Source organism: Pseudomonas sp. AIG, assembly GCF_977020205.1.
Genome location: NZ_CDROCK010000012.1, coordinates 1 through 57,294 on the forward strand (window position 1 = coordinate 1; position 57,294 = coordinate 57,294).

The 57,294-nt window shown below is 59.9% G+C and carries 47 protein-coding genes and 2 tRNA genes; 27 read left to right on the forward strand and 22 right to left on the reverse strand.

Going from position 1 to position 57,294, the window contains the following annotated elements; genetic code table 11:
• Positions 1-91 precede the first annotated feature (91 nt).
• The 8 genes from ACWR1S_RS09775 to ACWR1S_RS09810 all read left to right on the forward strand — a co-directional run bounded on the left by ACWR1S_RS09775 (position 92) and on the right by ACWR1S_RS09810 (position 9,248).
• Positions 92-176 (forward strand) — tRNA-Leu (locus ACWR1S_RS09775).
• Between the two features lie 77 nt (positions 177-253).
• Positions 254-329, forward strand: a tRNA-His gene (locus tag ACWR1S_RS09780).
• 402 nt (positions 330-731) lie between these two features.
• Positions 732-2,042, forward strand: a complete 1,311-nt coding sequence (gene tig, locus ACWR1S_RS09785; RefSeq protein WP_038362792.1) for a trigger factor — start codon at positions 732-734, stop codon at positions 2,040-2,042.
• 93 nt (positions 2,043-2,135) lie between these two features.
• Entirely contained in the window at positions 2,136-2,771 is a 636-nt protein-coding gene (clpP, locus tag ACWR1S_RS09790; RefSeq protein WP_007951559.1) for an ATP-dependent Clp endopeptidase proteolytic subunit ClpP, read from the forward strand.
• 112 nt (positions 2,772-2,883) lie between these two features.
• A complete protein-coding gene (gene clpX, locus ACWR1S_RS09795; RefSeq protein WP_454563335.1) occupies positions 2,884-4,167 on the forward strand; it encodes an ATP-dependent Clp protease ATP-binding subunit ClpX in 1,284 nt (427 codons plus the stop codon).
• Positions 4,168-4,330: 163 nt separating this feature from the next.
• On the forward strand, positions 4,331-6,727 hold the full coding sequence (lon, locus tag ACWR1S_RS09800) for an endopeptidase La (protein WP_016986884.1): 2,397 nt from the start codon (positions 4,331-4,333) through the stop codon (positions 6,725-6,727).
• A 148-nt stretch (positions 6,728-6,875) separates the two neighbouring features.
• A complete protein-coding gene (locus ACWR1S_RS09805; protein ID WP_003183171.1) occupies positions 6,876-7,148 on the forward strand; it encodes an HU family DNA-binding protein in 273 nt (90 codons plus the stop codon).
• Positions 7,149-7,376: 228 nt separating this feature from the next.
• Complete coding sequence (locus tag ACWR1S_RS09810; RefSeq protein WP_454563336.1) at positions 7,377-9,248, forward strand: SurA N-terminal domain-containing protein; 1,872 nt, start codon at positions 7,377-7,379, stop codon at positions 9,246-9,248.
• An 847-nt stretch (positions 9,249-10,095) separates the two neighbouring features.
• On the opposite strand, the gene ACWR1S_RS09815 is transcribed toward ACWR1S_RS09810, so the two are convergent.
• Positions 10,096-11,301: an MFS transporter gene (locus tag ACWR1S_RS09815; RefSeq protein ID WP_454563337.1), complete on the reverse strand. Its 1,206-nt coding sequence runs from the start codon at positions 11,299-11,301 to the stop codon at positions 10,096-10,098.
• 118 nt (positions 11,302-11,419) lie between these two features.
• Here ACWR1S_RS09815 and ACWR1S_RS09820 point away from each other — a divergent pair, with 118 nt between their 5' ends.
• Both ACWR1S_RS09820 and ACWR1S_RS09825 read left to right on the forward strand, forming a co-directional pair.
• Positions 11,420-12,319 (forward strand): LysR family transcriptional regulator, encoded by a 900-nt coding sequence (locus ACWR1S_RS09820; RefSeq protein ID WP_454563338.1) that lies wholly within the window; start codon positions 11,420-11,422, stop codon positions 12,317-12,319.
• A 92-nt stretch (positions 12,320-12,411) separates the two neighbouring features.
• Entirely contained in the window at positions 12,412-13,254 is an 843-nt protein-coding gene (locus ACWR1S_RS09825) for a DUF2242 domain-containing protein (RefSeq protein WP_454563339.1), read from the forward strand.
• A gap of 416 nt (positions 13,255-13,670) precedes the next feature.
• Here ACWR1S_RS09825 and ACWR1S_RS09830 read toward each other — a convergent pair whose 3' ends face one another.
• The gene (locus ACWR1S_RS09830) at positions 13,671-14,711 is read right to left on the reverse strand and encodes an AraC family transcriptional regulator (RefSeq protein ID WP_454563340.1); all 1,041 of its coding nucleotides are present in this window, start codon (positions 14,709-14,711) and stop codon (positions 13,671-13,673) included.
• Positions 14,712-14,714: 3 nt separating this feature from the next.
• The gene (locus ACWR1S_RS09835) at positions 14,715-15,845 is read right to left on the reverse strand and encodes a nitrilase-related carbon-nitrogen hydrolase (RefSeq protein ID WP_454563341.1); all 1,131 of its coding nucleotides are present in this window, start codon (positions 15,843-15,845) and stop codon (positions 14,715-14,717) included.
• A gap of 208 nt (positions 15,846-16,053) precedes the next feature.
• Here ACWR1S_RS09835 and ACWR1S_RS09840 point away from each other — a divergent pair, with 208 nt between their 5' ends.
• Both ACWR1S_RS09840 and ACWR1S_RS09845 read left to right on the forward strand, forming a co-directional pair.
• Positions 16,054-18,093 (forward strand): oxidoreductase, encoded by a 2,040-nt coding sequence (locus ACWR1S_RS09840; protein WP_454563342.1) that lies wholly within the window; start codon positions 16,054-16,056, stop codon positions 18,091-18,093.
• A 200-nt stretch (positions 18,094-18,293) separates the two neighbouring features.
• Positions 18,294-19,220: a 1-aminocyclopropane-1-carboxylate deaminase/D-cysteine desulfhydrase gene (locus ACWR1S_RS09845; protein ID WP_454563343.1), complete on the forward strand. Its 927-nt coding sequence runs from the start codon at positions 18,294-18,296 to the stop codon at positions 19,218-19,220.
• 3 nt (positions 19,221-19,223) lie between these two features.
• Here the strand turns inward: ACWR1S_RS09845 and ACWR1S_RS09850 are convergent, their stop codons facing one another.
• The 3 genes from ACWR1S_RS09850 to ACWR1S_RS09860 form a co-directional block, all read right to left on the reverse strand.
• Entirely contained in the window at positions 19,224-19,772 is a 549-nt protein-coding gene (locus ACWR1S_RS09850; protein ID WP_077573681.1) for a cytochrome b, read from the reverse strand.
• A 189-nt stretch (positions 19,773-19,961) separates the two neighbouring features.
• Positions 19,962-20,789: a phosphonoacetaldehyde hydrolase gene (gene phnX / locus ACWR1S_RS09855; protein ID WP_454563344.1), complete on the reverse strand. Its 828-nt coding sequence runs from the start codon at positions 20,787-20,789 to the stop codon at positions 19,962-19,964.
• Between the two features lie 144 nt (positions 20,790-20,933).
• Positions 20,934-22,043, reverse strand: a complete 1,110-nt coding sequence (locus ACWR1S_RS09860) for a 2-aminoethylphosphonate--pyruvate transaminase (RefSeq protein WP_454563345.1) — start codon at positions 22,041-22,043, stop codon at positions 20,934-20,936.
• Between the two features lie 112 nt (positions 22,044-22,155).
• Here ACWR1S_RS09860 and ACWR1S_RS09865 point away from each other — a divergent pair, with 112 nt between their 5' ends.
• Positions 22,156-23,022 carry a LysR substrate-binding domain-containing protein gene (locus tag ACWR1S_RS09865; RefSeq protein ID WP_454563346.1) on the forward strand — a complete coding sequence of 289 codons (867 nt, stop codon included), beginning with the start codon at positions 22,156-22,158 and terminating at the stop codon, positions 23,020-23,022.
• A gap of 107 nt (positions 23,023-23,129) precedes the next feature.
• Here the strand turns inward: ACWR1S_RS09865 and ACWR1S_RS09870 are convergent, their stop codons facing one another.
• Positions 23,130-24,008 carry a LysR family transcriptional regulator gene (locus tag ACWR1S_RS09870; RefSeq protein WP_454563347.1) on the reverse strand — a complete coding sequence of 293 codons (879 nt, stop codon included), beginning with the start codon at positions 24,006-24,008 and terminating at the stop codon, positions 23,130-23,132.
• 282 nt (positions 24,009-24,290) lie between these two features.
• Here ACWR1S_RS09870 and ACWR1S_RS09875 point away from each other — a divergent pair, with 282 nt between their 5' ends.
• Together ACWR1S_RS09875 and ACWR1S_RS09880 are read left to right on the forward strand one after the other, a co-directional pair.
• Entirely contained in the window at positions 24,291-25,616 is a 1,326-nt protein-coding gene (locus tag ACWR1S_RS09875; protein WP_454563348.1) for an MFS transporter, read from the forward strand.
• A 73-nt stretch (positions 25,617-25,689) separates the two neighbouring features.
• On the forward strand, positions 25,690-27,081 hold the full coding sequence (locus tag ACWR1S_RS09880; RefSeq protein ID WP_454563349.1) for an FAD-dependent oxidoreductase: 1,392 nt from the start codon (positions 25,690-25,692) through the stop codon (positions 27,079-27,081).
• Between the two features lie 22 nt (positions 27,082-27,103).
• On the opposite strand, the gene ACWR1S_RS09885 is transcribed toward ACWR1S_RS09880, so the two are convergent.
• Complete coding sequence (locus ACWR1S_RS09885) at positions 27,104-28,501, reverse strand: type VI secretion system Vgr family protein (RefSeq protein WP_454563350.1); 1,398 nt, start codon at positions 28,499-28,501, stop codon at positions 27,104-27,106.
• A gap of 221 nt (positions 28,502-28,722) precedes the next feature.
• Between ACWR1S_RS09885 and ACWR1S_RS09890 the strand changes: the two genes are divergently transcribed.
• Positions 28,723-29,427 carry a YebC/PmpR family DNA-binding transcriptional regulator gene (locus ACWR1S_RS09890; protein ID WP_454563351.1) on the forward strand — a complete coding sequence of 235 codons (705 nt, stop codon included), beginning with the start codon at positions 28,723-28,725 and terminating at the stop codon, positions 29,425-29,427.
• Positions 29,428-29,539: 112 nt separating this feature from the next.
• Here the strand turns inward: ACWR1S_RS09890 and ACWR1S_RS09895 are convergent, their stop codons facing one another.
• Together ACWR1S_RS09895 and zapE are read right to left on the reverse strand one after the other, a co-directional pair.
• Entirely contained in the window at positions 29,540-30,853 is a 1,314-nt protein-coding gene (locus ACWR1S_RS09895) for a leucine-rich repeat-containing protein kinase family protein (RefSeq protein ID WP_454563352.1), read from the reverse strand.
• A 216-nt stretch (positions 30,854-31,069) separates the two neighbouring features.
• Positions 31,070-32,200, reverse strand: coding sequence for a cell division protein ZapE (zapE, locus tag ACWR1S_RS09900; RefSeq protein ID WP_454563353.1), 1,131 nt, complete (start codon positions 32,198-32,200; stop codon positions 31,070-31,072).
• A gap of 305 nt (positions 32,201-32,505) precedes the next feature.
• Here zapE and ACWR1S_RS09905 point away from each other — a divergent pair, with 305 nt between their 5' ends.
• The 7 genes from ACWR1S_RS09905 to ACWR1S_RS09935 all read left to right on the forward strand — a co-directional run bounded on the left by ACWR1S_RS09905 (position 32,506) and on the right by ACWR1S_RS09935 (position 38,931).
• The gene (locus ACWR1S_RS09905) at positions 32,506-33,009 is read left to right on the forward strand and encodes a Csu type fimbrial protein (RefSeq protein ID WP_454563397.1); all 504 of its coding nucleotides are present in this window, start codon (positions 32,506-32,508) and stop codon (positions 33,007-33,009) included.
• 99 nt (positions 33,010-33,108) lie between these two features.
• Entirely contained in the window at positions 33,109-33,642 is a 534-nt protein-coding gene (locus ACWR1S_RS09910) for a Csu type fimbrial protein (protein ID WP_454563354.1), read from the forward strand.
• 20 nt (positions 33,643-33,662) lie between these two features.
• Positions 33,663-34,199 (forward strand): Csu type fimbrial protein, encoded by a 537-nt coding sequence (locus ACWR1S_RS09915; RefSeq protein ID WP_007949687.1) that lies wholly within the window; start codon positions 33,663-33,665, stop codon positions 34,197-34,199.
• A 4-nt stretch (positions 34,200-34,203) separates the two neighbouring features.
• A complete protein-coding gene (locus ACWR1S_RS09920; protein WP_141129158.1) occupies positions 34,204-34,704 on the forward strand; it encodes a Csu type fimbrial protein in 501 nt (166 codons plus the stop codon).
• Between the two features lie 33 nt (positions 34,705-34,737).
• On the forward strand, positions 34,738-35,526 hold the full coding sequence (locus ACWR1S_RS09925) for a fimbrial biogenesis chaperone (RefSeq protein ID WP_454563355.1): 789 nt from the start codon (positions 34,738-34,740) through the stop codon (positions 35,524-35,526).
• Between the two features lie 79 nt (positions 35,527-35,605).
• Positions 35,606-37,963 carry a fimbria/pilus outer membrane usher protein gene (locus ACWR1S_RS09930; protein WP_454563356.1) on the forward strand — a complete coding sequence of 786 codons (2,358 nt, stop codon included), beginning with the start codon at positions 35,606-35,608 and terminating at the stop codon, positions 37,961-37,963.
• Complete coding sequence (locus ACWR1S_RS09935) at positions 37,960-38,931, forward strand: Csu type fimbrial protein (RefSeq protein ID WP_454563357.1); 972 nt, start codon at positions 37,960-37,962, stop codon at positions 38,929-38,931. Before ACWR1S_RS09930 ends, ACWR1S_RS09935 begins: the two co-directional genes overlap by 4 nt.
• Before the next feature lie 123 nt (positions 38,932-39,054).
• Here the strand turns inward: ACWR1S_RS09935 and ACWR1S_RS09940 are convergent, their stop codons facing one another.
• Both ACWR1S_RS09940 and ACWR1S_RS09945 read right to left on the reverse strand, forming a co-directional pair.
• Entirely contained in the window at positions 39,055-39,810 is a 756-nt protein-coding gene (locus tag ACWR1S_RS09940; protein ID WP_454563358.1) for an anti-sigma factor family protein, read from the reverse strand.
• Positions 39,807-40,313, reverse strand: a complete 507-nt coding sequence (locus ACWR1S_RS09945; protein WP_454563359.1) for an RNA polymerase sigma factor — start codon at positions 40,311-40,313, stop codon at positions 39,807-39,809. The genes ACWR1S_RS09940 and ACWR1S_RS09945 overlap by 4 nt, the downstream gene beginning before the upstream one ends.
• Before the next feature lie 157 nt (positions 40,314-40,470).
• Between ACWR1S_RS09945 and ACWR1S_RS09950 the strand changes: the two genes are divergently transcribed.
• Both ACWR1S_RS09950 and ACWR1S_RS09955 read left to right on the forward strand, forming a co-directional pair.
• Positions 40,471-41,577, forward strand: coding sequence for a catalase family peroxidase (locus ACWR1S_RS09950; RefSeq protein ID WP_454563360.1), 1,107 nt, complete (start codon positions 40,471-40,473; stop codon positions 41,575-41,577).
• Complete coding sequence (locus ACWR1S_RS09955) at positions 41,574-42,119, forward strand: cytochrome b (protein WP_454563361.1); 546 nt, start codon at positions 41,574-41,576, stop codon at positions 42,117-42,119. The genes ACWR1S_RS09950 and ACWR1S_RS09955 overlap by 4 nt, the downstream gene beginning before the upstream one ends.
• Here ACWR1S_RS09955 and ACWR1S_RS09960 read toward each other — a convergent pair.
• The 3 genes from ACWR1S_RS09960 to ACWR1S_RS09970 all read right to left on the reverse strand — a co-directional run bounded on the left by ACWR1S_RS09960 (position 42,116) and on the right by ACWR1S_RS09970 (position 45,422).
• Positions 42,116-43,309 (reverse strand): MFS transporter, encoded by a 1,194-nt coding sequence (locus ACWR1S_RS09960; RefSeq protein WP_454563362.1) that lies wholly within the window; start codon positions 43,307-43,309, stop codon positions 42,116-42,118. The genes ACWR1S_RS09955 and ACWR1S_RS09960 overlap by 4 nt on opposite strands.
• Positions 43,310-43,451: 142 nt before the next feature.
• A complete protein-coding gene (locus ACWR1S_RS09965) occupies positions 43,452-44,603 on the reverse strand; it encodes a M14 family metallopeptidase (protein ID WP_454563363.1) in 1,152 nt (383 codons plus the stop codon).
• A gap of 480 nt (positions 44,604-45,083) precedes the next feature.
• Complete coding sequence (locus tag ACWR1S_RS09970; protein ID WP_093434137.1) at positions 45,084-45,422, reverse strand: DUF6124 family protein; 339 nt, start codon at positions 45,420-45,422, stop codon at positions 45,084-45,086.
• A 130-nt stretch (positions 45,423-45,552) separates the two neighbouring features.
• Here ACWR1S_RS09970 and ACWR1S_RS09975 point away from each other — a divergent pair, with 130 nt between their 5' ends.
• Positions 45,553-46,212, forward strand: a complete 660-nt coding sequence (locus ACWR1S_RS09975; RefSeq protein WP_454563364.1) for a LexA family protein — start codon at positions 45,553-45,555, stop codon at positions 46,210-46,212.
• Positions 46,213-46,252: 40 nt separating this feature from the next.
• On the opposite strand, the gene ACWR1S_RS09980 is transcribed toward ACWR1S_RS09975, so the two are convergent.
• The 4 genes from ACWR1S_RS09980 to ACWR1S_RS09995 all read right to left on the reverse strand — a co-directional run bounded on the left by ACWR1S_RS09980 (position 46,253) and on the right by ACWR1S_RS09995 (position 51,894).
• On the reverse strand, positions 46,253-48,202 hold the full coding sequence (locus tag ACWR1S_RS09980; protein WP_454563365.1) for an acetyl/propionyl/methylcrotonyl-CoA carboxylase subunit alpha: 1,950 nt from the start codon (positions 48,200-48,202) through the stop codon (positions 46,253-46,255).
• Positions 48,202-49,017, reverse strand: a complete 816-nt coding sequence (locus ACWR1S_RS09985; RefSeq protein WP_454563366.1) for a gamma-carboxygeranoyl-CoA hydratase — start codon at positions 49,015-49,017, stop codon at positions 48,202-48,204. Before ACWR1S_RS09985 ends, ACWR1S_RS09980 begins: the two co-directional genes overlap by 1 nt.
• A 13-nt stretch (positions 49,018-49,030) precedes the next feature.
• Positions 49,031-50,635, reverse strand: coding sequence for a carboxyl transferase domain-containing protein (locus tag ACWR1S_RS09990; protein WP_454563367.1), 1,605 nt, complete (start codon positions 50,633-50,635; stop codon positions 49,031-49,033).
• A 95-nt stretch (positions 50,636-50,730) separates the two neighbouring features.
• Positions 50,731-51,894, reverse strand: coding sequence for an isovaleryl-CoA dehydrogenase (locus ACWR1S_RS09995; RefSeq protein WP_454563368.1), 1,164 nt, complete (start codon positions 51,892-51,894; stop codon positions 50,731-50,733).
• 296 nt (positions 51,895-52,190) lie between these two features.
• On the opposite strand from ACWR1S_RS09995, the gene ACWR1S_RS10000 reads away from it, so the two are divergent.
• Positions 52,191-53,888 (forward strand): AMP-binding protein, encoded by a 1,698-nt coding sequence (locus tag ACWR1S_RS10000; protein WP_454563369.1) that lies wholly within the window; start codon positions 52,191-52,193, stop codon positions 53,886-53,888.
• 667 nt (positions 53,889-54,555) lie between these two features.
• On the opposite strand, the gene ACWR1S_RS10005 is transcribed toward ACWR1S_RS10000, so the two are convergent.
• From ACWR1S_RS10005 to ACWR1S_RS10015, 3 genes are all read right to left on the reverse strand, one after another.
• Positions 54,556-55,455 carry a hydroxymethylglutaryl-CoA lyase gene (locus ACWR1S_RS10005; protein ID WP_454563370.1) on the reverse strand — a complete coding sequence of 300 codons (900 nt, stop codon included), beginning with the start codon at positions 55,453-55,455 and terminating at the stop codon, positions 54,556-54,558.
• A gap of 143 nt (positions 55,456-55,598) precedes the next feature.
• On the reverse strand, positions 55,599-55,997 hold the full coding sequence (locus tag ACWR1S_RS10010; RefSeq protein ID WP_007917234.1) for a MerR family transcriptional regulator: 399 nt from the start codon (positions 55,995-55,997) through the stop codon (positions 55,599-55,601).
• A gap of 204 nt (positions 55,998-56,201) precedes the next feature.
• The gene (locus ACWR1S_RS10015; protein WP_016986544.1) at positions 56,202-57,131 is read right to left on the reverse strand and encodes a LysR family transcriptional regulator; all 930 of its coding nucleotides are present in this window, start codon (positions 57,129-57,131) and stop codon (positions 56,202-56,204) included.
• Positions 57,132-57,294: the final 163 nt, after the last annotated feature.

The window sequence follows — 57,294 nt, forward strand, 5'->3', positions numbered from 1 at the left end:
CGTTGTCGTGGGTTCGATCCCCATCGTCCACCCCATATTTCGAAAGGCGCCAGATGTAACAGTCTGGCGCCTTTGCTTTAAAGCTTCACCTGCGGATGTGGTGGAATTGGTAGACACACTGGATTTAGGTTCCAGCGCCGCGAGGCGTAAGAGTTCGAGTCTCTTCATCCGCACCAATTAAAGCTTCATTCATGTCTTCGGGCTGGTGAGGTTTCAACAAAGAAGTTGTTTGGCTTTTTTGTTACGCAATATGGTGGGCGTAGCTCAGTTGGTAGAGCACGGGATTGTGACTCCCGTTGTCGTGGGTTCGATCCCCATCGTCCACCCCATATTTCGAAAGGCGCCAGATTTAACAGTCTGGCGCCTTTTTTGTTTTAGCGGTTCTGAAAACCGGCGATTGTCGGTTTTTGGGCGCAGGGGCAGGGCGCTTCGTCGTATTTATGTTGCTCGATGATGCCGCGCTGCTCGCCGGGCTTGCTAGCAAGAACGGCCGTCAGGGAGTGATTGGCAGTCTCTTCTATATATAGAAGCGGTTGGCGCAGGGCCCTGGCGTGATTGGTTGTATTCGCCTGTGGGGCGCGCTGCATTGGTGTAGCGGTCCCGATAAAATGCCTGCTGTTTTTTTACCCGTTTTCAGTAGGGTGACTTCTTGAGTTTGACCCACTAGAATGCATGCCCTTGATTCTGGGGTCGGAAACGGCCGGCTAACGTCTGTGCAACGAGGAATATCCATGCAAGTTTCTGTTGAAAATACTACTGCTCTCGAGCGCCGCATGAGCGTCACCGTGCCGGCTGAGCGCATCGAGACTCAGGTCAACAAGCGTCTGCAGCAGACTGCCCAAAAGGCCAAGATTGCTGGCTTCCGTCCAGGCAAAGTGCCAATGAGCGAAATCAAGCGCCGTTTCGGTGCTGATGCTCGTCAGGAAGCTGTAGGCGACGTGATCCAGTCCTCCTTCTACGAAGCTGTGGTTGAGCAGAAGCTGAACCCGGCTGGTTCGCCATCGATCGAGCCAAAATCGCTCGAAGCTGGCAAGGACCTGGAATACGTTGCTGTATTCGAAGTGTTCCCTGAGTTCACCGTTGCCGGTTTCGACGGCATCACCGTTGAGCGCCTGAGCGCTGACGTGGCTGACGCTGACCTGGACAAAATGCTCGACATCCTGCGTAAGCAGAACACTCGTTTTGAAGTGGCCGATCGCGCTGCCCAGAACGAAGACCAACTGAACATCGATTTCGTTGGCAAGGTTGACGGCGAAGTGTTCGCCGGCGGTTCCGCCAAGGGCACTCAGCTGGTACTGGGTTCCGGCCGCATGATCCCGGGCTTCGAAGAAGGCCTGGTTGGCGCTAAAGCTGGCGAAGAGCGCGTTCTGAACCTGACCTTCCCAGAGGACTATCAGAACCTGGACCTGGCTGGCAAAACCGCTGAGTTCACCGTGACCGTCAACACTGTTTCCGAGCCTAAGCTGCCAGAGCTGAACGAAGAGTTCTTCGCTCAATTCGGCATCAAGGAAAGCGGCATCGACGGTTTCCGCACCGAAGTTCGCAAGAACATGGAGCGCGAACTGCGTCAGGCGATCAAATCCAAGGTCAAGAATCAGGTAATGGACGGTCTGCTGGCCACCAACCCGATCGAAGTGCCTAAGGCGCTGCTGTCCAACGAAGTTGACCGTCTGCGCGTGCAGGCTGTTCAGCAGTTCGGCGGCAACATCAAGCCTGATCAACTGCCGGCCGAGCTGTTCGAAGAGCAAGCCAAGCGCCGCGTCGTGCTGGGTCTGATCGTTGCTGAAGTGGTCAAGCAGTTCGACCTGAAGCCTGACGAAGCTCGCGTTCGCGAAATGATTCAGGAAATGGCTTCGGCTTACCAAGAGCCTGAGCAGGTTGTGTCGTGGTACTACAAAAACGAGCAGCAACTGAACGAAGTGCGTTCGGTTGTGCTGGAAGAACAAGTTGTGGATACTGTTCTGCAGAAAGCTAGTGTGACCGACAAAGCGGTCTCTTACGAAGAAGCAGTCAAGCCGGTAGAAGCTCCAGCAGCCGACTGATTGATTTTGCGTTAAGACGTACACACCATAAGCCAGCTCTCGAGCTGGCTTATGCGTATTCAAGACATAACTATTTGGGAGCGACTGCAGAGCATGTTCCGTAATTCTTATATTCAGCAGAACTCTGATATCCAGGCCGCAGGCGGCCTGGTCCCGATGGTTGTCGAGCAGTCTGCTCGTGGCGAACGCGCCTATGACATCTATTCGCGCCTGCTCAAGGAGCGAGTGATCTTTCTGGTTGGTCCGGTAGAGGACTACATGGCCAACCTGATCTGCGCGCAACTGCTGTTCCTTGAAGCGGAAAACCCGGACAAGGACATCCATCTCTACATCAACTCGCCGGGCGGTTCGGTGACTGCAGGCATGTCGATCTACGACACCATGCAGTTCATCAAGCCGAACGTGTCGACCACCTGCATCGGCCAGGCCTGCAGCATGGGCGCGTTCCTGCTGACCGCAGGTGCACCCGGCAAGCGTTTCTGCCTGCCGAACTCGCGCGTGATGATTCACCAGCCACTGGGCGGTTTCCAGGGCCAGGCGTCGGATATCGAAATCCACGCCAAGGAAATCCTCTTCATTCGCGAGCGACTGAACACGCTGATGGCCAAGCACAGCGGGCGTACTCTGGAAGAAATCGAGCGCGATACCAATCGCGACAACTTCATGAGTGCAGAAGCTGCGAAGGAATATGGCCTGATCGACGAAGTGATCAACCAGCGCCCAGCTTAAAATAAGCAGCTCAAAATAGGCTTGGTCGGCTTGTCTGATCAGCGGCGGGCTTGAAAAAGCCCGCAATAGCCTTCATCTTGTGTTGCAAGCCTATCGGATTTGGATCGAACGAATGACTGACACCCGCAACGGCGAGGACAACGGCAAGCTGCTCTATTGCTCCTTCTGTGGCAAAAGCCAGCATGAAGTGCGCAAATTGATTGCCGGCCCCTCGGTCTTTATCTGCGACGAGTGCGTCGACCTGTGCAATGACATCATCCGTGAGGAGGTGCAGGAAGCCCAGGCCGAAAGCAGCGCGCATAAATTGCCTTCGCCTAAAGAAATCAGCGGCATCCTTGACCAGTACGTCATTGGTCAGGAGCGTGCGAAAAAGGTTTTGGCCGTAGCGGTGTACAACCACTACAAGCGCCTGAACCAGCGTGACAAAAAGGCTGACGACGTCGAACTCGGCAAGAGCAACATCCTGCTGATCGGCCCGACAGGCTCCGGTAAAACCCTGCTGGCCGAAACACTGGCCCGCTTGCTGAACGTTCCGTTCACCATCGCCGACGCAACCACCCTCACCGAGGCGGGTTACGTGGGTGAAGATGTCGAGAACATCATTCAGAAACTGCTGCAGAAGTGCGATTACGACGTAGAAAAAGCCCAGATGGGTATTGTCTACATCGATGAAATCGACAAGATTTCCCGCAAGTCCGATAACCCGTCGATCACCCGGGACGTTTCCGGTGAAGGCGTGCAACAGGCCTTGCTGAAGTTGATCGAAGGCACGGTCGCTTCCGTACCGCCGCAAGGTGGTCGCAAGCACCCGCAGCAGGAATTTCTGCAGGTCGACACCCGTAACATCCTGTTCATCTGCGGTGGTGCGTTCTCCGGTCTGGAAAAGGTTATTCAAAACCGTTCCACCAAGGGCGGCATCGGTTTCAACGCAGAAGTGCGCAGCAAGGAAGAAGGCAAGAAAGTCGGTGAATCCCTGCGTGAAGTCGAGCCTGACGATCTGGTCAAGTTCGGTCTGATCCCGGAGTTCGTCGGTCGTCTGCCGGTCCTCGCGACGCTGGACGAGCTGGATGAGGCTGCGCTGATGCAGATCCTCACCGAGCCGAAAAATGCTCTGACCAAACAGTATGCCAAGCTGTTCGAGATGGAAGGCGTGGATCTGGAATTCCGGACCGACGCACTGAAATCGGTCGCCAAGCGTGCCCTGGAACGTAAAACCGGTGCCCGTGGCCTGCGCTCGATTCTCGAAGGTGTACTGCTCGACACGATGTATGAAATCCCCTCGCAGTCCGAGGTGAGCAAAGTCGTGATCGATGAAAGCGTGATCGAAGGCAAGTCCAAGCCACTGTATATCTACGAAAACAGTGAGCCGGCTGCCAAGGCAGCGCCGGACGCGTAAGCGTCCACCGCGCCGCAACAAAGAAGGGGCCTTCGGGCCTCTTTTTTTTTATGTCGTTTTTTACATCCGCTTTGCGCTTGTTTTTTTTCAAGGCAGCCCCCATCTTGGTTTCAAGCTCAATTCCATCTGATTACGGCCATATGGCCGCCGTAGAGGCGAAATCATGAAGACAACCATCGAATTGCCTCTCCTGCCATTGCGTGATGTCGTGGTTTATCCGCACATGGTTATCCCGCTGTTCGTGGGGCGCGAGAAATCCATCGAAGCCCTCGAGGCCGCGATGACGGGCGACAAGCAGATCCTGCTGCTGGCCCAGAGAAACCCGGCTGACGACGATCCCGGTGAAGACGCTCTCTATCGCGTAGGTACCATCGCTACTGTTCTACAGCTGCTCAAGCTGCCTGACGGCACCGTCAAGGTGCTGGTCGAGGGTGAGCAGCGCGGCACTGTCGAGCGCTTCAGCGAAGTCGACGGCCACTGCCGTGCCGAAGTGTCGCTGATCGAAGAGGTCGACGCCGCCGAGCGCGAATCCGAAGTGTTCGTGCGCACCTTGCTGTCGCAGTTCGAACAATATGTGCAGCTGGGCAAGAAAGTCCCGGCTGAAGTCCTGTCGTCGCTCAACAGCATCGATGAGCCGGGTCGTCTGGTCGATACCATGGCGGCGCACATGGCGCTGAAAATCGAGCAGAAGCAGGAAATCCTCGAAATCATCGATTTGTCGGCCCGGGTCGAGCACGTTCTGGCGTTGCTGGATGCCGAGATCGATCTGCTGCAAGTCGAAAAACGCATTCGTGGTCGCGTCAAAAAGCAAATGGAGCGCAGTCAGCGCGAGTACTACCTGAATGAGCAGATGAAGGCCATTCAGAAAGAACTCGGCGACAGCGACGAAGGCCACAACGAAATCGAAGACCTGAAAAAGCGTATCGACGCTGCCGGTCTGCCGAAAGATGCGTTGGCCAAAGCCACGGCCGAGCTGAACAAGCTCAAGCAAATGTCGCCGATGTCCGCTGAGGCCACCGTGGTGCGCTCGTACATCGACTGGCTGGTGCAAGTGCCGTGGAAGGCGCAGAGCAAAGTGCGCCTGGACCTGGCGCGCGCAGAAGACATTCTCGATGCCGATCACTACGGTCTCGAAGAGGTCAAGGAACGTATCCTCGAATACCTCGCCGTGCAAAAACGTGTGAAGAAAATTCGTGGCCCGGTGTTGTGCCTGGTCGGTCCTCCGGGCGTGGGTAAAACCTCGCTGGCAGAGTCGATTGCGCATGCCACCAACCGCAAATTTGTACGTATGGCCCTTGGTGGCGTGCGTGATGAAGCGGAAATTCGCGGTCACCGTCGGACTTACATCGGTTCGATGCCAGGAAGATTGATTCAAAAGATGACAAAGGTGGGGGTGCGCAACCCGCTGTTCCTGCTCGATGAAATCGACAAAATGGGCAGCGACATGCGTGGCGACCCAGCATCGGCGTTGCTGGAAGTGCTCGATCCGGAGCAGAACCACAACTTCAACGACCACTATCTGGAAGTCGATTACGACCTCTCGGATGTGATGTTCCTGTGCACCTCGAACTCGATGAACATCCCGCCGGCGCTGCTCGACCGGATGGAAGTCATCCGTCTGCCGGGCTACACCGAAGACGAGAAGATCAACATTGCCGTCAAATACCTCTCGCCAAAACAGATCGCCGCCAATGGTCTGAAGAAAGGCGAGCTGGAATTCGACGCAGAAGCGATCCGCGACATCATCCGTTACTACACCCGTGAAGCCGGTGTGCGTGGCCTCGAACGGCAGATCGCCAAGGTCTGCCGCAAAGCGGTGAAAGAGCACGCAATGGAGAAACGCTTCTCGGTGAAAGTGACAGCTGATCTGCTGGAACACTTCCTCGGTGTGCGCAAGTTCCGCTACGGTCTGGCCGAGCAACAGGATCAGATCGGTCAGGTGACCGGCCTTGCCTGGACGCAGGTTGGCGGCGAATTGCTGACCATCGAAGCCGCGGTTGTGCCGGGTAAAGGTCAATTGATCAAGACCGGTTCGCTGGGCGATGTAATGGTCGAATCGATCACTGCCGCGCTCACCGTGGTGCGCAGCCGTGCCAAGAGCCTGGGCATTCCTCTGGACTTCCACGAGAAGCGCGACACGCATATCCACATGCCGGAAGGGGCGACCCCGAAGGATGGCCCTAGCGCTGGTGTAGGCATGTGCACGGCACTGGTGTCGGCATTGACCGGGATCCCGGTGCGCGCCGACGTGGCCATGACGGGTGAAATTACGTTGCGTGGTCAGGTGCTGGCGATTGGTGGTTTGAAGGAAAAACTGCTGGCGGCTCACCGCGGCGGAATCAAGATCGTGATTATTCCGGAAGAGAACGTGCGTGATCTGAAGGAGATTCCTGACAATATCAAGCAGGATCTGCAGATTAAACCGGTTAAATGGATTGACGAGGTCCTGCAAATTGCGCTGCAATACGCGCCGGAGCCCTTGCCGGATGTGGCTCCTGAGATAGTTGCCAAGGACGAAAAACGTGAGTCTGACTCTAAGGAAAGAATTAGCACGCATTAATACGCTTTTGCCTGGGGGGCTTCCTTGACAGTTTTTTAGAGCCCTTGTTATAAAGCGGCTCTTAAGTGTCTGTAGGCCATTCAGCACTCGTTTTTGCTTTCACCAAAAAACTTAGAATCATCTCAAAATAGATATAAGGGGACTTAGAGTGAACAAGTCGGAACTGATTGATGCTATCGCTGCATCCGCTGATATCCCGAAAGCTGCTGCTGGCCGTGCGCTGGACGCTGTAATCGAATCCGTCACTGGCGCTCTGAAGGCTGGCGACTCCGTTGTTCTGGTTGGTTTCGGTACTTTCTCCGTGACGGACCGTCCGGCTCGTACCGGTCGTAACCCTCAGACCGGCAAGACTCTGGAAATCCCGGCTGCCAAGAAGCCAGGTTTCAAAGCCGGTAAAGCACTGAAAGAAGCTGTTAACTAAGTTTTCAGGTTTTTACCCATCCGGGTCGGGGTCATGCCTGACTTGGCAGCGGAGCGGTAGAGCAGGTAGCTGAAACAGTTGCCTGTAACGCCGGGATCGAGGGTTCGAGCCCTGTCCGCTCCGCCAGTTACGAGAAGGCGCATCCTCGGATGCGCCTTTCTTCTATCCGGATTCTACCCACGCTCCACGGTTGCCTAATTTTGAAGTTCAACCGTTTCTGGGGGACGCATGCTGCAGAATATCAGGGACAATTCACAAGGCTGGATTGCCAAGACCATTATCGGGGTCATCGTTGCACTGATGGCTCTGACCGGTTTCGACGCCATTTTCCAGGCCACGACTCACAAGAATGAGGCGGCCAAGGTCAATGGTGATGAAATCAGCCAGAACGAGCTGAGCCAGGCCGTTGACATGCAACGCCGTCAGTTGATGCAACAGCTGGGCAAGGACTTCGATGCTTCCTTGCTCGACGAAAAAATGCTCCGCGAATCGGCCCTCAAGGGTCTGATCGATCGCAAGCTGTTGCTGCAAGGCGCCGAACAAGCGAAATTCGCTTTCTCCGAAGGCGCACTGGACCAAGTGATCCTGCAGACACCTGAGTTTCAGGTGGACGGCAAGTTCAGCTCCGAGCGTTTCGACCAGGTAATCCGTCAACTGGGTTACAGCCGTATGCAGTTCCGCCAGATGCTGGCTCAGGAAATGCTGATCGGCCAATTGCGTGCCGGTGTGGCGGGCAGCGGTTTCGTCACCGACGCTGAAGTGCTGGCATTCGCCCGTCTGGAAAAACAGACCCGCGATTTCGCCACCCTGAACGTCAAGGCTGACCCAGCGGCGGTCAAGTTGACCGACGACGAAGTCAAGGCTTACTACGACGAGCACGCCAAGGAGTTCATGACTCCGGATCAAGTGATCATCGATTACGTAGAACTGAAGAAGTCTTCGTTCTTTGATCAGGTTGCCGTCAAGGACGAAGACCTGCAGGCGGCGTATCAGAAAGAGATCGCTAACCTGTCGGAACAGCGTCGTGCCGCGCACATTCTGATCGAAGTGAACGACAAGACCACCGAAGCTCAGGCCAAGGCGAAGATCGAAGACGTCCAGGCGCGTCTGGCCAAGGGCGAGAAGTTCGAAGCGCTGGCCAAAGAGTTCTCCCAGGACCCGGGTTCGGCCAATAATGGCGGTGACCTCGGTTACGCAGGTCCTGGTGTTTACGACCCGGCGTTCGAAAAAGCCTTGTACTCCTTGTCGAAAGACCAGGTGTCTGATCCGATTCGTACCGACTTCGGTTATCACCTGATCAAGCTGTTGGGCGTGGAAGCGCCTGAAGTGCCGACCCTGGCCAGCCTGAAAGACAAGCTGACTCGCGAGCTGAAAGCCGCACAGGTCGAGCAGCGTTTCGTCGAGGCGACCAAGCAACTGGAAGACTCGGCGTTCGAAGCGTCTGACCTGGCTCAGCCAGCGGCGGATCTGAAGCTGACCGTGCACACCTCCAAGCCGTTCGGCCGTGAGGGTGGCGAAGGTGTTGCGGCCAACCGTGCCGTGGTGACCGCTGCGTTCAGCACTGAAGTGATCGACGAAGGTGCCAACAGCACCGCCATCGAGCTGGATCCGGAAACCGTGATCGTGCTGCGTTCCAAAGAGCACCTGAAGCCTGCGCAACTGCCGCTGGAAAGCGTGAATGCGGCCATCCGCACTCAGTTGACCAAAGAGCACGCGAGTGCGGCTGCCAAGACCAAGGCCGAGAAGCTGATTGCTGATCTGCGTGATGGCAAGGCGCCGTTGGACAAAGCGGTTGAGGGTCAGAACTGGAAAGCCACTGAAGCGGCCACCCGTGGTCAGGAAGGTGTTGATCCGGCGGTGCTGCAAGCGTTGTTCCGTATGCCGAAGCCGGCTGCGAAGGATAAGCCGACGTTCACCAGCGTGACCTTGCCGGATGGCAGTCTGATGATCGTGCGTCTGAACGGCGTTAACGAAGCGGCTGCGCCGACGGATGAAGAGAAGGTTCAGTACCGTCGTTTCCTTGCTTCGCGTGAGGGGCAGCAGGACTTTGCGGCGTATCGCAAGCAGTTGGAAGCTCAGGCGGACATCAAGCGGTTTTGATGGTTGACTGAGATTTGATGTGATGTGGAAGCCCCGGCCTGAATAGGTCGGGGCTTTTTTTTGGGCGTTGGGTCGTGGCGGCCTTTGGGCCGACCATGTTCTTGGGGTTTTGGGTGAATATCCGTTGCTTCGGGTGCTGCCGCTGGCGGTTTCGCCCTTACGGCGAGGCACTTTTTCCAGACGCCGAAAAAGTACCCAAAAAGGCTTGTCCCAACGTTCGGCCCGCTCGCTAAAGCTCGGGGTTCCTTCGCTCCGGGATTCATCCGGGGGGCATCGCCTACGGTTTGCTTCGCTGCACCTCCTTTCGATGTGTTTGGCTTCGCCAAACGGTCGCTGCGCTCCCACCCCCGGATAAACCCCTCCACTCAGCCTGCCGACGGGACCGGTGGATCAAGATCAAAAGCTGCAGCCGAGCTAACGCTCATCCTGTTGAGTGGGGCGGCTTTGCCGCGTGGGCCGCGCACAAATTCAAGCTGTAGGAGTGAGCCTGCTCGCGATGGCGGCCTGACAGCCGACCAATCTTCTGTCAGATGTACTCCGTTCCATTGTAGGAGTGAGCCTGCTCGCGATGGCGGCCTGCCAGCCGGCCAATCTTCTGTCAGATGTACTCCGTTCCATTGTAGGAGTGAGCCTGCTCGCGAAAGCGGCCTGACAGCCAACCAATTTTCTATCTGATGTACTCAATCCAATTGTGGGAGCGAGCCTGCTCGCGAAAGCGGCCTCCCAGCCGACCAATCTTCTGTCAGACATACTCAATCCAACTGTAGGAGTGAGCCAGCTCGCGATGGCGGCCTGTCAATGGATCAGTTTCCAGCCGTCTGGCCTCAACCCAACAGCGCACTCGGTTTCATCCAGCTCTTGGAAAACCATGGTCCCGGGCGTTGACCGCTACTGACAGGGTCAATACCAGCAATCCTGCAACAATCCACGGGAATGCCCCCACCCCAAGGTTCCCCAGCAACAAACCACCCACCAAACCACCGCCAGCAATCCCGACATTCCACAGCGTAACCAACATCGATTGCGCGGTATCGGCAGCCTCTTTCGCGGTTTTGGCTGATGCGGTTTGCAGCAGCGATGGCATGGCGCCGAACGCCAGTCCCCAGACAGTGGTAGCGATGTAAATGACAATCGGCGAATCGCGCCACAGGCCCAGCACGACCGCTGACAGCATGAACAGCCCGGCACTGATCAACACCAGTTCGCGCAGCCAGCGGTCAATCAGGCTGCCGACGATCCAGAGGCTCAGTACCGAAGCAAGTCCGAATGCCAGCAGCACGCGGTCGACATTGGCGTCCAGCCCGGACGGTTGTAGGAACGGCGCGATGTAGGTGTACAACAAGTTGTGCGCGATGACGTAGGTGAGGGTGACCAGCAACACGGATCGCACGCCCGGCAAGGTAAATACCTGACGTATCGGCATGCGGTTTCCCGCGCGTTCACCGGCGAAGTCCGGGACTTGCCAGTGCACCCAGATCACCAGCGCAACGGTCAGTCCGGTCATGATGGCGAAGCTCAGGCGCCAGCCGACCAGGGTGCCGAGCAGGGTGCCTGCGGGGATTCCCAGCGACAGCGCCAGTGGCGCGCCGAGCATCGCTACCGTTATGGCGCGGCCTTGCAGGTGCGGGGCAACCATGCGGCTCGCGTAACCCGCCAGCAGCGCCCACAGCAGCCCGGCAAATACGCCGGCAATAAACCGTGCAATCAGCGTCAGCCAGTACCACTCCGACAGGGCAGTGAGGCTGTTGGCGATGGCAAAGCCTGCGATGGCGGACAGCAGCAACGGTTTTCTTCGCCAGCCACGGGTGGCGATCGTCAGCGGGATTGCTGCCAGGATCGAACCGAGCGCATACAGCGTGACCAATTGCCCGATCAGCGCCTGGGAAACATTCAGGCCACTGCTCATCTGCGGCAACAGGCCAGCGGGCAGGGCTTCGGTCATGACCGTAATGAATCCGGCGGTGGCCAGTGCCAGAAGCGCGGCGAGGGGTAATCGCTCGCGGCGTTCGACAGGTTGTTCAAGTACGGGGCAATCGAGTTGTGCGTCGTTCATAAGCCGGCATCCGTGTGCAGAGTTGACGAGGAGCACAGGGTAGGGCGCTGTACATCGGTGAAAAACGGGTTAAGGTTCCGAACATATCGGACACGGATGTCAGCAATGGGAGGGTGGTATGGATAGCCTGGGCAGTATTTCGGTGTTTGTGCAGGTGGCCGAGACGCGCAGTTTCACCGAAGCGGGACGGCTGCAAGGGGTGTCATCGTCGGCGGTGGGCAAAAGTATTGCGCGGCTGGAAGCGCGACTGGGCGTGCGGCTGTTTCAACGCACCACGCGCAGCGTCACGCTGACCAGTGAAGGGGCGCTGTTTCTTGAGCGCTGTCGCAAGATTCTTGCGGAAGTCGAGGCAGCGGAATTCGAGTTGTGTGACGCCACTGCCAAACCTCATGGCAAGTTGCGCATCAGCCTGCCGCAGGTGCATGGCCTGGTGATGCCGGTGATGAACGAGTTCATGGCGCTGTATCCGCTGATTGAGCTGGACCTGGATTTGACCGATCGCATGGTCGATGTGGTTGAGGAAGGTTTCGACGCCGTGATCCGCACCGGCAAACCGCGGGATTCTCGATTGATGGCGCGACCGTTGGGCGAATTTCACATGGTGCTGGTGGCCAGCCCGGCTTACCTGGCGCAGCGCGGTGTGCCGCAAACCCCCGGCGATCTGGCAGCGCACGCGTGCCTTCGGCATACCTTTCATGCCACCGGCAAACTGGAAACCTGGCCGCTGATCCGCGTGGAGGGCGCCGCAGAGCCGACGTTGCCGACGCGGCTGGTCAGTACGTCCATTGAAGCCGTGAGCCACGCGGCGCTGGCGGGTATGGGCATTGCCTGTCTGCCGGATTTCATGACCCGCGAGGCCGAGGCGCAAGGCCGCTTGCGTCGCGTGCTTGATATACATCTTGAACACACCGGGCAGTTCTGGGTCCTATGGCCAACAAGTCGCCACGCCACAGCGAAATTGCGCGTGTTCATCGATCATCTGGCGTTGCGACTTTTTCCCGCAACTGACGGTCGATAGCGTTGTAACTGCTTTAAGACACTAATCCATGCGCCGCAGGGTCGTGATCTGTTGCACAATACGCCCCGGACTGTTTTCTCTCAGGATGTTCAATGTTGATTTCCACTCCCATGCGTGTTGTCGGGTTGGCGCTGTTGTTGACCGCTGTTGCCGGCTGCTCGAAAGACAAGCCGATGTATGAGCATGAGAACTTCGATGATTCCGGTACGTTTTCGCGCAATTATCCCGTGACCGACTCGGTCAGTTGCGAAGCGGCCCGTCGTGCGTTGCTCAGTCAGGGCTACATCATCACCAGCAGCGATCCGAAACTGGTCAGCGGTCACAAAAGTTTCCAGCAAACCGGCGACACCCATATGGAGATCAGCTTCAATGTGGTCTGCGCCGACGATGGCAGTGTCGGGCACCATGCGACGATGTTCGCCAACGCCTTGCAGGACCGCTACGCACTGAAGAAAACCAACAACTCGGCCAGCCTCGGTGTGGGTGTGTTGGGTTCGGTGTCGATGCCGATTGGTTCGTCTGACGATTCGATGGTCAAGGTCGCCAGCGAGACGGTGACGGCACAAAAGTTCTACGAGCGTTTCTTTACCCTGGTCGAGCAGTTCCTGCCGGCGGATGCGAAGAAGGCTGCGCATATCGAAGAGAAGCCCAAGGCTGACCTGGGTGTGCCTGAGGCGAAGGCGGCTCCGGCAGCGCTGGCGCCAACGCCAACTCCGGCGGCTGAGCCTGCTGCGACGCCAGCGCCGGCACCTGCCGAGACCGCGCCAGTGACTGCGGAACCGGTTGCGCCACCGGCAGAGGCAGCGCCGATCACTCCGACGCCGAGCGCAGAACCTGCACCAGCGCCGACGACTGAAACCATCACGCCACCGGCCAACCCGGACATCCCGCCGCCCTCCGAGCCGATTCCGGCGATGCCTGCCTCCGGCCAATAAATTAGCCTCACCGCACCCTCTGTGGGAGCGAGCTTGCTCGCGAAGGCGTCGGTACATTCAGCACTATGTGACTGAAAGTCCGCTTTCGCGAGCAAGCTCGCTCCCACAGTGGTTTCTGATGCACTTAAAATCTCGTTACATTCCCCTGACAAAATTCCCGCGATAAATTCCTGACCACCTGCTACGTTTTATTCATGAAGGCCGGGTTTCACTTTTCCTTCACACGAGCACGTTAAGCTCGAGGCACTGGGCATTTGCTCAGGCCCATTCAAGAGAGCAGCAGGGGGATTACGCGATGGATGAATATCAAGAAGAGCTGCTCGAGTACCAGGCTTTTGAACTGGATCAACCCGAGCCCGCCGAGGACGCCACCGAGCTTTAACTTGCAGCTTGAAGCTTGTAGCTCTCGGCTGCTGTTATGCCGTTTTGCGGTGGCTGCGGCGGAATTCGCCGGGCGTCTGACCGCTCCAGCGTTTGAAGGCTCGCTGGAACGCTTCGGCTGAAGCAAAACCCAGCAGGTAGGCGATTTCGCCGAAGGCCAGTTCGGTGTCGCGGATGTAGGTCATCGCCAGATCCCGGCGTGTGTCGTTGAGGATCGCGCGAAACTGCGTGCCTTCCTCGGCCAGTTTGCGCCGCAACGTCCAGGTCGGCAGTTTCAGGCGTGCCGCCACTTCTTCCAGGTCGGGTTCCCGGCCACCATTGAGCAACGGCCCCAACAGTTGAGTGATGCGTTCGCGCAGGCTGCGGGTTCGGGTCAACTGCTCCAGTTCCCGCTCACACAGTTGCAGCAGATGCCGCCAGGTACTCGGGCAATGCTCGGGATTACGCAGTGCGAGGCTGTTGAGGTTCAGGCGCAGTTGATTGCGCTCGGCGCCGAACTGGATCGGGCAATCACCCAGTGCACTGTAAGCCTCACGGTAATCCGGCGCTTCGAACTCGATGTCGATGCGTTCCGCGTGCAGCGGCTCGCGGCTGACACTGGAGAGCTGATGCAACCATCCGGCGATAATCGAATCCACGACAAAACGGTTATAGGCGTTGTACGGGCTGATCGAATAGAAACGCAGCCAGGCGCCATGGGCGTCTTCGTGAAAACTGGACTGGCCACGGTAGTTGGAACCGTACAACGCCTCGAAACGGATCAGGCAGCGCGCGGCTTCACGCACGGTCGGCGCTTGTGCGGCGGTGACGCCGGCCAGCCCGGCCTGGCTGAGGCGACTGAGCTGGCCCATGCGCAGACCCAGCGCCGAGTTGCCGGTCAACTGAATCGCCGCGTGGCCCAGGCGCATATAGCGCGGAATCGACAAGCGTGCCCCAGCCTCGGCCAGTCGTGCGGCGTCCAAGCCATATTGCTCCAGCAGCGGCTGCGGATCGACCGCATGACTGCGCACGGCATCGGCGAGGCTGTGCACAAAACCCACCGACAGGTCCCCGAGGCGCATCGGCAGCGGCTTCATGGCTTACAACCAGATGTTCAGCAAACGCGCGCCGCGAGCTTCGCCATCGGCGAACTGCTGACCGTTGCTGCTGAGGAAACTCTGACCTGAACTGGCCTTGTCCCAGAACTGCCCGCGCAGGAACACGCTGATGCCGGCAATCGCCCGACTGCTCGGTGGCTGTGCAGTCAGCGTCAGCCGATGCCAGGCCTGTCCTTCGGTGACTTCACCGGGTTTCAGGCTGACCGATCCCGGTGTACTCGAACCCTTGTAGCCACGCCACGGCTGATTCCATGCACCCTGGCCGAACACCTGCGCCGGCACCGCGACCAATTGCGCACTTTGCTCATCGAGTTTGCGGTAGTTGTCCGGGTACCAGCTATCGCTGCCAATCAGCACGCCGAGGCGGCCGGCCGGGGTGTCGACTACGTTGAGCGAGTGTTTGTCGGCGCCCTCGATCACTTCGCGTTGATCGAAGACCGGGTGCATCTGCCGCTGCGGTTGACCGAGCGGCACGCCGTCACGGCCGAACACCACGCTGCTGTTGAACAGGGCGCCGCTGCCGGGTTTGAGCTGGCCGTCGCGGATGCTTGGCTCCGGCAGCACGATCGAACCGGCGACCAGCGTCACATGAAACTCTTTGGCCAGACCACCGAACAGCGCCTGGTAATCCTTGGCCATGGCCTTGGATTTCATGCGCAGGTACGCGTCATTGAGGCGGTCGCTGCCGTTGGCGCTGAGCCAGGCGCGGGCGAACAACAAGGGGTTGCTCGCCGCCAGCCAGTTCATCGCCTCGGCGAGGGACGGCGCTTGGTACAACTCGTCTTTTTCGCCGCTGAGCAGCAGCCAGGTGCCGACGTTCTCCGGCAACACCACGACGGTTTTATCGTTCAGCAGGCCTTGATCCTGAGCTTGCTGCAAATAGGCAGCGAGTTTGCGGTGCAAGCGCTCGGGGTTTTGATAGTCAGTGGGAAACAGCTCGGGCTGGATGCCCAGCAGATTGCCGCGGTCGGCAGGGGTGCCCTGATCGACCGCCACTTTGATACGTAAGTCCGACAGGTAATGCCCCGCCGGCCGGTCCGCCGCCCACATGGCGTAGGTGGTCAGGGCGGCGACGAGGGCCATGGAGAAGAACAGATACAAAAGTTTGCGCATGAAAACCAACAACTACCGGGTACAGGGTATGGCGACTAGGGTAGGGCGCATGGCTCTGGTTGCCAAGGGGCGCTGCGCATTTGGATCAATAAGTTGTCAGTTACGGTCATTGAGTGACAGCGATGCGACTCTTAGTCTGTTGAACATGACTGACGGGGGCCGCAGAGCGCCCGCAACTTTTCCGTGATTGCTCGTTGTGGAGTTACCGATGACCGCCGCTCATTACCCGCACCTGTTGGCCCCGCTGGACCTGGGATTCACCACGCTGCGCAACCGCACCCTGATGGGCTCGATGCACACCGGCCTTGAAGAAAAACCGGGCGGTTTCGAGCGCATGGCGGCGTACTTCGCCGAACGTGCCCGTGGTGGTGTCGGCCTGATGGTCACCGGCGGCATTGGCCCGAACGACGAGGGCGGCGTTTATTCTGGTGCGGCCAAGCTGACCACCGAAGAAGAAGCGCTCAAGCACCGCATCGTTACCCGCGCAGTGCACGAGGCGGGCGGCAAGATCTGCATGCAGATCCTTCACGCCGGGCGTTATGCCTACAGCCCGAAGCAGGTAGCGCCGAGCGCGATTCAGGCACCGATCAACCCGTTCAAGCCCAAAGAGCTGGACGAGGAAGGCATCGAGAAACAAATCAGCGATTTCGTCACCTGTTCGGTGCTGGCACAGACCGCCGAGTACGACGGCGTCGAGATCATGGGCTCGGAAGGTTATTTCATTAACCAGTTCCTCGCCGCGCACACCAACCACCGCACTGACCGTTGGGGTGGCAGCTACGAAAATCGTATGCGCCTGCCGGTGGAAATCGTTCGCCGTGTCCGCGAAGCGGTGGGCCCGAACTTCATCATCATTTTCCGTCTGTCGATGCTCGACCTGGTCGAGGGCGGCAGCACCTGGGACGAGATCGTCACCCTGGCCAAAGCCATCGAGCAGGCCGGCGCGACCATCATCAACACCGGTATCGGCTGGCACGAAGCGCGGATTCCAACCATCGCCACCAAAGTGCCGCGTGCCGCGTTCAGCAAGGTCACGGCCAAGTTGCGTGGTTCGGTGAAGATTCCGTTGATCACCACCAACCGCATCAACACCCCGGAAATCGCCGAGCAGATTCTTGCCGAGGGCGATGCCGACATGGTCTCGATGGCGCGGCCGTTCCTCGCCGACCCGGACTTCGTCAACAAGGCTGCCGAAGGTCGCGCCGACGAAATCAACACCTGCATCGGTTGTAACCAGGCCTGCCTCGATCACACCTTCGGCGGCAAACTGACCAGTTGCCTGGTCAACCCGCGCGCCTGCCACGAAACCGAACTGAATTATCTGCCGGTGCAGCAGATCAAGAAAATCGCCGTGGTCGGCGCCGGTCCTGCCGGTTTGTCCGCTGCGACCGTGGCCGCCGAGCGTGGCCATCAGGTGACGTTGTTCGATTCGGCCAGCGAAATCGGCGGCCAGTTCAACATCGCCAAACGCGTGCCGGGCAAGGAAGAGTTCTTCGAAACCCTGCGTTACTTCAAGCGCAAGCTGCAGACCACTCACGTTGAGGTGTGCCTGAACACCCGCGTCGACGTGACGAAACTGGTTGAAGGCGGATACGACGAAATCATCCTCGCCACCGGTATTGCGCCGCGTGTGCCAGCGATTCCGGGTGTCGACAATGCCAAGGTGCTGAGCTATCTGGACGTGATCCTCGAGCGCAAACCGGTGGGCAAACGCGTGGCCGTGATTGGCGCCGGTGGGATCGGTTTTGACGTCTCGGAATTCCTCGTCCACGAAGGCGTAGCCACCAGTCAGGATCGCGCCGCGTTCTGGAAGGAGTGGGGCATCGATACGCAACTGGAGGCCCGTGGTGGTGTGGCCGGGATCAAGGCCGCCCCGCACGCGCCGGCCCGCGAAGTGTTCCTGTTGCAGCGCAAGAAAACCAAGGTGGGCGATGGTCTGGGCAAAACCACTGGCTGGATTCACCGTACCGGTCTGAAGAACAAGCAGGTGCAGATGCTCAACAGCGTCGAGTACCTGAGCATCGACGACGAAGGCCTGCACATTCGCATTGGCGAAACCGGCGAGCCGCAATTGCTGGCGGTGGACAACATCGTGATTTGCGCAGGGCAGGATCCGCTGCGTGAACTGCACGATGGTTTGGTTGAAGCGGGGCAGAATGTGCACCTGATCGGTGGTGCCGATGTCGCGGCCGAGCTGGATGCCAAGCGCGCCATCAACCAAGGTTCGCGCCTCGCTGCTGAACTTTAAGCTCCACCGCTGAACCTGTGGGAGCGAGCTTGCTCGCGAAGGCATCGTGTCAGTCGACATATATATTGACTGACACTCCGCTTTCGCGAGCAAGCTCGCTCCCACAGGATTTGTGCACATCGTGAACCTTGTGAGCCTGCTCGCGATGGCTGCTGATGAGCGACTAGAATGCCGGCTCTGTCCAGATCGAATCGCCGCCCATGCTTTTGCCTCCCTCCGATTGGCTACCCCAAGCCCCACTCGAACACCTTCACCTCGACTGGCTGACATCCGCCGGCATTGAAGTCGCCATCCTGCGCCTCGACCAGATCGACCCGCTGATCAGCGGCAACAAATGGTTCAAACTCGTCGAACACCTCAAAGCCGCTGACAGCGCGGGTGCCGAAGGCATCATCAGCCTCGGCGGGGCGCATTCCAATCATCTGCATGCGTTGGCGGCGGCAGGCAAACGGCTGGGCTTCAAAACCGTGGGACTGTTGCGCGGGCATGCGCAGGAAACGCCGACGGTGCAGGATCTGCAAGCATTCGGCATGCAACTGCATTGGTTGGGTTACGGCGGCTATCGCGCACGCAATGAGCCGGGATTCTGGGCGCCTTGGCACGCGCAGTATCCGCAGTTGTATGCCGTGCCCGAGGGCGGTGGCGGCTTAACGGGGGCGCTCGGTTGTGCCGCCATCCAACAGCAGGCGCAAGCGCAATTGCATACGCTGGGCTGGAGCGATTACCACGGCTGGTGGCTGGCCTGCGGCACGGGGACGACGCTGGCAGGGTTGGTGCTGGCCGAGGCGGGGGCGCATCGGGTTTATGGTGCGCTGGCGGTGCCGGAGGATCACGGCGTGGCGCCACAGGTCGAGTCGATTATGCAGTCAGCCGGACTGGCCACTGCTGACTATGAGTTGATCGACGCCAGCCGTGGCGGCTTTGCCAAGGTCGATCCGGTGTTGCTTGCGTTCATCGAACAAACCGAGCAAGCCAGCGGCGTTCCTTTGGAGCCGCTGTACACCGGCAAGGCGTTGCTGGCGCTCAAACAGCAGGTCGAGGCGGGCAGGTTCTCAGCCGGCACGCGGCTGATCTTCATTCACAGCGGAGGCTTGCAGGGGCGGCGCGGTTTTATCGCCAGCCCCTGACGGTCAACCGCGCTTGGGCATCATCCGCAGCAGCGTGTTATCGCGCACCACATAGTGGTGATAGATCCCCGCCAGCGCGTGCAGGCCGATCAGCCAGTAGCCGATCGTGGCAATCAGCACATGCCAGTGCTCGACCTGCTTGGCGAAATCCTTGTTCTCCGCGACCAGCAGCGGCAGATCAAAACCATAGAACATCACTTGATGCCCTTCGGCGCTGGTAATCAGCCAGCCTAGAATCGGCATGCTGATCATGAACAGGTACAGCGCCCAGTGCATCAGCCGCGCCAGTACGGTTTGCCATTGTGGCGACGCGGGAAAGATTTTCGGCGCCGGGCCAATGCTGCGGGCGAGCAGGCGAAACCACACCAGCACGAACACGGTCAGGCCGAGCATGTAATGCACTTCGCGGATCAGCGTGCGCCCGCCACTGCCTTTGGGAAATAGCCCGCGCAACTCCATGCTGGCGTACACCAGCACCAACAGGACCAGCATCAGCCAGTGCAACAGGACCGACACGGTGCTGTAACGGGATTCGGAACTTGTCCACGGCATACGGTGTTTCCTCACAGATCAGGGTCAAAACGGCCGTTCTTGTGCGACGGCATGCTTTAACTGTAATCCGCTTTGGCGGATTTGCCTGAGGCTGATCGGACTTTCAATGCTCTGAATCAGGGCTTTGCCAATAAAAAACGCCAGCGTCGTGCAGACACTGGCGTTTTTGTTGGCAGCAAGCGGCAGGGATCAGCTCGATTGCGGCATCTCACCGTTGGCCAGGCGCTTGTTGATGTCGGCAATCACTTCCGGCAGATCAGTGATGGTGTCGATCATATAGTGCGGGCGCGAGCCTTCGAACAGCGCGTGAATGCGCTTGCGTTCGCTTGCCAGCTCATCGCTGCCCAACGCGCGGAAACCGGCGTAGTCCAGACCCAGCGCATTGCCCGAGCAGATCAGCGCGACCGTCCACATCCCGGCGCGGCGGCCTTCGAGAATGCCCGGCACGGTGTCGTCGATCTTCACGCTCGCTGCGACATCGTCGATGCCCAGCGCGATCACGTTGGCCAGCGCCTGAGCCGGGCATGGGCGGCCATTCGGCACTTCATCGGTGGCAACCACGTGATCGGCGACGTAGCCGTTGGTAGCGGCCAGTTCGACGACTTTATCCATCACTTGCTTCGGATAACCGGAGCAGGAGCCGATCTTGATGCCCTGCTGACGCAGGTTGGCGATGGTTTCCAGGGCGCCGGGAATCAGTGCCGAGTGTTCGGCGATCTTTTCGATCTGCAACGGCATGAAGCGGTTGTAGATGGCGGTGACGTCGTCATCGGTCGGCGTGCGGCCGAACGCCTTGCGATAACGCTCGGCCACTTGCGGCTGGTCGCAGAGGGTGCGGATGTGGTCCCACTTGCCCATGCCCATCGGGCCGCGCGCTTCCTCGATGGAAACTTGCACATCGAACTCGGCGAAGGCTTCGACGAAAATCTGCGTTGGCGCAAACGATCCGAAATCGACCACGGTGCCGGCCCAGTCGAGGATCGCGGCTTGCAGCTTGTTTGGATTGATGTAGTTCATGGCAATCAAATTCCTGAGTTGAAATGCAATTCAAACTGTAGGAGTGAGCCTGCTCGCGATAGCGGTTGATCATTCAACATCTTCGTCGACTGGCACGGCCTCATCGCGAGCAGGCTCACTCCTACAGGGGATTTGTGTTTGGGCTTAGATTTCGAGGACTTCCATCTCGCGCAGCACCTCGCCGACCGCCGCCACGGCCTGGCGCATTTCGTCCGGGCTGACGTGGCCGATGCAGCCGACACGGAAGGTCTCGACCTGAGTCAATTTGCCCGGATAGAGGATGTAACCCTTGGCCTTGACCCGTTCGTAGAAATCCTTGAACTGGTAGCGCGGATCTTGCGGCGCATGGAACGTGGCGATGATCGGCGCCTGAATCGCCGCTGGCAGGAAACTGCGCAAACCGAGTTTGCCCATCTCTTCCATCAACGCCTGACAGTTGGCGGCGTAGCGCGCATGCCGTGCCGGCAGGCCACCTTCTTCGTTGTATTGCAGCAGCGCTTCGTGCAGCGCCGCGACCACGTGGGTCGGCGGGGTGAAGCGCCATTGCCCTGTTTTGATCATGTAGGCGTGCTGGTCGTACAAGTCCATCGCCAGCGAGTGCGAATTGCCAGCGGCGGCGACCAGTGACGCTTTGCGAGCAAACACGAAGCCCATCCCCGGCACGCCTTCCAGGCATTTGCCGGACGCGGCGATCAGTGCGTCGAACGGCACTTGCTGCGCATCCACTGGCAAGGCGCCGAAGGAACTCATGGCGTCGATGATCAGACGTTTGCCGTGCTGTTCGACGACTTGGGCGATTTCCGCCAACGGATTGAGAATCCCGGTGCTGGTCTCGCAATGGATCAGCGCAACGTGAGTGATATCGCTGTCGGCGCGCAGCAGACGATCGACGTCGGCGGCTGTAGTCGGTTCATCTTCAGCCGTTTCAAAAGTGCTGAACGAGCGGCCAAGCACTTCGCAGATTTTCGCCAGGCGTTTGCCGTAGGCACCGTTGATCAGCACCAGCACTTTGCCGTCACGCGGCACCAGCGTGCCGATGGCCGCCTCGACGGCGAAGGTGCCGCTGCCCTGTAAAGGCACGCAGTGGTGCGTGGCGGCACCGTTGAGGATCGCCAGCAATTGTTCGCAGAGGCTGGCGGTCAGTTGATTGAAGCGGTCATCCCATGACCCCCAGTCGACCATCATCGCCTGGCGGGTGCGGGCCGAAGTGGTCAACGGGCCGGGAGTGAGCAGGATGGGTTCGGCGATACTCATTCGTGTGTCCTCGGATTGCGCTGTGGGATGAAGCTACGGGGCATACGTTGCAATTCGCCGTTGCATCAATCAAATTGTTTGTTGTTATGCCAGCCATCAGTGAGAGTTATTCATGAACCTGTTCCAGTTGCGTGCGTTCGACGCTGTGGCCCGCGAAGGCAGCTTCACCCGCGCCGCCGCGCGGTTGTTCATCAGTCAGCCGGCGGTTACCGGGCACATCAAGGCGCTGGAGGAGCACTACCAGATCACCCTGTTGCGGCGCACCGCGCGACGGGTGGAACTGACCGAGGAGGGCACCAAACTCGCGGCGATCACCCGCGCGATGTTTGGTCTGGCGGAAGAGGCGCAGACGATGCTCGAGGCCAACCGGCAGTTGTTGACCGGACGGCTGGAAGTGGCGGCGGATGGGCCGCACATGGTCATGCCGATGCTGGCCAGCCTGCGTGCGCGCTATCCGGGGATCACCGTCAATCTGCGCCTGGGCAATGCTCAGGAAACCCTCGCGGCGTTGCTGTCGGAACACGCCGATGTGGCGGTGTTGACCGAAGTGGAGCCGCGCAAGGGCCTGCATCTGCAAGCGTTGAGTGAATCGCGGATCTGCGCGTTGGTGCCGGCAGGGCACCCTTGGGCGGTGCGTGCCGGGGAAGTGAAACTCAAGGAACTGGATCAGGTGATCATGGTGCTGCGCGAGCCGAGTTCGATCACCCGGCGTACCTTTGATGATGCCTGTGCGCAGGCATCGATCCATCCGCGCGTGCTGCTGGAACTGGACAGCCGTGAGGCGGTGACCGAGGCCGTCGCGGCCGAGTTGGGGGTTGGCGTGGTGTCATCGGTTGAGGTCAGCCATGACCCGCGCGTGGTGGCGATTCCGATTGTCGGCGAGGGGCTGGTGAATCGGCACATGATCGGTTGCATGGAACGGCGGCGGGAGTTGCGCCTGATTCAGGCGTTCTTTGGCCTGGCACCTGCCGCCCCGTGATCGTTCCCACGCTCTGCGTGGGAATGCAGCCCGGGACGCTCTGCGTCCCATCCAAAGCCGAACGCGGAGCGTCCGTTGAGGCGTTCCCACGCAGAGCGTGGGAACGATCAGGAACCGGGGAGGCTGGCGCGAACCATATCAAGAAAGGTCGCCACCACCCGCCGTGAGCTCTGCTCACGCAAACACACCAGCGTCTCCGTCAGCCGTCGTGTGCAGTCGATAATCGGCAACGCACACACCCGCGCGTCCGCACCAAACTCCGCCGCCGACACCACGCCGACACCAATCCCGACCACCACCGCCTCCCGTGCCGCTTCCCGGCCTTCCACCTGAATCGCCGGGCGAATGCGAAAACCGGCCCGGGCCATTTCCTCTTCCAGCGTCTGCCTTGTCACCGATCCGTGTTCGCGCAGCACCAGCGGCGTGTCATCCAGGTCTTCCAGGCAAATCGATTCACGCTCGGCCCACGGGTGATTGCGTGACACGAACGCCACCATCGGATCGTTACGCAATGGAACGCACAGCAAGCGTTCATCCGTGACGTCACGCCCCAGTAACGCCAGATCGGCCTGATAGTTGAACAGGCGAAACAGCGACTCATCGGTGTTGCCGGTCTCGATCTTCACACTGATCCCCGGATAGCGTTCGCAGAACCTCGCAATCTGCGGCAGCACGTGCACCGGCGCATCCACTGCCAGAATCAGACTGCCGGTCTGCAGCGCCTGGGATTCCTGCAGCAATTCCTGCGCTTCCGCTTCAATGACAAACAACCGTTGCGTGATCGCCAGTAGACGTTCACCGAGATCGGTCAGGCGCACGGAACGTTTATTGCGATGAAACAGCAAAACGCCGAATCGCTCCTCGAGTTTGCGCACTTGGTCGGATATCGCCGGTTGCGTGAGAAAAAGGCGCTCGGCGGCTTTGGTGAAGCTTCCATGCACGGCCACGGCGTGGAAGGCTTTGAGTTGGGCGTGAGACACCGACATGAAGTCACCTGATCGTTAAGTCAGTAACAAGCTGAGCTTATGTGTGAAATACGATAAATCGATTTTATTTATTAAACAGTAATTGCTTTGATCCGCTCACGCCATCGCTGACTGCTCGATCGAGTAGCGGCAGTGGCCATGAGCCTGTGCGTGCAACAGCAGGACTCATCTGACCGGTATCGCCAGAGGGATAGAGCGATATCGCAGTGCTCAACAATAAAAACACAGGCGTTTTGCTTAACGATTCTGCCGGCACACTCACACCCTGAGGTCAGAACCACCATGAATAAGCACATCGGCACCATTGCGCGTTGGCGCATGCAGATTTTCGCGATTACCTGGCTTGCGTACGCCGCGTTCTACTTCACCCGCAAAGCGTTTTCGGTGGCCAAACTGGGCATCGCCGAAGACCCGACCTTCATGCTCGACAAGATGGCCATGGCCAACCTCGATGCGATTTATCTGGCGGCTTACGCCATCGGTCAATTCACCTGGGGCATGCTCGCCGACCGCTTTGGTCCACGGGTCGTGGTGCTCGGCGGTTTGCTGATTTCCGCCGCAGCGGCGCTGGTGATGGGCAGTTACGCGACGTTGCCGATCTTCGCTACTTGTATGTTGATTCAGGGCCTGGCGCAGTCCACCGGATGGTCGGGATTGTGCAAAAACCTCGGCAGCTTTTTTCCTTCCCAACAACGCGGGCGGGTGCTCGGCTTATGGAGTTCCTGCTACGCGTTCGGTGGTCTGGTGGCGTCGCCGTTCGCCGGCTGGTGGGCGTACACCTTGATGGGGACCTGGCACGCGGCGTTCATTTCCAGCGCGGTAGTGGTTGCGGTGGTCGCGGTGTTGTTCTTTATCTTCCAGCGCAACAAACCCGAAGACGTCGGTTTGCCGGCAGTCGAGCCGGAGCCGGAACTGACCGCAGAAGAAACCGAAGCCAACAGCAAGCTCAGCGTCTGGGAACCCTTGAAGGAAATTCTGCGTAATCGCACGGTGCTGGTGCTGGGCCTGGCGTATTTCATGTTGAAACCGGCGCGTTACGCGATTCTGTTGTGGGGCCCGGTGATTGTCTTTGAACAAATGCCCAGTGTCGGCAAGGTCGGCGCGGCGATCATTCCCACTTCGTTTGAACTGGCCGGGTTGCTCGGGCCGATCCTGATCGGGCTGGCCTCGGACAAACTGTTCGGTGCCCGGCGCATGCCGGCCTGCGTGTTGAGCCTGCTGGCGCTGACCGTGACGCTGGCGCTGTTCATGGGCGCGCTGCACACCGGCAGTGTCTTGCTGGTGGTCGCGCTGTTGTTCGTCATGGGCCTGACCCTGTACGGCCCGGACTCGATGATCAGCGGTGCTGCCGCGATCGATTTCGGCAAAGCCAAGGCTGGCGCCACCGCTGCCGGTTTCGTCAACGGCTGCGGCTCGGTCGGCGCGGTACTTGGCGGTTTGCTGCCGGGTTACTTCGACTCGGTGACGGTGTTCATCGTCTTCGCCGGTTGTGCGTTGTTTTCGGCGCTGGTGCTGATTCCGCACTGGAACAGCCGTCCGGTCGGTGTGATGGAACCGCGTGCCGCGATCCCCAATTGCCCTCTGACAATCAAACCCCTGCGTTCCTGAAACCCTGTGCCTCGCGGCCTGCTGCGGCGCTCGCGGCAGGCTGGGGCGTGGCTATCTGACTTGGAGAAACCCCATGAGACCGTTTTGGCTGGAGCAGGCCTTGCAGGCCGACAACTCGCAAACCTGCCCGCCGTTGCAGGGCGAAGTACGCAGCGATGTGTGCATCGTTGGCGGTGGGTATACCGGGTTGTGGACGGCGATCATGCTCAAGCAACAGAACCCCGAACTCGACGTGTTGCTGATCGAAGCGGACATCTGCGGCGCCGGCGCGAGTGGGCGCAACGGCGGTTGTGCGCTGTCGTGGTCGGCAAAATACTTCACCCTTGAACGCTTGTTTGGCGTCGAGGAAGCGGTACGTCTGGTCAAGGAATCGGAACGCAGCATCCATGCGATCGGCGAGTTCTGTGAGCACTACGGCGTCGATGCCGACTACCGCCTCGACGGCACGCTGTACACCGCGACGAATCGCGCGCAAGTCGGTTCGACCGACGCGGTGATCGCCGCACTGGAGCGCAACGGCATCAACTCGTTCACCCAGCGCCCGGTCGCCGATGTGCAGCGCATGGCCGGTTCGAGCAAGCATCTGGAAGGCTGGTTCTCGCCGGCAGCGGCCAGTGTGCAACCGGGCAAACTGGTGCGTGGTTTGCGTCGGGTGGCGTTGCAACTGGGCGTGAAAATTCACGAAAACACGGCAATGACCGGGCTGGAAGAAGGGCGCCCGGCACGCCTGCAGACACCGAACGGCAGCATTGTTGCTGATCGCGTGGTGCTGGCGATGAATGCGTGGATGGCCCGTGCCTTCCCGCAGTTCGAACGCAGCGTGGCGATCGTTTCCAGCGACATGCTGATCACCGAACCGCGCCCGGACCTGTTGCCGGAGATCGGTTTGACCAGCGGGGTCACCGTGCTCGATTCGCGGATTTTCGTGCACTACTACCACAACACCCCGGACGGCCGGATCATGCTCGGCAAGGGCGGCAACACCTTCGCGTTTGGCGGGCGCATGCTGCCGGTGTTCGATCAGCCATCGCCGTATGCCGGCCTGCTGAAAAAAAGCCTCGCGGACTTTTTCCCGGCCTTCGCCGATGTCAAAGTCGATGCTACCTGGAACGGGCCGTCGGATCGCTCAGTCACCGGTCTGCCGTTTTTCGGCCAGATGAGCAGCGCGGGCAACGTGTTTTACGGTTTCGGCTATTCGGGCAGCGGTGTCGGCCCGTGTCATATGGGCGGGCAGATTCTCGCTTCGCTGGTGCAGGGGCTGGATAACCCGTGGACGCGCTCGCCGCTGGTCAACGGGCCGCTGGGCTATTTTCCGCCGGAGCCGATCCGCTACCTCGGCTCGCTGATGGTGCGCAACGCCATCCGCCGCAAGGAGCGCGCCGAGGATCATGGGCGGCGACCCCGGCATCTCGATGTGCGTCTGGCGAAATTCGCCGCAGCGGCGGGCAAGGCTGACAAAGGTTGAAACACTGCTCCTGCAGGTTGGCTCAGCGGGCGTTGCTGTTAAGCAGCCAGTCGAGCAACAAGCCGTTGTCGCGCGCAGGCGCTGGTTCGCGGGGCGTGGGCCTGCGTGAGTTGCTCAGGCACAGAATCGGCCGGTCCGGGTCACTGTCGAGGAAACTCACCCACACTTCGCTGCCGGCGCAGGGCAGTTCTTCGCGGGTGATCCGGCCGTTGGCCCGAGTCATGGCGATGGGCAGCCAGACCGCCTCGTCATCAAGTGTGTGCAGGTGTTCCGAGGGCCACAACCTGACGGCGACGCGACCCTGTTCATCGAGTTGCGCCGGTTGGCCGGCAGGCCCCAGCACCTGGGCCAGGTGATAGCCGGCAATGCTTGGACGCGGTTGTTTGAGCGCGGGACGAAAATCGCTGGCCCAGGGCTGGGCGGTGAAGTCGTTGTGATAGCGGTGCAGGGGCGGGTTCGGGTCAAGAATCGACGGGTGTTGTCCATGATGGCGTATCGCGGTGAGCCGCCATTGTTCGTTGAAGTGGTTGATTGGATGTTCCGACACTTGCAGCAAATGCCCACTGAGCAAACCGACGCGGTCACTGCGGCCATTGATCGTGCGATGCTGGCAGCGTTGTCGCTCCAGATGCCGACGGCTGCGTTGTTCGTGGTGACGTTGCTCAAGAGCATGTTTCGGCGGCACGGCATTTACCGTGATGTGGTTGGCGGCATCGCCGCTGATCGCCTGTTGCCCTCGATTACGCACGGTATGCAGCGTGGCGATGGGCGCGGCGTGGTGATGCTGATACAGCGAACTGACGCAGGGTGAGGGTGTTTGCTCGCAGGCCTTGAACGGCACCAGCACCGGTGCATGTGGCAGGCTCAGGCTGTCATCGGCAAACACGACAATGTGTCCGTCCGCCCGATGTTCGAAGTGATAGTGAATGCCTTCCTCCTCACAAAGCCTGTCCAGCAGCGCCAGATCGCTTTCTTCGTACTGGATGCAAAACGGCCGGACCGGGTATTGCCCGACGCTCATTTCAATTCGATAGCCCTCCACGGGCAGGGCATTTTCCGTGAGCAACTGCTGGAGGATCTGCGGCACGCTCAGTTGCACGAACACTCGGCGCTTGCAGGGCTGGGCCAACTTTTGCAGGTGCGGCACGACAGTCAGTCGATAGCCGATCCGGTGCGTGCCGCGATGCTCGCAACGGGCACTGTCGATCATCCCGTGGATCCCATGATGATCATCCAGGCGCAGAAACGCCGGTTGGTGCAGGAAGATACCCGGCGCCACGGCGGGGGCAATGCCGATCAGTTCGAGGTCGAAACGGAAGGGCCGGTTCAACGCTTCCTCGCCGTGAAAACGCACGACCGGCAGGCTCAGGCCGCTGTCGGTCAGGGTCAGGGTAAAGGGACTTTCCTTGTCATTGAGCATTCGAACAGGCTCTGTCAGGCAATACGGGCCTGAGAGGGTACGAAACCACAGCGCTGAATGGTCATGTCAACGGCGTTTTTCAGAATCGCCCTACACGCTTTGGTGAAGATGTCGATTCCGCACCGCATTTTTTTGGTCGATTGCCGACTTTAGGCCGTATAAACTTGGCGCCACGCGTCGGCCAATAGATGTCTCGGCGCCACAGATCAAGAGAGTGAGTAATGGGCGCACAGTGGAAGGTTAAACACAAAGAAGCGGCATCCAACGCCAAGGGCAAGATCTTCGGCAAACTGGTGAAGGAAATCACCATCGCTGCCCGCAACGGTGCCGATACCGCCACCAACGCACACCTGCGTCTGGTGGTCGAACAGGCCAAGAAAGCCTCGATGCCAAAAGAAACCCTCGATCGCGCGATCAAGAAAGGCGCCGGTCTGCTGGGTGAAACCGTGCAATACCATCGCGTGACCTACGAAGGGTTCGCCCCGCACCAGGTGCCGCTGATCGTCGAGTGCGTGACCGACAACATCAACCGTACCGTCGCCGAAATCCGCGTGGCGTTCCGCAAGGGTCAACTGGGTGCTTCCGGTTCCGTGGCCTGGGACTTCAACCACGTCGGCATGATCGAAGCTTCGCCGGAAACCCCTGACGCCGATCCGGAAATGGCCGCAATTGAAGCCGGTGCCCAGGATTTCGAGCCGGGCGAAGACGGCGCAACGCTGTTCCTGACCGACCCTACCGATCTGGATGCGGTACAGAAAGCACTGCCAGAACAAGGTTTCACCGTGTTGTCGGCGAAACTGGGCTACCAGCCGAAGAACCCGGTCAGCGGTTTGAGCGCCGAGCAGATGGCTGAGGTTGAAGCGTTCCTCGAAGGCCTCGACAACCATGATGACGTGCAGGATATGTTTGTCGGTCTGGCGGGCTGATCGGCTTCTGCAGTGATGGCCTCATCGCTAGCAGGCGAGCTCCCATACTGGATCTGTGGCGTTCACAAATCCCCTGTAGGAGTGAGCCTGCTCGCGATTGACCGCGCAGCGGTCACAGATCTTCAAGTTGCTTCATGACCTCAGCAAACCCCGGCCGCGCCAGCACATCTGGCTGACAGCAACGCCGCTCCAGCTCTTCAAGCACCACACGCCGCTCATCACTCAACCCCGAGTCGATGCGCGCCAGCAATTCCCCCAGCAGAATTCCGAACGCACGTACTTCGATGCGTTGCAGCGCCCGGGTTTCCACAGTGTCGGCGACAGCGTGGAACGACGCCCCGCCAAAATCCCCGAGCAGGCAATCGCCGCGCTCGTTCAACAGAATGTTGTGCCCGTAGAGATCGCCGTGGGTGATGCCTTGCTGATGCAAATGCTCCGCTGCCGAGGCGATGCCCTTGGCGACGTTCAGGGCAACCTCGGCGCTGAATCGGCAATCATCGGCGTAAACATCTCGCGAGCAGGACGCCAGGCTTGGCAGGTCGGCAAGGTTAGTGAAGGACGGATCAATCAGCTGCATCACCAACCCCTGCTGGCCGTCGGGATGACCACTGATGCGGCCCTCGATGCGGATCAGATGGGGATGCAGGCCTGCGGTGATGCAGGCATTCATTTCGTGCAGCGGCGAGCCGTCGCTGGTCATTTCACCTTTGTACAGTTTCACCGCGACCGGCGTCACTGAGCCATCGTCGCGCTGCCAGCTCGCCCGGGAAATCACCCCCGAGGCGCCTTCACCCAAGCGTTGCTCCAGACTTAGCGCCGACCAGTCGATTTGCGCTGTCGCCTCTAGCGCGGCGGCGTCCGCCTCGGTTTCCAGCGGATTGCCGGCGTAGGCCAGCCAGGTCAGGCTCGGCAGCGCGAGCAGCCACTGCGGCAGCTCGGTGAACCGGTTGGCGGAAATGCGCAACAACTCAAGCCGCTGGCACTTGCTCAGGGAGGGCGGCAGCGTTTGCAGACGATTGCCGGACAGCATGAGCTTTTGCAGGGCCGGGCGCTCACCGAGTTCGCTCGGCAAGCTTTCGAGGCAGTTGTCGGTCAGGATCAGCCAGCGCAGCTGTGGCGGCAGGGCGGCAGCGGGGACGTTGACGATGCGATTGGCCCTGAAGCCGATCATCGTCAACGCAGCGCACTGGCCGAGGCAGGCCGGCAGCTCGGTGAACGGGTTGTCGGAACAGAACAGCACGCGCAGTCGGGTCAGACGATGCAAGTCATCCGGCAGGCTGCTCAGGGCGTTGCCGCTGAGGTTAAGGATTTCCAGAGTGTCGGCCAGGTCGAAAATCTCGACCGGGAACTCGGTCAGGCCGCAAGACAGATCCAGCCGCGTGATGCCCGCCAGCTCGCCGGCGCGTAATTGAGCAAGGGTGTGCATGTTGGTGTTCGCTATTGATCAGTGGAGCGACGCTGAGGCGCTGGGAATGGGCGACATGATAACGGCAAAGCAGGTTCTGGGCCTGAGTTGCATGTTGAAAACGCCACAAAACCCTGTGGGAGCGAGCTTGCTCGCGAAGGTGTCGGGTCAGTCGACATTCATGGTGATTGTTCAACCGCTTTCGCGAGCAAGCTCGCTCCCACAGGGCCGGTGTGGTCAGTCGCAGGTGTGCATCTCTTGCAACTGCCCCAACCGACTGCGCGTGCGCGCCAGGTCAATGGCATGGCCGTCGAGGCTTTCACACAACGGCAGGCGACCGAGCAGCGTCAGGTGTTTGTCCTGGTCGTACAGCACGTCGATCAGGTTGATGAAGCGCTGTTGGGCGGCGATCGAGCATTCCCCCAGTTCCGGCAGATCATCAATGATCCAGCGGTCGAAACGCCGACACAGTTCCAGATAATCCATGACCGCCGTCGGCTGTTCACACAGATCGTTGAAGGTAAACCCGACACGCCGTTCTTCACACAACCGAGCCTGAAACTGTCGGGTGCCGACCGCTAACTGGATGGCTGGCGCGTCTGCGGGCGGCAGCTCCAGCGTAGCGCGTTGCGCTGGCGTGGCCGGCCACACGTAATGCCCCTGAGTGAATATTTGATGTGCAGAGTGGCGCGCATGACTGCGGTAGTCGTGCGGACCGCCGACCTCCATCACCTGCATGTGCGTATTGATCAGTTCGATCACCGGTTTGAACCGGGCGTGATAGAGCGGGTTGGGCAGCAGGCCTTCAGGCGCATAGTTGGAGGTCACCAGCAGCAGAATCCGCCGCTTGAACAGTGCCTTGAACAGCCGGTTAATGAGCATCGCATCGCCGATGTCATGCACATGAAACTCGTCGAAACACAGCACCCGACAATCGTGCAGCAGGTCGTCGAGGGTCACTTCGAGGGCATCGTCCTGCTCGCGATGGCTGAACATGCCCTGATGCAATTGCGCAAAGAACTGATGGAAATGCAGGCGCCGTTTCTGCGTGATCGGCAGGGCTTGAAAGAAACCATCGAGCAACCAGCTCTTGCCGCGTCCGACGGCGCCGAACAGATACAGGCTTGGCGCGGTTCGGCCGCTGGCGCCAAACAACAGGCTGGCCTGCTGCGCCATGCAATCAATGACGCGCTGTTGGCTGTGGCTGAGGGTGTAACCCTGACCGCTGGCCTTGTGCCGAAAGTAGTCATGGATCGACTGGGCACTGGCGTCATGCCCGGCGCTGGCCGGCAAACCCTTGCCCAACCAATGGCGCAATGTCGGCCAGCGCTGGGTCAGTCGCGATCGTTTCGGCGGTTGGGCAGGCACTGTCGGCGTCTCCGTGTTCGTCAAGACCGGCTCCCGGGAGCGCGGCGACGTAGTGTAACCAGACGCCGGTTTGGCCAGCCACCGCGACGATTCGAGAGTGGGCGGTTATTGGACAAATTCGTAGGGTACGTACAGCTATTTTTAGCGACAGGCTTCGAGCTGTTGCCAACCTTTCGAAACATATCCCGGGCGATCCATGGATCCAATCGACTGGCGGAATCGTCGACCGTTGCTAACCTCAATCACAGAAACGACGTCGCAAGCGATCACTGACAAGGAACGGCGCAGTGAATGTACATGTGGTCATGGGCCTGCTGGGTGTGCTCTCTGCACCTGTCTATGCAGCGGATCTTCAGGTCGAAGTGCGCGTCGATGTGCAGCGCGGCTGCCAGTTGATCAGCCAGCAACGTGGCGCCGGTATCGAGCAACTGGGTGTGCTCGACTTCGGCAGCAGCGCACGCCTTGATGACCCCGCCGGGCCACTGGGCGCGGCGTTGATCAATCAACGCCTGCCGCGGCTGGAGTGCAACCCGGACACGCCGTATCAGATGCGCGTCGACGGCGGTTTGCACGGGGGTGTCGGCGAAGTCCGCTACATGGCCGGTTCGACCGGCAGCAAACCGATTCCGTACCGCTTGTATCAGGACGCGGCGCGACGGGTGCCGCTGGTGGTGGATGTGCCAATCAGCGGGCGGGTGCCGGACAGCGGCACGGTGGAATTACCGTTGTACGCACGGATCGAGCGGTTGGCCGAAGTGCCACGGGTTAGCCGTTACTCGGATCTGGTCAAGGTAACGGTCACTTGGTGATCACGGTTGCAACAGGCACCCAGTGGACGCGGGTGTGCAAGGAAGGCGTTCGAAGACGAGCGGTGGTTGAGTCACCATGAAGGAGCAGGGACGGGCGCAATGACAGGCAAACACTGGATGGTGATGGCGGCAGGTACGCTGGCATTGCTCGCGGATGACGCGCAAGCGGCGATGAGCGGGCAGATCAATGCGCGACTGATCCTGATCGCCGGCTGCGAAGTCACCAACACCAGCGATCCCGCCAGCCCGGTCAGCGCTCTCGGTACCCTCGATTTCGGCCTTCACGGGCCCACCTGGAACGCGCCGATCAAGGCCAGTCTCGACGGTGACAGCAGCGGCAAGCTCAACGTTGCCTGCAACCCTTCGGTCACCGGTTTCACCGTCACCATCGACGGCGGCACCCACGGTGACGGCAGCACCCGGCGCCTGAGCAACGGCCGCCAGACCCTTCCCTATCAGCTGTTCGTCGATCCCTCCGGCGCCCGGAGCTACAGCATCGGCCAGCAACACAATTTCGCTGTCACCAGCGGCGCGCAGATACCGATTCCGGTATTTGGCTCAGTGGTGGCGAATACCCGCGCGGTGCCGGCAGGTGTCTATACCGACACCCTGACGGTGACGCTCGACTGGTAAACCCGTAGAGGACGGACACCATGCGTACGTTTGCATCAAGGATAGGTTTGTCGCTGCTCGGCCTGGCGCTGGTTTCCAGTGCCAATGCCGCCACCACGGTCACCGGCCAGATCACCTCCAGCCTGATTCTGATCAGCAGCTGCCAGGTCAACGGCGCTGGCGGTTCCACCGGTCTGAACTTCGGTGCGTTGAACTTCGGCACCGCCAACAGCCTGTTCACCACGGCCACCGGGCAAGTGCTGGGCGGTGGCGGCGGGGCGCTGTCGATTCTCTGTTCCAGTGGCACCACGCCGACGGTCAAGGTGCGCGCCGGTTCCCATGACGGCATGTCGCCGGGCGGCACGCGAGCCTTGTACGACGGGGTGGCCAATTACGTGCCGTACGACTTGTACACCGATGCCGGGCACTCGCAACTGCTGGCGATCGACGGGACGATCAACCTCGCTGCTAGCACCGGCGTCGCGCAGACGGTGAACCTCTACGGTCAGGCGGTGGGCAAAGCCGGTTTGCCGGCGGGAACGTACACCGACACCGTCGCTGTTGAACTGACGTTCTGATGCCATGTGCCGCCATGGCTGCGCCGCGCTGCTCCTGCTCTGTGCGGGCAGTGCGCCGCTGCCGCTGACGGCGGCGACCAGCCAGAGCTTTCAGGTCAGTGCCACGGTCACTGCGGGATGTCTGGTGGTGGGCGGGGTGTCGAATTATGGCGGGCTGAACTTCGGTTCACGTTCGGCGCTGGCGACCGGCACCGTCCAGGTCGCGCTGACCGGCGGCGTGCAGTTGCAATGCACACCGGGGGTGACGCTGAACATGAGCGTCGATGGCGGCCAGTACAACAGCAGCGGCCGGCACATGCAGGTCAACAGCGGCAGCGCGCGGGTGGCGTATGCGCTGTTTCGCGATGCGGCGTACAGCCAGAGCCTGGGCATCGGCCAGAGTGTGGCGGTGGCCTACAGCGATGCGAACAACATCAGCCTGCCGATTTACGGTCAGGTGCAATTGCCGGGTAATCAGCCTGGGGGGACGTACAGCGACGTGTTGCAGGTGCAGCTGTCGTGGTAAGGCGAAGTTGAATGGCCGACAAGGAGCAGGTTTATGGGGTCAGTTACGTCACGGCATTCTTTCGTGCGCTGTGCGATGTGGACGATGGTCATGCTTGGGGCAAGCCAGGCACACGCGGCGAGTTCGGTGCTGATCTGGCCGATCGATCCGGTGCTGGAGGCTGATCAGCAGGCCAGTGCGTTGTGGCTGGAAAACCGCGGCAGCGAAACCGCCAATCTGCAGATTCGTGTGTTCGGCTGGAGCCAGAGTGGTTTCGCCGAGCAATACCAGAACCAGCGCGACGTGATCGGCAGCCCGCCGGTGGCGAAGATCGAACCGGGGCAGAAACAACTGGTGCGTCTGACCCGAACCAAGGATGTACCGCCGGGGCAGGAGCTGGCCTACCGGATCATCATCGACGAAATTCCTTCCGCACAACCGGCGAGCGCTGACGGAGGCAAAACCGCCGCAGCCATCCGCTTCCAGATGCGTTATTCGGTGCCCTTGTTTGCCTATGGTGCCGGGCTGTGGAGCAAGGAAGACAGCACCCGTGCGCGTGATCCCAAAGGTGTTGGCCTGCCGCAATTGAGCTGGCGCACGGTGGCGGTGGATGGCAAGCCTTTTGTTGAAGTGCGCAATCAGGGCGCTGTGCATGCCCGCCTGACCGACGTGGCAATCAAACAGGCCGGGCAGAGCAAACCATTGGCCGAAGGGCTGTTGGGTTACGTGCTGCCGGGCGCGGTGATGCGTTGGCCGGCACCGACGCCGCTGACCAATGATTCGGCGTTGCAGGTACGGGTCAATGGCGCGGCACAGGTGCAGAGCATCACGCCAGCCAAGTGAGTGAGTCGTAGCGCAGACAACTGGCATCGACGAAAGCGCTATCAGGAGGATTCAGTCCATTGACGGACGTAAAACGCGTATGAGCCCAGGACGGGTTCGCCGTATTCAGCGTCCGTTGTGGCTTATCACCGGCGCGTGTTGCCTGATGTTCGTTCAACCATCCGGGGCCGGCGATTTGCCGCCGCCACCCAGCGGCATGGAGGCCGTGAGTGATGCACAGTTGTTTCTGGAACTGGTGGTCAACCAGATGAATACCGGACGCGTGGTGGCGGTGCAGCAGCGCGACGGGCGCTTGTTTGTCCCGGCGACGGCGTTGCGCGAAACCGGCATGAAGTTGCCCGACAGCCTCGGTGCCGAGGTTGATCTCGACAGCCTGCCGGGGCTGCACAGCGACTATGACAGTGTTGGTCAACGCTTGGTGCTGGACGTGCCACCGGACTGGCTGCCGGAACAGTTCATCGGTAATCGCCAGGCTTACCCGCGTACTCCGGCGCTGAGCAGTTTCGGCGCGCTGTTCAACTATGACCTGTACCTCAACGACACCGACGATGCCGGCACTTATCTGGCGGCGTGGAACGAATTGCGGCTGTTCGACAGCTGGGGCACGCTGTCCAACACCGGACAATACCGGCGCACCCTGTCCGGTGACTCGCTCAACACGCTGGACAACGGTTACCTGCGTTACGACACCACCTGGCGTTACTCCGACGATGAGCGAATGCTCACCTACGAGGCTGGTGACGTGATCAGCGGTGCGTTGCCGTGGAGCAGTTCGGTGCGTTTGGGCGGCGTGCAGTTTTCTCGGGACTTTGCCGTGCGTCCGGATCTGGTGACCTATCCGTTGCCACAATTTGCCGGCGAAGCAGCGGTGCCGTCTTCGGTGGATCTGTTCATCAATGGCTACAAGTCCAGCAGCGCAGACTTGCAACCCGGGCCTTATACGTTGACCAACATTCCGTTTATCAACGGTGCGGGCGAAGCCGTCGTGGTGACCACCGATGCGCTCGGCCGGCAGGTCTCGACCACGGTGCCGTTCTATGTCACCAGCACCTTGCTGCAAAAAGGCTTGAGCGATTTTTCTGTGGCTGCCGGTACGTTGCGCCGCGACTACGGCTTGAAGGATTTCAATTACGGGCCGGGTGTCACCTCCGGCAGCTTGCGTTACGGCGTCAGCGACAGCTTCACTCTGGAAAGCCATGCCGAAGCGGCCGACGCGCTGACACTGGGCGGCCTCGGCGGCAATTGGCAACTCGGCAATTTTGGTGTGCTCAACAGTGCGTTGAGCCAAAGCCGATTCGACGGCGAGGGCGGTCATCAGGTCAGCCTGGGTTATCAGTACAGTAACCAGCGTTTCAGCTTTTCCTACCAACGTTTGCAACGCCACGATCAATACGCCGACCTGAGCGTGGTCGACAGCCCGTACATCAGTCTTAGCCGGCGCAGCGAGCAGGCGACCCTGAGCCTTAACCTCGACCGCTGGGGCAGTCTCGGCGCCGGCTATTTCGATGTACGCGCAGCGGATGATTCGCGCACGCGGCTGCTCAACCTCAGTTGGAGCAAACCGCTGTGGCGCAACAGCAGTTTCTACCTCTCGGCCAACCGCGAGATCGGCGACAGCAACTGGGCCGTGCAGGCGCAACTGGTGATTCCGTTCGATTTGCGCGGTAGCCTGGCGATCAGCAGTGATCGCAGTAAAACCGGGCAGAGCCAACAGCGGGTCAACTACAGTCGCGCGGTGCCAACCGAGGGCGGGGTGGGTTTCAATCTGGGTTATGCCAAGGGTGATGGTGCCGATTATCGTCAGGCCGACGTCACCTGGCGTCTGCAATCGGTGCAGTTGCAGGCCGGGGTCTATGGCACTTCCGACGCCGAAACCCGTTGGGCCGATGCCAGTGGTTCGCTGGTGTGGATGGACCGTCAGGTGTTTGCCGCCAACCGCATCGACGACGCCTTTGTAGTGGTCAGCACCGATGGTTTTGCCGACATTCCGGTGCGCTACGAAAACCAGCAGGTCGGCCAGACCGACAAGAATGGTCACCTGCTCGTGCCGTGGAGCAGCGCCTATTACCGCGGCAAGTATGAAATCGATCCACTGAATCTGCCGGCCAACGTGCGCAGCCCCAACGTCGAACAGCGCATTGCCGTGCGCCGAGGCAGCGGTTATCTGCTGGAGTTTCCGCTGTCTCGGGTGATTGCCGCGAGCATCGTGCTGGTCGACGCGCAGCAGCGAGAACTGCCGCTGGGCGCGGGCGTGCTGCATGAGCAGAGCGGCACGCGGACGGTGGTCGGTTGGGACGGGCTGGTGTATCTGGAAAACCTGCAGGCGCAGAACTCGCTGCAAGTGACGCTGGCGGATGGCAAAACCTGTCAGGCGCAGTTCAGTGTCGACCTGAATCAGGATCAGGTGCCGTTGATTGGCCCGTTGGTGTGTCAATGATGTTCAGGCGATGGCTATTGGCGCTGGCGCTGGTGTTGCCGGGAATGGTGCAGGCCGCGTGCTCGGTGGTCAGCACCACACCGGCGGCGTTCGGCACGCTCAGTTCGATTGCCGTGCGCACAACGTCGCAGCCCAGTTCCACACTGAATGCCGGCTTGAGTTGCACCGGTTCGTTGCTGTCCCTGCTGACCAGCAACGACCACTTCTGGGGCACCGTTTCATCGACTCAGAGTGGTCTGGTCGGGCCGACCGGTGATGTCATCAATTACACGATCTACGCCAACAACAGCACCAGCTATCCGCTGACCCGCGGCACCGCCTATGACTTTGCGCGCAACGGCATCATCGATGCCCTGGGTCTGCTCAACGGGACAACGCCGAAAACCGTGCCGCTGTATCTCGGTACCACCATTGGCAGCAACGTCGCCGCCGGGGTGTATACCGAGACCCTGAGCATTTTCTGGAACTGGAATTACTGTTCGGGGATCGGCATCGGCGCTGTTTGCCTCGGGCGTGATATCGCCAACGGCACGACTTCTTTGACGGTGAACCTGACCGTGTCAAACGACTGCACGATTACGGCGCCGAACATTGCCTTCGGCAGCGCGCCGGTGGTCAGCGCTTTTACGCCGGTGACCGGACAGACCATCAATCTGGCCTGCACCAAGGGCAGTGCTTACACCGTGGGGTTAAGTGACGGGCAGAACGCGGTGAGTGTCGGCGGCCGGCGACGGATGATTTCCGGCAGCAATTATCTGGCCTATGACATTTTCAAAAGCGCTGGCACCACGCGCTGGGGCAGCGTTGGCACGGCCAGGCGGGCGAGTACCGATGCCGAGGTCAATCCGGGCAATGGCTTGGGCACGGGCAGCCAGATCTTCAACTACAACGCGAAAATCTACACCGATCAGACCACGCCGCCGGCGGGCACTTATCTGGACAATGTGGTGCTCGACGTAGGGTTCTGAGCTGACACGATCCTTTGTAGGAGCTGTCGAGTGAAACGAGGCTGCGATCTTTTGATCTTGCCCTTAAGAACAAGATCAAAAGATCGCAGCGTGCCGCAGCTCCTACATAGATCAGCGGTGTTTTCAGAATTGCAGCGATTGCTTGAGCTGTTGCGCCGCTGGCGTATCGACCGGGCTGACCATCGCGTAGTTGTAGCCACCGCCCGACCAGTATTCGGCCTGCAAGTCGCCATCACTGCGGCTGCCACGGGGCAAAAAGGTGTTTTTCGGGCCCGGCGGGCGCACGTAGAAACTCACCTTGTGCCCGCTGCCATCCTCATACATGACCATCGCCGCCGGGCCTTCGTCGGTGCTGAGCAGGCGTCCGCTGACCGGTTCAAACCCGGCCGCTTTGAGATCGGGCAAACGACTCGCCCGGGTGAAATAACGGTCGAGCCAGCGTTGCATGTCACCGTCATTGTCGACCTGGTAATCGGCCGGCAGCATGCCTTGCTGGGCAATCAGGCGATAGGCCTGCAAGGCGTCGGTCATCGGCAACATGGACGTGCGCACGAGCGTCATTTCGCGCGCTTGCCAGCCACTGAAACCGCCGACGCTGACCGCGATCAGCAACACCGCGGCGCTAGCCAGATGACGACGCGACTGACGCTGACGGCGCTGGCGGATCATCGCCGGATCAAGCGCCGGATTGGCCGGTTGCTGCAACGCACCGCTGAGTGCTGCGCGCAGTTGCTGGGCATCCTGTTGCCAGGCGCGAACCTGCGCCGCTTCATCCGGGTGACTGGCCAGCCAGGTCTCCAGCACACGCCGGTCGGCGTCGCTGAGTTGGTGGTCGACGTAGGCGTGCAAGTCACGCTCGTTGGGAGGCAGGCTGATCATTTGAGTATCCGCAAAGAAGGGCTGCTGATTTCGCCGTCGCTGAGTTGGCGCAAGGCCTGGCGGGCGCGGGACAGGCGCGACATCACGGTGCCGATCGGGGCGCCGAGAATCTCGGCGACCTCTTTATAGGAAAGGCCTTCCACCGAAACCATCAGCAGCAGGGCACGCTGTTCGGTGGGTAGACGGTCGAAGGCTTGCAGGGTCGCCTGGGCGATCACCGTGCGCTCCACCGAGGGCTCGGCATCGTCGCGTCCGGTGAAGAATTCAAGCATGCGCGCATAGCGTCGGGAGCGGCGATGGGCGTCGAGAAACTGCCGATAGAGGATCGCAAACAGCCAGGCACGCAAGTCGCCGTCGGCGCGTTTATCGCCCCAACTCGACAGCGCCCGCTCCAGGCTGGCCTGCACCAGATCGTCGGCGCTGCTGCTGTTGCGTGTCAGTGACACGGCAAAGCGGCGCAATCTGGGAATGATTTCTCTCAACTGTTCGTCGAATTCGCTCATGAAATTCTGCTAGTCACTACGCTGTGGACTAGGGAGACGCCCGCCGTTGGAGGTTATTCCACGTTCGGAAAAATAAATACCGCCGCGTGGAATAAACCCGGACGAGGCGCGTCTTGCTGATTCTTCCTACTTGTGGCCGATGGCCCTGGAGCCTTTCATGGTTGATCGCACCTCACCCAACGCTTCTCCGCCCGGCGGGCCGCAACGCCCGCCGTTGAGTGCGGCGAGCCTGATCCTGCGTCTGGGCGGCATTGCTGTGGTAGTCGCTGCTGTGGCCGGGGCGTTTGCCTACGTTCACGGTAACTTTGACCCACAACGCCTGACGCCCAAAGCGCTGGTCGATGTGCTGGAAAAGAACAACGGCGTGCATCCGGGGTTCCGGCGTAATCACGCTAAGGGTGTGTGCGTGATCGGGCATTTCGAAAGCAGTGGTGAGGCGCGGGTGTTTTCTACCGCGCAGGTGTTCAACGAACCGCAGACTCCGGTGGTCGGGCGATTCGCGCTGCCGGCGGGCAATCCGTATGCGCCGGACAGCAGCGTGCCGATCCGCAGCCTGGCGCTGCGTTTCACCCAGGCCAATGGGCAGCAGTGGCGCACCGGGATGAACAGCATGCCGGTGTTCCCGGTCGGCACGCCTGAAGCGTTTTATCAATTGCAGCAGGCACAGTCGCCGGATCCAGCCACCGGCAAACCTGATCCGGCAAAGGTCCCGGCGTTCTTCGCCTCGCACCCGGAAACCGTGCCGTTTCTGACTTGGGTGAAGACCGCCAAACCTTCGGCCAGTTATGCCACCGAAACCTACAACAGCGTCAACGCGTTCTATCTGGTCGACGCCAGCGGTAAAAAACAGGCCGTGCGCTGGAGCATGACGCCGTTGGCACGCGATGCTGCGGGCGCCACTGCGCCTGAGGGCGGTGATTTCCTCGAAAAAGATCTGGTGCAGCGGTTGGCGTCCGCGCCGCTGCGCTTTCAGTTGAATATCACCCTGGCCAATCCTGAGGACCCGGTGAACGACGCCAGCAAAACCTGGCCCGAGGGCCGCAAAGTGCTGAATGCCGGCACGCTGGTGCTGGAAAAAACCCAGCCGCAATTGAGTGGCGAATGCCGTGACATCAACTATGACCCGCTGGTATTGCCGGCCGGGATTCAAGGTACCGACGACCCATTGCTCGCGGCCCGTTCCGCCGGTTACGCCAATTCCTACCTGCGTCGCACCAGCGAAGTCAGCCAGTTGCCCGCCGCCAAACAGGAGGCTCGTCCATGAGCACTCAACCGACGCATTTCGCGCTGTTGGCGCGCCTGCTGCACTGGCTGATGGCGGTCATGATCATCGCCATGTTGTTTATCGGCGCCGGTATGGTCACTTCGGTTTCCGAGCGGCATGAATGGTTGATCCATCTGCACAAACCGCTGGGCATCGCGATTCTGGCGCTGGTGATCGTGCGTTTGTTGGTGCGGTTCACTACGCGCCAGCCTCCACTGCCAGCGGATCTGCCGGGTTGGCAAGTGATGGCGGCCAAGGCTTCGCATCTGCTGTTGTACGCGTTGATGCTGGTGTTGCCGTTGCTGGGCTGGGCGATGATCAGCGCTTCGGGTGAACCGGTCATGCTCAGCACGACGTTGCAGTTGCCGTCGATCGTTCCGGCCGATGCGCAGTTGTTCGCGTTGTTGCGCAAGGCTCACGGGTATCTGGCTTATCTGCTGTTCCTGACGGTGCTGCTGCACCTGGCGGCGGCGCTGTTTCATGGCTGGATCCGCCGCGACGAGGTGCTCGACAGTATGTTGCGCGGTCGCGATCGCGGTTAACCCGCCTGAGTGGCGCATCGTGCCGGTGCGCTGCTTTTCAGGGTCAGGCACCAGTACGCCAGCGCCACGGCGTTGATGCTGGCGCCGAGCAGGCACACGCCGATCCAGCCGGCCCACGCGTACATGGCGGTCGAACCAATGGAGCCGAGTGCGCTGCCGATCGAGTAAAACAACATGTAACCAGCGGTGAGACGGCTTTGCGCTTCGGGGCGCACGCTGTAAATCATGCTCTGGCTGGTGACGTGCACGGCTTGCAGGCCCAGATCAAGGGTGATCACGCCGAGCAACAAGGCCCACAACGAGGATTGGGTGAGGGCGATCGGCAACCAGGAGGCAAGCATCAGCAACAGTGAAAGACCGCTGACCCATTGCCCGAGCCCGCGATCCGCCAGATGCCCGGCGCGTGCGGCGGCCAGCGCGCCCGCTGCGCCAGCCAGTCCGAACAGACCGATTTCACTGTGCGACAACGACAGCGGTGGGGCGGCCAGTGGCAGCACCATCGGCGTCCACAGCACCATCGCGCTGGCGAAGGTCAACAGTGCGAGGATCGCGCGTTGGCGCAGCACCTGCTCTTCCTTGAACAGGCTGAATACCGAGGCGATCAGTGCAATGTAGCCAGTCGCTGGTTGCGGGTCTTCACGCTTGGGCAGGACGCGAAACAGCAGCAACGCCATCAACAGCGTCAGCCCCGCTGACAGGAAGTAGATCGCTCGCCACCCCGCCAGATCGGCCATGCCGCCGGCGACCGTGCGCGCCAGCAAGATGCCGACGACGATACCGCTGGTGACCACACCGACCACGCGTCCGCGCTGGGCCGGGAGCGCCAGCGTGGCGGCGTAAGCCACCAGCACCTGCGTCACCACGGCGAGTAGCCCCGTCAATGTCATGCCAAGCAGCAGCCACGCACTGTTGGGCGCCAGTGCAATCATCAATAACGCCGCTGCGGACAGCAGGGTTTGAGTGACGATCAATTTGCGTCGGTTGAGCAGATCGCCGAGGGGCACCAGCAACACTAGGCCGATGCCGTAGCCGATCTGCGTCAGGGTGATGACGATGCCGATGGTCGCTGGTGACATCGCAAACGCCTCGGCCATGGCGTCGAGCAGCGGCTGTGCGTAATACACGTTGCCCACGGCCAGACCGCAGGCCACGGAGAAAAGCAGAACCACTGCATTGTTGAGAGGTTGCATGTCCCGCGTCCTTTTAGGTTTCAAAATAAAACCTTAACCCTGTTGGGTTTTATATTGCAACCTTGTCGGGCGAATCCATGACGGTAGAACGCACAAGATCGCAGTCAGACCGCGATCTCGTGGTCGTGCGCGGGGTAGGGGATCAGCGCAGGGTATCAACCATGTCGGCGATGGTGGTCAGCACGTCTTTGCCCAGTTGCTTCGAGCGCTTGCCCGACCAGCCGCTGACCTTGTCGGGATGGTCGTCGTGGTCCTTGAACGGCATTTCCAGGGTCAGCGACAGGCAGTCGTATTTCTGCCCGACGCTGTTGCACGCCAGGGTCATGTTGGCCTGGCCCGGTTCGTCGCGGGTGTAGCCGTACTGGGTCTGGAAGTCTTTGGTGGTGTGTTTCAGGTGGCTGCGGAAGTGTTCTTCGAGCTTCTCGATTCGCGGCGTGAAGCCCGGATTGCCTTCGCAACCGGCAGTGAATACGTGGGGAATTTCTTCATCGCCGTGTACGTCGAGGAACAGATCGACGCCATACTTTTCCATCTGCTGTTGTACGAAAAGTACCTCGGGGCTGACGTCCTGACTGGCGTTCTGCCAAGCGCGGTTCAAATCCTGGCCCATTGCATTGGTGCGCAGGTGACCATGGAACGCACCGTCCGGGTTCATGTTCGGCACCAGGTACAAATCAGCGCTGGCCAGCAGTTTGTTCAGCACGGGATCGTCGTGTCTTTCCAGGCGCTCGATCACGCCCTCCATGAACCACTCAGCCATGTGTTCGCCGGGATGCTGTTGAGCAATGATCCAGACTTTGCGCTGGCCTGCGGCACCCGTGCCTTTGCGCAGCAGCTGAATGTCGCGGCCTTCGACGCTTTTACCGGTTGCCAGCAATTCGGTGCCGGCCTTGCTCAGTGCCTGATCGATCAGCCAGTCATGACGACCGCGGCTATAGGGTTCGAAGTAGGCGAACCAGGCGTGGGTTTGCTCGGCTTCGAGGCAAAAGCGCAGGCTGTCGCCTTCAAAGCTGGTTGGAATACGGAACCAGTTGACGTGGTCGTAGGAAGCGACTGCCTGATAGCCGGTCCAGGCTTTGTTATAGGAGGACTGGCTGGCGTTGACCAGACGAAACCAGTGTTCCTGATGAACATGCAGACCGCTGGCCTTGAAGTGGAACCACTGAAAATGAGCGCTGCGGGTGTCTGGGCGAATGGCCAGAACCGGATTGAGCGGGTTGCTGATGTCGATGACTTGGATGTTGCCGCTGTCGAAGTTGGCGCTGATGTCGAACGAAGATTTGGCCACGGTCATAATCGATTCCTGAATATGATTTTTATGGCCGTTACTTTACACGCAGGCAGGGCTGAAACCGAGGGGAATTGCGGGGTGTGGCGGGGGGCGTCCTCCATGACGCGCAAGCAGCTTAGAGACTGTGCGATTGATTCTCAAGTGCTAATTGTCATTAGTTTGCCCCAATCTGGCCGGGCTCGGCTTGCCAAGCGATATTCTTTTGATATTATCCGCGCCATCGAATTTGCAACACCCGAAGACTTCATTAGCCTGAAGCTATAAGCCCGAAAAACGGGCAAAAAAAAGACCCGGCAAAAAGCCGGGTCAAAAACCGTGATTAGCCTGATGAGGAGATAGTCCAGAAGACCGACCTAAGGTCTCTGGTCCATCGACTGATCTCGCGACCAGCTGTATGCAATAATAATCATTATCATTTGCAAGTCAAATGTTTTTATCTGCGCGATTGGAAAATTCTTTCCCATCCGTTCTGACTCCCATTCCTCAAGCTTCATCGCCATCGAGCGAATGGTCGACCATCGCCCGCGCCATATCCACCATGTGTACCACTGAAAATGCCAGATCGCGACTTGCGCCCTGCAGGTTTTCGGCTGCCTTGAACGCAGTGGCCGCCGCACAGCGCAGCAGGTCCGAGGCGTGCACCAGAGCTTCTTCGCCGCTCAGATGGCGCCTGACATCAAAAAAACGTTCGTCGACCTCGGGTTCTGACACAGCTGGTTTCAAGTAATAGTCCAGCGCTCGCTGTGCTGCCGCATTGCCCTGAGGGGAGGTGAAGGTGGTGTCCATTTGCAGGTCGGGCAAGTCTTTGCTGCTGATATTCATGATGAAGAGGCACTCCTTGGTCAATTGAAAATCCGTGCCTTCAGAATAGTACTCTGTGTAGTTGTGACCAGAATTTAAATACTACAATATGTGTTTTGCCGGCCGAAGGCGTCGACGTAAGGTGCTGCACATGGATAAATGGATTGAGTTGGTCAAGGCCAAGATGAGTGAACTCAAAATCACTCAAACAGAGCTCGGAGAGCGCGTCGGCATGTCCCAGGGCGGGATCGGCCATTGGCTGAACAAGCGTCGCGAACCCGGTATCACTGAAATGAACCGGGTGCTGCAAGCGCTGGGCATGGATTTTCTGGAAGTGGTGCTGGTGATCCGGGAACCGCAAATAACATCTGACGACGACATGCCGCTGGCGCAGAAGTACAACCCGTACTTCCGTTACCCGGTCAGCGATTGGCAGACGACGTGCGAGGTGCGCGAGAGCGATGCGGGGTCCTACGCGAAGGTATCCGGCAAGCAGCGCTTCGAACTGACGGATTACCATGCGCGTGGTCCGGCGTTCTGGCTGACGGTGACGGGAGATTCAATGACCGCCCCCAGTGGCCAGAGCATTGCCGAAGGCATGCTGATTCTGGTTGATCCGGCGGCCGAGGCGGTGCCCGGCAAACTGGTGATCGCCCAGTGGCCCGACAGCCCTGAAGCGATTTTTCGCAAACTCGACGAAGAGGGCGGCCAGCGTTACCTGGTGCCGCTCAATCCGACCTGGCCGAAAGCCCTGCTGACCGATGAGTGTCGAATCATCGGTGTCGTGGTTCAGGCAACGGCGCGTTACTAGTCAGATCGATCCTCGCCAGGCGTAGGATCGATCCTCCCGTTCAGACTTCTTCCAGTTCAACCAAAGCGCTGCCTTCGCCGACCATTTCGCCTTCCTGGCAATACAGCGCTTTGATCACCCCGGCATGCGGCGCACGGATGCTGTGCTCCATCTTCATCGCTTCCAGCACCACCAGTTGCGCACCGGCCTCAACCGATTGCCCGGCCTCCACCAACACGCGGACAATGCTGCCGTTCATCGGTGCGGTCAGGCCGCCCTGATGGCTGTGGCTGGCTTCGACGGCGCTGATCGGGTCGTACGTCTCGATGCGCCGTAACTCGCCTTCCCATTGCAGGTACAGCGAATCGCCTTGGCGAATGGCTCGCAACGTACGACGTACGCCCTCGTGCTCGACGATGAGTGCGTCGCCGGACAGTCTGGCGTAGTCAGCGGCACTCAATGTCAAAGCGCGATCCTGGCCCTCGCAACTCAAATGCAGGGTGATTTCCCGTGGCAATCCCGCACGCAAACCGCTGTTGAGTGCCCATGGCGAAGCAGGGTCATCCTGGCGCGCCAGCTGCGGCAGACTTTGCGCCACCGCCTGAGCCGCCGCGCTCCAGAATGCGTCGCTCAACGTGCCCGAGGCAGGCAGCAATTGCTCCTGATAACGCGGAATAAACCCGGTATCCAGTTCCGCCGCCGCAAACGCCGGATGGGCGATGATCCGCCGCAAAAAGTTGATGTTGGTTTTCAAACCGCCAATCGCAAACTCGTCGAGCATGCTCAACAAGCGCAACCGGGCTTGTTCGCGATCTTCGCCCCAGGCAATCAGCTTGCCGAGCATTGGATCGTAGAAGGGCGAAATTTCATCGCCTTCTTCGACCCCGCTATCAACGCGGCGCCCCGGCCCTTCAGCCGATTCGCGATACAACGCCAGATGCCCGGTCGCCGGCAAAAAGTCATTCGCAGGGTCTTCGGCGTACAAGCGCACTTCAATCGCATGGCCGTTCAATGGCACTTGATCCTGGGTGATCGGCAACACTTCACCCCGGGCAACACGGATTTGCCACGCCACCAGATCGAGACCGGTGATGGCCTCGGTCACCGGGTGTTCGACCTGTAGTCGGGTGTTCATCTCCATAAAGAAGAATTCGCCACGCGCATCGAGCAAAAACTCCACCGTACCGGCGCCGACATAACCGATCGCCTGCGCCGAGCGCACGGCCGCTTCACCCATGGCACGGCGCAGTTCCGGGGACAGGCCCGGTGCCGGCGCTTCTTCGACGACTTTCTGATGGCGTCGTTGAATCGAGCAGTCACGCTCATTGAGGTACAGGCAGTTGCCATGTTGATCGGCGAACACCTGGATTTCCACGTGGCGCGGCTTGAGCAGGTATTTCTCCACCAGCATCCGCGAATCGCCGAACGACGACTGCGCTTCGCGCTGAGCGGAGGCCAGCGCTTCGGCGAGCTGGCTGACCTCTTCAACGACCTTCATGCCTTTGCCGCCGCCACCCGCCGTGGCCTTGAGCAGCACTGGATAACCGATGCGTTCGCAGGCATCGCGGAAGGTGTCGAGATCCTGTGCTTCGCCGTGATATCCGGGTACCAAAGGCACACCGGCGGTTTCCATCAACGCTTTGGCGGCGGACTTGCTGCCCATAGCATCAATGGCCGAGGCGGGTGGGCCGAGGAAAATCAGCCCGGCCGCTTCAATAGCGCGGGCGAAACCGGCGTTTTCCGAGAGAAAGCCGTAACCCGGATGAATCGCCTGAGCGCCACTGGCCTTGGCCGCTGCGATCAATTTGTCGATTTGCAGATAACTGTCGGCCGCTTTGCTGCCACCCAGATCGACGCGAATGTCCGCCTCACGGCTGTGCCGCGCTTCACGGTCGGTGGCGCTGTGCACGGCGACCGTGGTCAGGCCCAGCGCTTTGGCCGTGCGCATCACACGGCAGGCGATTTCGCCACGGTTGGCCACCAACAGAGTGGTGAGAACAGGTGCGCTCATCAACGCGGCTCCTTGGGGGTGGTTGCGGCTTGCCAGCTCGGCGGGCGCTTCTGCAGAAAGGCCCGCAAGCCTTCCTGACCTTCAGGGCTGACGCGGATACGGGCGATGGCGTTTTCGGTGTAGCGACGCAGCGCGGGGGTTAACGCGCCGTTACCGACTTCACGCAGCAAATCCTTGCTGGCGCGCATCGCGGCGGGGCTGTTGAGCAACAGGTTGTTGGTCCACTGTTCGACTTGCTGATCAAGTTCAGCGGCGGGATAGCTGTCGGACAACAAGCCGATTTCCCGAGCGCGTTGGCCGCCAAAACGTTCAGCGGTCAGCGCATAACGCCGCGCTGCACGTTCGCCGATGGCCTGCACCACGAATGGGCTGATTACCGCAGGGGCCAGACCGATGCGCACTTCCGACAGGCAGAATTGCGCATCATCGGCGCCAATTGCCATGTCGCAGCAACTGATCAACCCCAGTGCGCCACCGAACGCTGCGCCTTGGACCACGGCGACTGTCGGAATTTTCAGCTTGGCGAGGTTGTACATCAGCTCCGCCAGTTCGCGGGCGTCGTCGAGATTGGTGTGGTAATCGAGTTCGGCCGATTGCTGCATCCACGCCAGATCGGCGCCGGCGCTGAAATGTTTGCCACGGCCACGCACCAGCAAGAAACGCAGGCTGGCGTCACTGGCCACCTTGTCGAGAGCGAGGATCAGCTCGCGGATCATCTCGGCGTTGAACGCATTGTTCTTTTCGGCGCGGTTGAGCCACAGCGTCGCGAAACCCCGTGGGTCGTTTTGCAGTTCGAGGGTGTTGAAATCACTCATGAGATTCTCCCGATCACATCCGGAACACGCCGAAGCGGCTCGGTTCGATTGGCGCGTTCAGCGACGCGGACAGGGCCAGTGCCAGCACATCGCGGGTCTGCGCCGGGTCGATGACGCCGTCGTCCCACAGCCGTGCGCTGGAATAGTAGGGGTGACCCTGCTCTTCGTACTGGTCGAGGATCGGTTGCTTGATCTCGGCTTCCTGCTCGGCACTGAACGCCTGACCGCTGCGTTCAGCCTGTTCGCGTTTGACCTGCACCAGCACGCCTGCCGCCTGCTCGGCGCCCATCACGCCGATCCGCGCGTTCGGCCACATCCACAGGAAGCGTGGATCGTAGGCGCGCCCGCACATGCCGTAGTTACCGGCGCCGAAGCTGCCACCGATGATCACGGTGAACTTCGGCACTTTCGCGCAAGCCACTGCCGTGACCAGTTTCGCGCCGTGCTTGGCGATGCCGCCGGCCTCGTATTTCTGGCCGACCATGAAGCCGGTGATGTTTTGCAGGAACAGCAGCGGAATGCCGCGCTGGCAGGCCAGTTCGATGAAGTGCGCGCCTTTCTGCGCGGCTTCAGCGAAGAGGATGCCGTTGTTGGCCAGAATCGCGATCGGATAGCCGTGCAGATGCGCAAAACCGCAGACCAGCGTGGTGCCGAACAGCGCTTTGAATTCATCGAACACTGAACCGTCGACCAGTCGCGCAATCACTTCGCGCACGTCGAAGGGTTGCTTGGCGTCGGCGGACACCACGCCATACAACTCATCGCTGGCGTACAACGGCGCAATCGGCGTGCGTTGCTGCACTTCGCCGAGCTTGCGCCAGTTAAGGTTGGCGATGCTGCGGCGGGCGAGGGCGAGGGCGTGTTCGTCGCTCTCGGCGTAGTGGTCGGCGACCCCGGAAATCTTGCAGTGCACATCGGCGCCGCCCAGATCTTCGGCGCTGACCACTTCGCCGGTCGCGGCTTTCACCAGTGGCGGGCCGGCGAGGAAAATCGTCGCCTGATTGCGCACCATGATCGCTTCGTCGGCCATCGCCGGCACATAGGCACCGCCGGCAGTGCAGGAACCCATGACCACCGCGATCTGCGGAATGCCCATCGCGCTCATGTTGGCCTGGTTGAAGAAGATCCGCCCGAAGTGCTCGCGATCCGGGAACACTTCGTCCTGACGCGGCAGGTTGGCGCCACCCGAATCCACCAGATAGATGCACGGCAGACGATTCTGCTGCGCGATGGTCTGCGCGCGCAGGTGTTTTTTCACGGTCAGCGGGTAGTACGAACCGCCCTTAACCGTCGCGTCGTTGGCGACGATCATGCATTCGACGCCTTCGACCCGGCCAATCCCGGCAATCACGCCAGCAGCCGGGACGTCTTCACCGTACACCGCGTGGGCGGCCAACTGGCTGATTTCCAGAAACGCCGAGCCCGGATCGAGCAGGCGATTGATGCGCTCGCGCGGCAGCAGTTTGCCTCGTGAGGTGTGACGTTCCTGGGCTTTCGCGCCGCCGCCCTGCGCCACTTGGGCGAGCAGGGTGTGCAGGGCGTCGACCTGTTTGAGCATCGCCGCGCTGTTGGCAGCGAACTCCGCTGAACGAGGGTTGAGCTGAGTGTGCAGAATCATGGCTTACTCCGTAAGCAGCTACGAGTTGCAAGCTTGGCGGCAAGTTAAAGCTGTTCTCTTGCAGCTTGAAACTTGCGGCTCGCCGCTGACGAAATTCATTTCGTTTCGTTGAACAGTTCGCGACCGATCAGCATGCGACGGATCTCACTGGTGCCAGCGCCGATTTCGTACAGCTTGGCATCGCGCAGCAAGCGCCCAGCCGGGAATTCGTTGATGTAACCGTTACCGCCGAGAATCTGGATCGCGTCGAGGGCCATTTGTGTGGCGCGCTCGGCGGTGTAGAGGATCACTCCGGCGGCGTCTTTGCGGGTGGTTTCGCCACGCTCGCAAGCCTGCGCAACTGCATAGAGGTAGGCGCGGCTGGCGTTGAGTTGGGTGTACATGTCGGCGACTTTGCCCTGGATCAGCTGGAATTCGCCGATGCTTTGGCCGAACTGTTTGCGGTCGTGGATGTACGGCACGATCAGATCCATGCATGACTGCATGATCCCGGTGGGGCCACCGGACAGCACGACGCGTTCGTAATCGAGGCCGCTCATCAGCACTTTCACACCACCGTTGAGCACGCCGAGGATGTTTTCTTCCGGCACTTCGACGTCATCGAAGAACAGCTCGCAAGTGTTGGAACCGCGCATGCCGAGCTTGTCGAACTTGTTGCTGCGGCTGAAGCCTTTCCAGTCGCGCTCGACGATGAATGCGGTGATGCCGTGTGGGCCTTTTTCCAGATCGGTCTTGGCGTAGATCACGTAAGTGTTGGCGTCAGGGCCGTTGGTGATCCAGGTCTTGCTGCCGTTGAGGACGAAACGGTCGCCGCGCTTGTCGGCGCGCAGCTTCATAGAGACCACGTCGGAACCGGCATTCGGTTCGCTCATCGCCAGCGCGCCGACGTGTTCGCCGCTGATCAGTTTCGGCAGGTATTTGGATTTCTGTTCGTGGTTGCCGTTGCGGTTGATCTGGTTGACGCAGAGGTTGGAGTGCGCACCGTAGGACAGCGCTACAGAGGCCGAACCGCGGCTGATTTCTTCCATCGCCACCACGTGTGCCAGGTAACCCAGGCCCGCGCCGCCGTACTCTTCCGGCACGGTGATGCCGAGCAGGCCCATGTCACCGAATTTGCCCCACATGTCAGCAGGGAACAGGTTGTCGCTGTCGATCTGCGCCGCGCGCGGGGCGATCTCCTTGGCGACAAAGGACTGCACCTGATCGCGCAACATGTCGATGGTTTCACCGAGGGCGAAGTTCAGGGATGGATAGCTCATGGGTCACCTTTTGGCTTTTTTGTAGGGTGGGGAGGGCGATAGTTCGGCTCTCACCTTTACGTTAACGTAAGCCTGTGACGAATGGCTGTCAATCACCCTTTACGTTAACGTCAACTTAGGCGAGAGTAGCGGCAGTTCAAGATTGAAACGGAGTAGACCTTGTGGGAGCGAGCCTGCTCGCGAAAGCGTCAGATCAGTCAACATGGATGTTGAATCCACTGGCCTCTTCGCGAGCAGGCTCGCTCCCACAGGGTTAAATCCGGCAAAACCCACTAATAAAGACAATAGGGGTCGTCATGGATCAACCCAGTGCAAACCCACAACGCAGCTACACCCGTGGTTCTCAGGACAAAGCCTTGCTGGCGATGACCATCGGGCAGCAGTTCGATCACACCGTCGCGCAGTACCCCGATGGTGAAGCGCTGGTGGTACGCCATCAGCAGTTGCGTTATTCCTGGCGACAACTGGCCGATGCGGTGGATCTGCACGCCAGAGCATTGCTCGCTCTGGGTTTGCACGCCGGCGACCGCCTCGGCATCTGGGCACCGAACTGCGCGCAGTGGTGCATCACACAAATCGCCACCGCGAAAATCGGCGTGATCCTGATTAACATCAACCCGGCCTATCGCAGCTCCGAACTCGAATACGTGCTCAAGCAATCCGGCTGCCAATGGCTGGTCTGCGCCGGGGCGTTCAAGTCGTCCAACTACCACGGCATGCTGCAAGGCCTGGTGCCGGAACTGGCCGAGCAATCCATTGGCCAATTGCGCAGTGAGCGTTTGCCGGAGTTGCGCGGGGTGATCAGCCTCGATGCACAGCCACCATCAGGTTTCCTGCCGTGGTCGCAATTGACCGACATGGCAACCAGTGTCTCTCAAGAACAGCTACACGAACGCAGCGACAGCCTGCACTTCGATCAACCGGTGAACATCCAGTACACCTCCGGCACCACCGGTTTCCCCAAGGGCGCGACCCTCAGCCACTACAACATCCTCAACAACGGTTACATGGTTGGCGAAAGCATCGGCCTGACCCCGACAGATCGTCTGGTGATCCCGGTGCCGCTGTACCACTGCTTCGGCATGGTCATGGGTAATCTCGGCTGCATCACCCACGGCAGCACGATGATTTACCCCAACGACGCGTTCGACCCGTTGCTGACCCTGCAAACCGTCGCTGCAGAAAAAGCCACCGGCCTCTACGGCGTCCCGACCATGTTCATCGCCATGCTCGACCAGCCGCAACGCGCCGAATTTGATCTGTCGAGCCTGCGCACCGGGATCATGGCCGGCGCAACGTGCCCGATCGAAGTGATGCGCCGGGTCATCAGCGAGATGCACATGAGCGAAGTGCAGATCGCGTATGGCATGACCGAAACCAGCCCGGTGTCGCTACAAACCGGGCCGAACGATGAGCTGGAATTACGCGTGACCACCGTTGGCCGCACGCAGCCACAACTGGAAAGCAAGATCATCGATGAAGCCGGCAACCTCGTGTCGCGCGGCACCATCGGCGAACTCTGCACCCGTGGTTACAGTGTGATGCTCGGCTATTGGCAAAACCCACAAGCCACTGCTGAAGCGATCGATGAAGCGGGCTGGATGCACACCGGCGATCTGGCGAGCATGAACGAGGAGGGTTACGTCAATATCGCCGGACGTAACAAAGACATGATCATTCGCGGTGGCGAGAACATTTATCCGCGTGAACTGGAAGAGTTTTTCTTCACTCACCCGGCGGTGGCGGACGTGCAGGTGATCGGCATTCCGTGCTCGCGTTACGGTGAGGAGATTGTCGCCTGGATCAAATTCCACCCCGGCCACAACGCTTCGGAACTGGAGCTGCAAACCTGGTGCAAGGAGCGCATCGCGCACTTCAAGATGCCCCGGCACTTCAAGTTCGTCGAAGAGTTTCCGATGACGGTGACGGGCAAGATTCAGAAATTCAGGATGCGTGAAATTAGCATCGAAGAACTGAAAACTATCGAGCGGTAACCGCAACCTCTGTGGGAGCGAGCTTGCTCGCGAAGGCGTCAGGTCAGCCAATATCTTTGTTGATGACACACCGCTATCGCGAGCAGGCTCACTCCTACAGGGGATCGGTGTTGGAAACAGGAATCACAGAAAGCACAAAGGGGAGCCGAGGCTCCCCTTTAATTTTGTCGTCGCGTGCTCTTTTTTATTATTGAGGGTCGGTCTGTTGTTGTTTTTGGCAACCGTGGCCCTTTACCGCTGTTTTTGGCGACCCCCATCCGGGGTCAAGAGCAAACGTATTTTTTTGAGCGCTGATCTGCTTTCTCGTTAAACGATCCAACCGATTCGGGAGCTACCTGAAGGTAGTTTTATTGTTCTCTGCCCGGTTGCGGGTCACTCCTGAGAGCACCCTGAAAAGCACACCTTCTCCAAAAAAATCTGTTAGCTGCGTCTCTGCCGTGTTGTTTTTGTTATGTCAGAGTCGGTACGTCTTATTTTTATTGGTTTGCCGCTTTTTATTCTTGTTATGCCATAGAGATAGCAGAAGCCGTGCCAACTTTTAAAATCCTTTGCAAATCAATGGCTTGAGAATTTCAGTAAATTTTCACTCCGGCGAAAACCAGACAATTTGTTTCCGTGTTACTCGCTTCAACCCACATTCCGGACACAGCGGTAACACCTTGTCCCCTCACTGTGCGCTGCGAGCCTTGGCTACGCGCGAACCGCTCGGGCGCCCGAGTACCGCGCTGATCTGCTGACCCGCGGCAATCAAGGCGTCCAGGTCGATACCGGTCTCGATACCCAGCCCGTTGAGCAGGTACACCACGTCTTCCGTAGCAACGTTACCGCTCGCGCCTTTGGCGTACGGACAGCCGCCGAGCCCCGCAATAGAGCTGTCGAACACCGAAATGCCTTCGAGCAGGCTGGCATAGATGTTGGCCATGGCCTGACCGTAGGTGTCGTGGAAGTGTCCGGCGAGTTTGTCGCGCGGAACCTGCGCCGATACCACTTCGAACAAGCGGCGAGTCGCGCCAGCGGTGCCGGTGCCAATGGTGTCGCCCAGCGAAACCTCGTAGCAGCCCATCGCGTACAACTCGCGCGCGACCCTCGCCACTTGTTCCGGCGCGACCGTGCCTTCATACGGGCAACCGAGCACGCAGGACACGTAACCGCGCACGGTAACGCCGTGCTGTTGCGCCGCTTCCATGATCGGCGCAAAGCGCGCCAGACTTTCGCTGATCGAGCAGTTGATATTGCGTTGCGAGAAGGCTTCGGAGGCGGCAGCAAATACCGCGACTTCCTTGACGCCGGCGGCGATGGCGTCTTCGAAGCCGCGCAGGTTCGGCGCCAGTGCGCCATAGGTCACGCCGGGTTTGCGCTGGATCTGCGCGAACACGTCGGCGGAACCGGCCATTTGCGGCACCCATTTGGGCGAAACGAAACTGCCGACTTCTATATAGCCAAGGCCAGCCGCGCTCAAGGCGTCGACCAGTTGCACCTTGTTGGCGACGCTGATCGGTTGGGCTTCATTCTGCAGGCCATCGCGCGGGCCGACTTCGATCAGGCGTACTTGGGAGGGGAGGGACATGGGACTGACCTGCTCTTTTGAATTCGTGGAGATCTTTTGTAGGAGTGAGCCTGCTCGCGATAGCGGTGTGTCAGAAATACTTGTTCGACTGACACACCGCTATCGCGAGCAGGCTCACTCCTACAGGGGATTTGTGTTGTTTGTCAGATAGCCTGCTGGCTCTTGAGCGTCTGCTCCAGCGCCTGCACGCAGCGCTCCTCGGCGGTATCGAGTTCCAGCTTCATCTGTTCGATATCCAGCAACTGCTGCTCCAACTGCTCGCGGCGCTCAGTGATTTTCGCCAGCATGCTGTTGAGCTGTTTGGTGTTACCGCTGGACGGGTCGTAGAGTTCGATCAGTTCACGGCATTCGGCCAGCGAGAAGCCGATGCGTTTACCGCGCAGGATCAGCTTCAGGCTGACCTTGTCGCGTGGCGAATAGATGCGTTCCTGGCCACGGCGCTCAGGACTGAGCAGGCCTTGCTCTTCATAAAAGCGGATTGCCCGGGTGGTGATGTCCAGCTCGCGGGCGAGGTCGGAGATGCTGTAAGTCTGGCTGCTCATGGAAGCGCTCGGAAAAAGGTCTTGGCGCTAAGCTAATGGCAGGTTGACGTTTACGTCAAGCGGGATGAATTGTTGTTGTCAGTGCCGGCCTCTTCGCGAGCAAGCTCGCTCCCACATGGTTCTGTGAACACCACAACTCCAGTGTGGGAGCGAGCTTGTCTCCGGGCGGCGTTCCGACGGAGAACGATGACGCGGTAAAAAGCCCTACACCTTATCCAGCTTCTTCTCCTGCGCCGTCACCTGCTGGCACAACTCGATCATCTGCTCGCGCATCCAGCGATTCGCCGGATCCTGATCGGTGCTTTCATGCCAATACAGATGCGTCTCCACCGGCGGCACATCATTGACCGGCAGATTAAACGCCTGCAGCTCATGCCGACGGGCAAAGCGCTCCGGCACGGTCATGACCATATCGGTCTGCTGCATCACTTGCGACGCCATCAGATAATGCTGCGAGCGCAGGGCGATCTTGCGTTGAATGCCCATTTTGCCCAGCGCCAGATCGACATAGCCCAAACCACTGCGACGGCTGGAAATGTGGATATGCGTCAGCGACAAGTAATCATCCAGCGAGAGTTTTTCCTTGCCTGCCATCGGATGCCCTTTGCGCATCGCACACACGTAACGGTCTTCCATCAGTTTGACGTGACGCACCTGCGGGTCAGTGTTGAGCGGTGCATCCACAGCAAAATCCAGACGCCCGGCGGCCAGTTCCTTGGTGGTCTCGCGGCGCTTGGACAGGAAACTCTCGATGATCACTGTCGGCGCCAGACGTCTCAGGCGCTGGAACAGCGGCGGCAAAATCACCGCCTCGGTGAGGTCGGTCATGCTGATGCGGTACGTCTTGACCGCTTGTGCCGGGTTGAAAATGCGGCTTTCCTGAACCGACACACGCAACAGCGACAGCGCGTTGCGCACCGGGCCGATGATGTTCTGCGCCATCGGCGTCGGCACCATGCCCTGAGCGGTACGCACAAAGAGCGGGTCATTGAAGGTTTCGCGCAACCGCGCCAACGCGTTGGACACCGCCGGCTGGGTGATGCCGACAATCTGCCCGGCACGGGTCAGGTTGGCTTCGGTGTAGATCGCGTCGAAGACGATGAAAAGGTTGAGGTCGACCTTACTCAGATTCATAACGCGGCTTCTCTTGTTATTTAGGGCAGTGTTTTGGGGGCTGGCAATCAGCCGATCATATATCGGTGATGAATGTTTATACACGCCGAGAATAGGCTAGGTAAATTATCAACGCTGTTCTAGCATCGATTGCATGACTTAAACAACCTCTGCCAAAGAACTG

Bases quoted from the DNA above. Each gene is read 5' to 3' on its own strand.
- clpX (WP_454563335.1), top strand. From the start codon at position 2,884: ATGACTGACACCCGCAACGGCGAGGACAACGGCAAGCTGCTCTATTGC.
- ACWR1S_RS09935 (WP_454563357.1), top strand. From the start codon at position 37,960: ATGATGTTCAGGCGATGGCTATTGGCGCTGGCGCTGGTGTTGCCGGGA.
- ACWR1S_RS09950 (WP_454563360.1), top strand. From the start codon at position 40,471: ATGGTTGATCGCACCTCACCCAACGCTTCTCCGCCCGGCGGGCCGCAA.
- ACWR1S_RS09870 (WP_454563347.1), bottom strand. From the start codon at position 24,008: ATGTCGGTGTCTCACGCCCAACTCAAAGCCTTCCACGCCGTGGCCGTG.
- ACWR1S_RS09860 (WP_454563345.1), bottom strand. From the start codon at position 22,043: ATGAGTATCGCCGAACCCATCCTGCTCACTCCCGGCCCGTTGACCACT.
- ACWR1S_RS09915 (WP_007949687.1), top strand. From the start codon at position 33,663: ATGCGTACGTTTGCATCAAGGATAGGTTTGTCGCTGCTCGGCCTGGCG.
- ACWR1S_RS09850 (WP_077573681.1), bottom strand. From the start codon at position 19,772: ATGCCGTGGACAAGTTCCGAATCCCGTTACAGCACCGTGTCGGTCCTG.
- ACWR1S_RS09960 (WP_454563362.1), bottom strand. From the start codon at position 43,309: ATGCAACCTCTCAACAATGCAGTGGTTCTGCTTTTCTCCGTGGCCTGC.
- ACWR1S_RS09920 (WP_141129158.1), top strand. From the start codon at position 34,204: ATGTGCCGCCATGGCTGCGCCGCGCTGCTCCTGCTCTGTGCGGGCAGT.
- clpP (WP_007951559.1), top strand. From the start codon at position 2,136: ATGTTCCGTAATTCTTATATTCAGCAGAACTCTGATATCCAGGCCGCA.
- ACWR1S_RS09910 (WP_454563354.1), top strand. From the start codon at position 33,109: ATGACAGGCAAACACTGGATGGTGATGGCGGCAGGTACGCTGGCATTG.
- ACWR1S_RS09965 (WP_454563363.1), bottom strand. From the start codon at position 44,603: ATGACCGTGGCCAAATCTTCGTTCGACATCAGCGCCAACTTCGACAGC.
- ACWR1S_RS09830 (WP_454563340.1), bottom strand. From the start codon at position 14,711: ATGAAGCCGCTGCCGATGCGCCTCGGGGACCTGTCGGTGGGTTTTGTG.
- ACWR1S_RS09970 (WP_093434137.1), bottom strand. From the start codon at position 45,422: ATGAATATCAGCAGCAAAGACTTGCCCGACCTGCAAATGGACACCACC.
- phnX (WP_454563344.1), bottom strand. From the start codon at position 20,789: ATGAACTACATCAATCCAAACAAGCTGCAAGCCGCGATCCTCGACTGG.
- ACWR1S_RS09815 (WP_454563337.1), bottom strand. From the start codon at position 11,301: ATGAACGACGCACAACTCGATTGCCCCGTACTTGAACAACCTGTCGAA.
- ACWR1S_RS09940 (WP_454563358.1), bottom strand. From the start codon at position 39,810: ATGATCAGCCTGCCTCCCAACGAGCGTGACTTGCACGCCTACGTCGAC.
- ACWR1S_RS09820 (WP_454563338.1), top strand. From the start codon at position 11,420: ATGGATAGCCTGGGCAGTATTTCGGTGTTTGTGCAGGTGGCCGAGACG.
- ACWR1S_RS09895 (WP_454563352.1), bottom strand. From the start codon at position 30,853: ATGCACACCCTTGCTCAATTACGCGCCGGCGAGCTGGCGGGCATCACG.
- ACWR1S_RS09810 (WP_454563336.1), top strand. From the start codon at position 7,377: ATGCTGCAGAATATCAGGGACAATTCACAAGGCTGGATTGCCAAGACC.
- ACWR1S_RS09845 (WP_454563343.1), top strand. From the start codon at position 18,294: ATGCTTTTGCCTCCCTCCGATTGGCTACCCCAAGCCCCACTCGAACAC.
- ACWR1S_RS09835 (WP_454563341.1), bottom strand. From the start codon at position 15,845: ATGCGCAAACTTTTGTATCTGTTCTTCTCCATGGCCCTCGTCGCCGCC.
- ACWR1S_RS09885 (WP_454563350.1), bottom strand. From the start codon at position 28,501: ATGCTCAATGACAAGGAAAGTCCCTTTACCCTGACCCTGACCGACAGC.
- ACWR1S_RS09880 (WP_454563349.1), top strand. From the start codon at position 25,690: ATGAGACCGTTTTGGCTGGAGCAGGCCTTGCAGGCCGACAACTCGCAA.
- ACWR1S_RS09925 (WP_454563355.1), top strand. From the start codon at position 34,738: ATGGGGTCAGTTACGTCACGGCATTCTTTCGTGCGCTGTGCGATGTGG.
- ACWR1S_RS09985 (WP_454563366.1), bottom strand. From the start codon at position 49,017: ATGAGTGATTTCAACACCCTCGAACTGCAAAACGACCCACGGGGTTTC.
- ACWR1S_RS10015 (WP_016986544.1), bottom strand. From the start codon at position 57,131: ATGAATCTGAGTAAGGTCGACCTCAACCTTTTCATCGTCTTCGACGCG.
- ACWR1S_RS09865 (WP_454563346.1), top strand. From the start codon at position 22,156: ATGAACCTGTTCCAGTTGCGTGCGTTCGACGCTGTGGCCCGCGAAGGC.
- ACWR1S_RS09945 (WP_454563359.1), bottom strand. From the start codon at position 40,313: ATGAGCGAATTCGACGAACAGTTGAGAGAAATCATTCCCAGATTGCGC.
- ACWR1S_RS10005 (WP_454563370.1), bottom strand. From the start codon at position 55,455: ATGTCCCTCCCCTCCCAAGTACGCCTGATCGAAGTCGGCCCGCGCGAT.
- ACWR1S_RS09825 (WP_454563339.1), top strand. From the start codon at position 12,412: ATGTTGATTTCCACTCCCATGCGTGTTGTCGGGTTGGCGCTGTTGTTG.
- ACWR1S_RS09905 (WP_454563397.1), top strand. From the start codon at position 32,506: ATGGGCCTGCTGGGTGTGCTCTCTGCACCTGTCTATGCAGCGGATCTT.
- ACWR1S_RS09875 (WP_454563348.1), top strand. From the start codon at position 24,291: ATGAATAAGCACATCGGCACCATTGCGCGTTGGCGCATGCAGATTTTC.
- ACWR1S_RS09890 (WP_454563351.1), top strand. From the start codon at position 28,723: ATGGGCGCACAGTGGAAGGTTAAACACAAAGAAGCGGCATCCAACGCC.
- ACWR1S_RS10010 (WP_007917234.1), bottom strand. From the start codon at position 55,997: ATGAGCAGCCAGACTTACAGCATCTCCGACCTCGCCCGCGAGCTGGAC.
- ACWR1S_RS09955 (WP_454563361.1), top strand. From the start codon at position 41,574: ATGAGCACTCAACCGACGCATTTCGCGCTGTTGGCGCGCCTGCTGCAC.
- ACWR1S_RS09995 (WP_454563368.1), bottom strand. From the start codon at position 51,894: ATGAGCTATCCATCCCTGAACTTCGCCCTCGGTGAAACCATCGACATG.
- ACWR1S_RS10000 (WP_454563369.1), top strand. From the start codon at position 52,191: ATGGATCAACCCAGTGCAAACCCACAACGCAGCTACACCCGTGGTTCT.
- ACWR1S_RS09990 (WP_454563367.1), bottom strand. From the start codon at position 50,635: ATGATTCTGCACACTCAGCTCAACCCTCGTTCAGCGGAGTTCGCTGCC.
- ACWR1S_RS09840 (WP_454563342.1), top strand. From the start codon at position 16,054: ATGACCGCCGCTCATTACCCGCACCTGTTGGCCCCGCTGGACCTGGGA.
- ACWR1S_RS09930 (WP_454563356.1), top strand. From the start codon at position 35,606: ATGAGCCCAGGACGGGTTCGCCGTATTCAGCGTCCGTTGTGGCTTATC.
- ACWR1S_RS09975 (WP_454563364.1), top strand. From the start codon at position 45,553: ATGGATAAATGGATTGAGTTGGTCAAGGCCAAGATGAGTGAACTCAAA.
- ACWR1S_RS09980 (WP_454563365.1), bottom strand. From the start codon at position 48,202: ATGAGCGCACCTGTTCTCACCACTCTGTTGGTGGCCAACCGTGGCGAA.
- lon (WP_016986884.1), top strand. From the start codon at position 4,331: ATGAAGACAACCATCGAATTGCCTCTCCTGCCATTGCGTGATGTCGTG.
- tig (WP_038362792.1), top strand. From the start codon at position 732: ATGCAAGTTTCTGTTGAAAATACTACTGCTCTCGAGCGCCGCATGAGC.